We start from the raw sequence: 57,671 nt of genomic DNA, 5'->3' as shown, positions 1-57,671 counted from the left end.
AAAAGCCTGAACTATTTGCAAGGGGTGAGAGGCATCTTTGAGACGGACTCCGAAACGGCTACTGTATCGCTCTTTGCTAAACGATATGCTTACTTGATCACAGCTTCGGGTCTCTATGCCATGTCACGCTTCAACAAAGGCCTGAATTATGAGATTGCCAACGGCACGATTGAATCCAGTTATCACGGAGAAGCATGGCTTCCCAAGGCTCGGCTGACCGATTGGCAGACGACCTCACCAGAGGCGGATCAGCGTGACGTATGGAGAGATCAGGTGATTGAACAGATGTTCGCCGGCAATCTGGCCAAGGTATGGCAATCGCTGTCCAAGGCAACCCGGATTTCCCGTTCAGTCCTGTGGGAGAACACGGCCATTTACGTATACTGGCTCTATGAGAACAAGTTTGCCGAAGGAGCCACGCCTGAAGAAAAGCAGCGTGTCGAAGAGGACTTCCATTATCTAATTCGTGATGCACCTGCGCATCTCTTTGGTGAATCCCGTAACCCGCTCAAGCAGTTTAATACGCCCAAACGAGCAACAGCTGTCTCAGATACACCTATTCGTGTACGCAAGACTTGTTGTTACTATTATCTCGCCGCAGATGATCCAGAAGATTACTGCCCCACCTGCCCCAAATTAAAGCATTAATACCGATGATTATCATCCACCCCCAGCCTATACTTCATTGCATCTCATACAGCGAATAGCACAGGCAAGCTTATGACATAACGAAATTCAGAGCTTGCCTTATTTGTTGTGCCCATTGTTCCATGAACATTCCTTCATTTGGGGATTCTCTCCCTGCAAAAACATCTTTTTTTTCCTAAAAAGCTTATTATTGACAAGGTGAATGAAATTGCCATAAAATAGATTTTGTTTGAAAATGATAATCATTATCAATTTTGTTTCTATCAAATCAATCCGATGAAAGCACAAACAGGAGCGAACGCCTTCATTCGGTCGGGGAGGATTTTCATTGTTTCCGAAAGGAATTCATAATCTGCAAAACCGACTCATCATAAGCAAAGCAAGAGAAATGGGAATAACCTGCGAGCCACTTCTCGCAGAATGTGAAGATTTTCTAGAATTGTCCTATGGGGACAAGCGCAGAGTCATTAATAAAACCAGATCGCATCGTCTACCCTTGATCGCTGGACTGCTCGCTAAGAACAAGCAGGTATGTAATATGCTACTGCATGAGCGGGGAATGCCTGTGCCGCCGTTTATCGTTATCAAGGCAATGGGTGACAAGGCAGCGCAGTTTCTGAAACTGCATCGTTCCGTTGTAGTGAAGCCGCTGGACGCAAGCGGCAGTGCAGGTGTGACACTGGACGTTCGAACAAACGAGGAACTGGAAGCGGCTATTGCCCGGGCGGGTACCCATAGTAACAGCATCATACTACAGCAATTCATAACGGGTTTGGATTATAGGGTACTGATCATTAACGGGGAAGTGGCAGCAGTAAATGAGTATCGGCCTGTCTTTGTAGAAGGGGACGGCACCTCAACCATCCGGGCGTTGATTCGAATCTTGAATCAGCAGCGAATCCAGCAGACCCGTATAGGGAAGTTCGAGACCTTTCCCAAGATTGATGAAGACGCAGAGCCTTTGCGAAAGGTTCTGCTTGGACAGGGAAGCAGGCTGGAGGAGGTACCTGCGGCAGGAAGAGAGATCGAGCTATATGATCATCGCAATTCGGCCGCCGGAAACATCAGTGAGTTTTATGTGGACTGTACGGAAGCGATTTTTCCTGATAATGCACAAATGGCAATTAAAGCCGCAGAAGCTCTCCAGATTGATGTGGCTGGCATTGATATCCGTTGTGAGGATATCCGCCAGCCGCTGACAGCAGATCAGGGAGGCATTCTGGAAGTCAACGCATTGCCGGACCTGACGCACCATGTCTTTCCCTTTGGGGGAACCACACGTGATGTCGTCCGATTGTACCTGGAATATCTTTTTCAAATGGAACATCATTTCGAAAAGTCGATTGCAGAATAAGGGCAATTCATTGCCTGTTATGGCTCAATGTCCCGCTTACTTTGTTCTCGCTCCTATGGTGTGGTCGGTACATTCGAATGTGTGTGCCCACCCGCCGCAAGCGGTGGCATCCATCCAGCATTCTGCTGCTGGTCAGCAGTGCAGGTCTCTGGATGATAGGTCTGCTAAAGACTTGCCGGGGTCGGAACACCAGCGAATATGGCCCGATGGGCGGCACTGAAAGAGGTTAGTAGGCTCTCGGCTGTGCCATCCTGTTGGCCTTGTCCCTCGTTTTATTTATAACCCGAAAGAAGGTTGGCAACATTGTTCGAGATGGAAAACAGGCTCAGGTCTGAAGCAGAGCAGCAGGCGAATGTACACTCTTGTAAGCTGCTGCTCAATTGTTATCTCCGGGAGCTTGCGGTGGAGAAGGAAGGCGACATTCGGATTAATCCAGATGCGATGACGTACGCAGTTGCTTTTCAGGCCAGCGGGGTGACGATAACCGGACAATTAGCGTATTACTCGGCTATGGGTGAGCATGAGTACCGAAACATTCAACAGCTTCACGGGCAAGCGGTGCATTATCAGGACCTGGTTCGCTGGATCACCCGGGAGCTGAGTGAAGACACGGCGTATGGAAACAGTCGGCATGAGCAAGGTGGGTTGACCCGTGCGGCTGCTGTGCGTGATTTTGTGGAAAAGGTAGATAACAGCGTGAATAATCTTGTGCTGTATATCGAGCAGGCTGCTGGACTTGGCATGTATGATTACTGTACTTCCGAACAGTCTCTGGTGTATGGTCATCCCTTTCACCCGTTTCCAAAAAACTCCAAAGGTTTCACTGAACACGACGTACGGATGTACAGCCCGGAACTGCGTACCTCGTTCCAACTCTGTTACGTTGCTGTTAGGAAGGATGTATACAGGCAGGAATGGATAGATGATCCCACCAGAATCAATCTGCATGCCAGCCTGCACGGGCATGTGGAACAAGCTTGGGAAGCGGAGTGCGGTGAGCATGGGGATGAGTATGAACTGCTGCCTGTCCATCCCTGGCAGTATACGTACGTGTTGAGCTTGTCCGAGGTCCAGCAGTATATTCTGGACAAGAAACTCATTCCGATAGGCAGCTGTGGACCGAAGGCCTACCCAACCTCCTCGGTACGCACCGTCTATATTCCAGAGCTAAATTGCAATATCAAGCTGTCGCTGAACATACAGATTACCAACATGATTCGCACCAATAGTGCGGAGCAGATGCGAAGGACGCTGGACGCCTCCAGGTACGTCAGGCAGCAAAATTGCTTCGGTGCAGATCAGCATACGCAGATTGCCTATGAGACAGGTGTAGCCACTTGTGATTTTCAGGAGGAAGAATTAACGAGTTTGTTTACTGTCGCATACAGACCGATTGAGTTTGACCCGGAATGTACATATGTCCTGTCGAGTCTGGTAGAAGCTCCCTTGCCGGGAATGCAATCACGACTCATGACGATGCTGGGTGGCGTACGTGCTGAAGCCGAGCGCTGGTTTGCACGTTATCTGACCTTGTCTTTGCTACCCATTGTACGAGCGGCCGGAGAGCGAGGCATTCACTTTGAAGCTCATTTGCAAAATACTCTCGTGACGCTAAGAGACGGAATGCCTGAGGCATTTATCGTGCGTGACTTGGAAGGAGTCAGTGTCGATGAGGAGCTGATGCATGAGGTGGATACCGATCCCTCTAGATTGTTGTTTTATCCACGGGACAAGGCTTGGGCGAGGACATCCTATTACTTTATCATCAATCATCTGGGTTCCCTCATTCATGCGATGGCAAGGGATGTGAACATACCGGAGGAGCATTTCTGGACAAAGGTCCGCGAAGTGCTGGTGAAGGAACTAGACCGAACTGGAAACGTATATGTGCAGCATTTGCTGACCGCGGACAGTTTTCTGGCGAAACAAAATCTGGTGAGCTGTCTCAGGGGGATCAGTCAGACCCCGGCGTATGTGCCGGTGAGCAATATAATGAACCGAATAGGGAGTGAAGTGGCGTGGGGTTCATAGGGTACAGGGCTGAGAAAGGTCACAAGACGGCAGTATACACGGATGTACAGGAACGGATCATGCGGCAGACGCTGGAAGCCATGTGGTTCGAGGGTATCCTTGACTGTAAGGTGGATGGGAACGAATGGCGCACTGTGGGGCGGAATACGTCAGGGCAGGCTGTGACATACAGCTGTGAGGCGGAGCAGAAATTTTCATTTGGCCGAGTGAAGGTGGCGAAGGGCTCGATTCGAAGAGAGGGCGTGCACTGCACCGATCTGGATCTGTTTCTGGAGGAAATGGTACTGAACCTTCTGGAGGGTGCGAATGTGACGGCCTTCATTCAGGAATTGCTGGAGACGATGGCGAAGGACAGTCAGTGCCGGGCTTTGCTGCCTGAGAAGATTCCGGATAAAGACCGACACTATGATGCCCTCGAAAGCCATATGAGCGACGGTCATCTCTACCATCCAAGCTACAAGTCGAGGCTTGGCTTCACCCTAAAAGACAATCTTGCTTACGGTCCAGAGTTTAACTCGGATGTGACCGTATTCTGGATTGCCGTGAAAGAAGGACTTGTGCAAACGGCTCTCTCCACAGGCTACACGTCAGAACAGTTGGTGAGACAACATCTCACAGAGGCGGATATCAGCCGATTTGATCGGGTGCTCCAGTCGGAAGATACTGAGGGGTATCGCTATATATTCATTCCTGTTCATCCATGGCAATGGGAACACCAGCTGGAATCGGTGTTTGCCCGGCAACGAATGGACAGAGATATCGTTTTTCTCGGCCCTTCGGCATCAGCTTATCGCGCCCAGCAGTCCATTCGTTCCCTGTCGAACCGAATGAATCCAGAAGCGCCTTATCTCAAGCTGGCACTGAGTATTACCAATACGTCCAGTACACGTATTCTCGCACAACACACAACCCAGAACGCACCGCTGATCAGCGACTGGCTGGAAGCACTCATTCGGGAGGATGAGTTGCTGCAACGGGAACAGTTTGCCATTCTGAAAGAAATCATGGGACTCTCGCTCCGGTACGAGAACTTGCCTGCAATTCAGTATGGACGTGCGTATGGCACAATCGGGGCGATCTGGCGTGAAAATGTATCTGTTCATCTGCAAGAAGGCGAGACAGCTTGGCCCTTAAATGCACTTATGCTAGTACAGTCGAACGGGGTACCGTTTATCCAGGGTGCAGTTGAGCGTCATGGCATTCAGAAGTGGAGTGAAGCCCTCGTTCGAACGGTATCGCTGCCCATTATTCATCTGCTCTATGCACACGGCATTGCGCTGGAATCGCATGCCCAGAATATCATTCTGGTGCTGGAAAATGAACTACCGAAACGGATCATCATCAAGGATCTTCACGATGGTGTCCGCTATGTACCCGAGAAGTTGCTGAACCCAGAAAGAGCCCCGAAGCTGCACCCCGAACCGGAGACCCATCGCAAGTTCAATCGGTATTCCTTTATCTACGCAAGTGATGTGTCGGAAGTCCGGGACTATACGTATGATGCGTTCTTTTTTATCTGCATGACGGATATTGTGCTGACGCTGGAGAAGTTCGGTCTGACGGAAGAAGCGTTCTGGCAACTGTGCGCGGCTACGATTATGGACTACCAGCGGGAGCATCCAGAGTATGAGGAGCGGTTCGAGTGGTTTGATCTTTTTGCCGAGGATGCGCTGATTGAAGAGATGACCAAGCGCCGCCTGTATGGGGACGGAGAGCTGTATTTCCGTAAGGTCAGCAATCCGTTGAAGTTGGCGAAGGACGTTTTCGGATGAGAACCAACACGCTGAAGGAGAAAATTGAACGTAAACAGCCAGTGTTCGGCCTTTTTGTCTCTATCCCGCATCCGGTCATCATCGAGATGATTGGACATGCGGAGTATGATTTTGTAATTATCGACCTGGAACATGCCGCAACGAATATGGAATCGGTGGAAGAGCTGGTTCGTGCTGCGGAACTGGCAGGGATGACCCCGCTGGTACGCATCTCGAAGGTAGAGCGAGTAGAGATTCTAAAGGTATTGGATTGCGGCGCACAAGGCATCGTCATACCTCATGTAGAACAGCGGGAGCAGGTGGAGGAAGCGGTTCGTCATGCGTATTATCATCCGCTTGGCATGCGGAGTCTGAACAGTGGGCGACCGGGGGTATTCGGCAAGTATCCACTCACTGGGTATATTCAGGAAGCGAATGAACAGGTGATGGTTGTACCGATGATCGAAAGTGTGGAGGGCGTCCGGCAAAGTGCGAGCATTCTATCTCATCCCCAGGTGAGCTGGGTACTAGAGGGGGCGGCAGACCTGTCGCAATCACTTGGCGTACCGTGGCAGACGGAACATCCAGACGTGCAACGTTCGCTAGGTGCATTACATGAAGCCGCGAAGCAGTGCCAGGTACCGTATGCAACGGTGGCCAGAAGCAAGGAAGGCATGGCGCTGTGGGCGGAACGAGGGGTATACATATACGTGTTGGGCGATGACCGGAATACGGCTTTTCGGGCATACGAACAGAAACGGAATGACTATGGAAATGCGGGTGGACTGATATGAAATCAAGCGTATGGAATATGATCCATGAACTGCAAAGAGATAGTGAAGACCCGGTGTGTGCTTATGTCTACGATCTGGCTGGTATTCAGGAGCAGGTCCGTCACATGCTGCACACGCTGCCTGGAGGCATACGGTTGTTCTATGCCATAAAGGCCAATCCCGATTCTCGAATTATTGAGGCTTTGCTGCCCTGGGTTCACGGGTTCGAGGTAGCTTCCATTGGCGAGTTGCTCAAGGTGAGGAGCGTAAGTAGCGAGGTTCCAATCCTGTTTGGCGGTCCGGGGAAAAAAGAGAATGAGTTGAAGCAGGCTATCGAGCATCAGGTGCGTTTTATTCATGTGGAGAGCCTGCTGGAACTGCGGCGTGTCATCGCCATTGCTACAAGGAGAGGAGAGGAAGTTCGCATTCTGCTGCGGCTCAATCTGAGAAGTAGCACATTGCCACGGACCCGGATTGTAATGGGCGGTGGTCCGAGTCCATTCGGCATGGATGAGGAGAGCGTGGAGGAAGCAGTCCGGGTCATTCGTGAGGAAGGTGCAGGTTCGGTGCGTTTATGCGGATTTCATTTTCACTCGTTATCGAACAATGTGGACGCAAGACTGCATGCCGAGATGATCGAGCTGTATTTGCAAAAGGCGGAGATGTGGCAGCAGATATATGACCTGCATCTTGAAGTAATTAACGCTGGAGGCGGGTTTGGTGTCACATATGATGGTAGCCCCGGGTTCGACTGGTCCCTGTTCACATCCCTGATTGAGCGAAGTGAAGCTAGAGGGCGCCTTGCTTCACGCGGCATACAGTTGTATTTCGAGCCGGGTCGCATGCTTGTCGCTGACCACGGTTATTATGCGGCAGAGGTTACGGATATCAAAACATCGCATGGTCAGCATTTTGCCGTGTTAAGAGGAGGTACACATCATAATCGTCTGCCCGCATCATGGGGACACAACCATCCATTTCACATTATGTCTACGGACCGTTGGGGGCATTCGTTTGCAAGACCAGAGGTACGGGACAGCAAAGTTCACGTGGTCGGAGAACTATGCACACCCAAGGATCGTATGCATTCAGATGCGGAAGTAGAGCGGCTACGTGTAGGCGATATTATTGTGTTCGAGAAGTCGGGAGCCTATTGCTGGACCATCTCGCATCATGATTTTCTGGGTCATCCGCACCCGGCATTCCATTATTTGACGGAGGACGACAACCATGTCAACAGTGATGAAGCGTGCCAGTCTGCAAGACGCTGAGCGCCGGATTATGGAGGATCTGATCAATGCATTTCTGGCCGAGCAATTGCTTCCGCTGGAAGGGCATCCGTTCATTGAACTCTCTACTTCACCAGAACCGTTCCGCCGAATGTTTCTGGGGGATGGTAATGGAGGTCCTCCGCAGAGCGGACGAGGAATAGCTGACGGACTCGACGGCAATGTCGCAGGCAAGGATAAGCAGGATGAGAATGGAACAGGTAGGCATAGTGGACAGCTTATGCTGCATCTGAAAGGGATTTTGTTTCTGGTGGAAGCAGGAAAAAGGCAGGGATATCAATGGGTACAAGGTTCACCTGTCTATGGAGAGACACCGGATGGAGGCTGGAAGCTTCTTGAATCTCCAGCAGTCGTAGGACAGGCTGTGCTTCGGATGACGCTTTCCGATGAAGCATACGCGCATCCCGGGGTTGCGGAATTCTTGGCAGGCGTGGAAATAGCCACCGAGCAATTGGCACTGGGACTCCAGCAAGTGCAAGGGCTGGGAGAACAAGTTCCGTTCAATGCCTACGATTGGTTTATCAAGGGAGAGCAGGTTGCAGCGCTACGAGATCGTCCATTTCACCCCACCTCTAAGGCCAAGGTGGGATTCACAGAAGCGGATGTGGCCCGGTATGCAGCGGAATTCAGGAAGGAGATCCCGCTGCGATGGGTGGCGGTGCGTTGGGATGCCGTACAACAGGGATGTGAGGAAGGGCTGTCCACACTGGATGTACTGGATGAAGAACAGCGGAGCAGGCTGGAAGCAGAATTGGCCCGGAAAGGCCTGAATCTGCAAGAATACATGCCCATGCCAGTACATCCATGGCAGATGGAGCATATCATCTTGCCGCGTTTTACTGGAGAGATCGCGGACGGCACCCTCATTGTACTGGATATCGAATTGGGAGAGGTGCAGGCGACATCGTCCCTGCGCTCGATGGCTCCGATGGAGGAATCCACACAGATGCTCAAGCTTCCGGTCAGTGTGTTGTCTCTCGGGGCCGCCCGCTATCTCCCGGTGGTGAAGCTGCTGAATGGTCTGGCTGGGGAGAAGATGTTACGACAGGCGGTGGCCTGTGATGAATCGCTCACAGGTAAAGTGTGGCTCTGCGAAGAACGGAACTGGTGGGGATACATGCCTGAATCCATGGGATTGTTCGATGATCATCCTCGCCATCTGGCCGCCCAGATTCGCATCTATCCGCCAAAGTTGCTGGAAGAAGGTGTGCAGGTCATTCCCATGGCTGCGCTTGGGGTGACGCTGGAAGGTCGCCATATGTTATCCGACCTGCTGGGCAGAGAATTAACCAGTGAAGAGGTCATGGGATTCTACACCGATCTGACGGCGTTATTCTATGATGTGGTGATGCGGCTGTTCAAGGTAGGCGTTGTACCCGAAATTCACGGTCAGAACTGCTGCGTGGTCCTGCGGGACGGACAGGTGAACGGCCTGTTATTCCGTGACCACGATTCCGTACGTTTGCATCAGCCGTATCTGGACAAACACGGCATTGCGGACCCGGGTTATCATATTCGGCCAGGATACTCGAACAGCTTGTATAATGAGACGATCCGCAAGCTGATCTTCTACGTGCAGTCGCTGGGCACGCAGGTGAACCTGGCTGCAATTATGGAAGCGCTAAGCGAGGTGTATCCTATCCCGGAAGCGAAGTTATGGGATATTACCGAGCAGGCGTGGAAGGAAGCCCTACGGGTGGTGGCGCTTCCCGAAGCTGACCGGGCCGAGCTGTTCCAAGCGGTATTCGAGAGCAGGGAGTGGCCGGTGAAGCTCATTGTCCGTCCGCTGCTTGAAGCGGACGGTGTGCCTGGGGCGATGCCATCGGGCAAAGGCACAGGTCATAATCCTTTTTACAAAGGATAGAGTTGTGGCTAGAATGTTAGTTTAGATAGGGTGAGCGATGACGGAGGTGACCCGGTGTAATCGGGTTGCCTTTTTTAGGTAAGAGTTCATTGATAGCAGTGAGTGCAGTCACATAGACACATACAAAAACATGACTATAATGAACACATAGTTAAAATTTAGTCTTTATGGAGCTGACGGCTCCAAACATCTCATTTACAAAGGAGAGAATTCATCTCATGAGCATACATTTAGAATTGGATTCCTTGTCCGTTGAAAGGCTAGAAATGGCCCTTTCAGGACGACCGGGAATGTTCAAGTTGTTTTATGACACCGAGGATTGCGGATGCAATGGCGTACTTGTCATCTTGGTTGTCACTACGCCGAATGCAACTGATAAAGTAGTTCAGTCTGAGCCTTATTCTTTTTGGGTAGATCGCCAGCAGGAGCAGCAGTTCGATAGCAGAATGCGGCTTGAGGCAGACCCTAGTTACCCGTCATTCAAGCTAAGCAGTGATGCCGGTATATTTAGTAGCAACATTAGAATTAAAGATGTCCGCATAAAATCGTCTGAGGAGTGATATGGAATGGAAAAGGATAATAGCGATGGGTAAACCATCCATTCAGAACTAGCACCAAACTCCAAAAGACGAACCTGATCCAGCCCAATTGGAAGAGGTTCGTCTTTTGCGTTATATTCAATTCGTTCCTCCAAAAAACGACGTGTTTAGTGGGCTGCTCTGAAGTGGTACAATAACCTTTATGATAATCGGAGAAGGACGTTGAGAAGATGAAAAACTTGCTCGTTTCGGGCTATCGTGCCCATGAGCTGAATATTTTCAGTCAGAAGCACGAAGGCATTCCATATATTAAAAAGGCGATTGCAGGCAGGCTTATTCCCCTGATTGAAGAAGGGCTGGAATGGGTGATTACCCCCGGTCAATACGGGGTGGATTTGTGGGCCTGTGAGGTCGTTACTGCACTAAAACAGCAATATCCCCACCTGAAATGCTCTATTATGATGGCTTATCAAAATATGGAAGAGAAATGGAAAGAGGACAAAAAGGAATATTTTCAGCAGATTTGTGCCGAAGTTGACTATGTGGGAGTAGTCAGTCGTCAGCCCTATCAGGGAATATGGCAACTCAAGGCACGGGATGAACTCCTTTTCCGTAAAACAGACGGTTTATTGCTTGTTTACGATGAGGATGCCGGAGAGGGCAGTCCACGTTTTATGAAGGAACTTGCATTGAAAAAACAACAGGCAGAGGGCTATCAGTATATCAGCATCAGCTCGGAGGATATCCAGAGCATCGCGGATGAAGAAAGATTATTCATGGACCTCTGATTTTTAAAGCATTAGCCCGGATTTTTGAACAAAAAGGACGTACTCGTCCCTTTACATTCATGTAAGCGCTATCATAGAATTTATACAACAATAACTTATCAGTCACATAAAATAAATTTATTGAAAATACAAACCATGAAAGGAGCTAATGATTCAGATGAACAAAAGGTTTCGGTATACTGCGTTGCTCTGTCTCGGTGTCATGTTGAGTGGAGTGGTCATCCCGATGGATAGCCAGGTCTCTGCTGCCTCTACGAGGCAAATGGAAAAGCTAAACCGTGGAGCCGTCGCTGTTAAGGTGCCTGAGGGTGTACTGGTGAGCTGGCGCTTGCTGGGCACGGAAGCGGATTCGGTCGGCTTTAATTTGTACAGAGGGACAAGCAAGGTAAACGATGCGCCGATTACATCGAGAACCAACTTTTTGGACAAGGCAGGTACGACCTCATCTTCGTATACCGTTCGTGCCGTGGTCAATGGAGCAGAGCAGGCCGCTTTCCCTGCGGTGAAGGTATGGAACAACAACTATCTGGATGTTCCGATCCAGCAGCCCGCGGGAGGCACAACCCCGGATAATGTGAACTACACGTACCACGCCAATGATGCCAGCGTAGGGGATCTCGATGGAGATGGCGAGTATGAGATTGTGTTAAAATGGGACCCTTCCAATGCCAAGGATAATTCGCAATCCGGTTATACGGGAAATGTATTTTTGGATGGCTACGAGCTGGATGGAACACGCAAATGGCGGATCGACCTGGGACGTAACATACGGGCTGGAGCCCACTACACACAATTTCTCGTCTACGATTTTGATGGAGATGGTAAAGCAGAGATCGTATGTAAAACAGCAGACGGCACGGTAGACGGGGCAGGTGTGAAGATTGGGGACGCTTCGGCTGATCATCGAAACACGAGTGGATATATTTTGAAAGGTCCCGAGTTTCTAACTGTGTTCTCAGGTGATACAGGCAAGGCTCTTAGTACGATCGACTATGTGCCACCGCGCGGAACGGTATCGAGCTGGGGAGATAATTATGGTAACCGTGTAGATCGTTTTCTCGCCGGGGTTGCTTATCTGGATGGCGTGAGACCCAGCATTGTGATGGCACGTGGTTATTACACCCGCACTGTTCTGGTCGCATATGATTGGCGGAACGGCAACCTGAGCCGACGCTGGACCTTTGACAGCAACAGCTCCACCAATGCTGGAACGGCTGGACAGGGGAACCACAGTTTGAGCGTGGCGGATGTGGATGGAGATGATAAGGATGAGATCGTGTATGGCTCACTGGTTGTAGACGATAACGGAGCGAAGCTGGCTAACACGGGGATGGGACATGGAGATGCACTTCATGTTGGCGATCTGGACCCCGACCGTTCAGGTTATGAAGTGTTCAAGGTGAACGAGGACAAAAATGCCACCTACGGAGCTGCCATGTACGACCCGCGTAATGGAAATATTTTATGGGGCGTAAATACAGGCAAGGATACTGGAAGAGGCATGTCGGCAGACATTGACCCGCGGACCAAAGGGAACGAGCAGTGGGCACCGGGTATTGGTTTGCGTTCAGCCAAGGGGCAGCTCATTACCAACACGCTACCGTCTTCCATTAATTTTGGTATCTGGTGGGATGGGGATCTCCTCCGTGAACTGCTGGATCATACCTCATCAAGCGCTAGAAAAATAGACAAGTGGAACTATATGAACTCGACTACTTCCAACTTGCTTACGGCAACAGGAACGAGTTCCAATAACGGAACCAAAGGAACGCCGTCCTTGCAGGCCGATTTGTTCGGTGACTGGCGTGAGGAAGTCATTTGGCGCAAAAGTGATAATTCGGCGCTGCGTATCTACACAACACCATACGAGTCAGAACATCGATTCTATACGCTTATGCATGATCCAGTGTATCGCCTGAGTGTTGCCTGGCAGAACGTAGCTTATAATCAGCCGCCGCACACCGGGTTTTATCTGGGAGAAGGGATGTCCAAGCCTCAGCAGCCGAATATATATACTCCTTGATATGTCGTTCGGTAGTGGTCTGAAAGCAGGTAGAATGAACAAAAACAGAGAGGGCTCCAAGCTAATTGGAGCTCTTTTTGTCATGACAGCCCACAAGATAGTATGATTTCTATAAAAATGGGAACATTAGTTCCTATTGGTGGAACATATGTATGAAAAAGGAGGCGGAATCTGTGAGTTCTTTAACGACTGAAGGCATGATCGAGCTCGTAACTAATGTCGGATTCCCTGCTGCATTAAGTCTGATTCTGTTAAAATACATCCTCGTCACTTTGAGTCGCAGATTGGAGGAGCTGGACCGATCTGTTAAGCAACTGTCGCTATCCTTGGAAGAGATGGAGGCAAAGCAGTTGAAACAGTCAGAACAACCGTCCCCGGCAAATACGGACAAACTTCGTGCAGAATGAACAAAAAAAGGCAAAAAGAAACAATTTAGCAACCCAATCGAGAAGTGAAATTCTTATAATAGAGACGTGTGCAGTTTATGCAGACATATGATTATGGAGGTGTATATGAGTATGAAAATAAATACGAAGCTATCCGCACTATGCATTGCGGCCACACTTATGAGCGTGGCACAGGCCGCCGCAGCCGCGCCCGCTGTGACAGCTCCAGCGGAAGCGACGCAACCGAGCGTGGCCAGTCCGTCCGCATCCGCCCCGGCTCAGGTGCCAGCACCAGCAGCGTCTGCGTCGGCTACGACGCCAGCCCCGGCGCAAGCGCCGTCGGTTTCAGCCGCCTCGACCCCGGCCGCAGCCGCAGGTTCTGCCAAAGCCGCTACACCCGCAGCTCCATCTGCACCAGTACAGCGTCCATCTACACCCGCAGCTCCGTCTGCACCAGCACAGCGTCCATCTACATCGGTAGCGCCAGCGGCTGCTCCGTCCGTACCGTCGACTGTGAAGCCGTCTAAGCCGCAACAGCCGTCCACTTCTGCGCCAGCAGCCGCGGCTTCCAGCGTGAAACCGACGCAGCTGGACAAGCTGAATCACGAGAGTGCGGTTCCGCTTGTGCTGGAGGCGCAGTCTCGTTATCAGTATGCGATCAATGGTGGCAGCCCGGTGGGTGAGTCGTTCCAGTTGAACGGTAAAAGCTATCGCTATTTGTCAGAGGACATCGGTACAAAGACCAAATTGATCAACTATTTGACGCAGGCCTATACCAAACAGGCCAGTGAGCAATTTGTCGGCAAATTTTTCGTTGAAGTTAACGGCAGACTAGCTCAGTTGAACGCAGATGGTGGCAATTTGCTAGAGTTCAACCGGGCTACGGCGAAAATGGTGACCATGACTCCGGTGAAGCGCAGCTATCTGCTGACCGTGCCTTATCCGGCAGAAACCAAGCAGGCGAATGCGAAAATCACCGTGAATTTTGAAAAGGTCGGCAGCTACTGGAAAATCAGCTCCGCGCCGCATGTCATTTTCTAAATTAAGATTTTGCAACAGGCTTCATATGGGGTAAAGTGATGTTAAGGCTTGTTTCGTAAGCACTAATTCAATACAGGGGAGTGCTGTGCAATGATGACACCCATCAAGGTAAAAGACGTTAAGGATATTGAAAAAATCAATCAAATCGTTTCGAATTATACCTATGATATCTGGATTCATGGCAAAAGCGGCATGGCAGATGCCAAATCCATTTTAGGCATGTATGTGCTGAAGCTGGATGAACCGCTAACTCTGGTTGTACCTGACAATGTTAATCCCAAGAAGCTGTTCAAGGAGTTGGAGGAATTTATCCATTTTCCTGCTCAAGAAGGATAAAAGGCAAGAAAGCACCTGCTCTATTACTAAAATAACGCAAAGAAGCCGTGGAACCTAAGTCCCACGGCTTCTTTTTTTAGTGTTCTTCCTCGTCTAAAAACGGGAGATTCACCGAATAGTACATAACCCCCATAAGCAGCACGCCGCCAACCAGATTTCCGAGCGTGACCGGAACGAGATTATGGATCACACCAGCGACAGAAACCGTACCCGGATGATCCAGCACGAGCGCAATGGCGAAAGTACACATATTAGCCACACTATGCTCATATCCCGAAATGAAAAAGCAGAACACAAACAGCATCATGGCGAACATCTTTGCGCCATTTTCCTTCATAAACATTGGAACAAAAAAGGCAAGACAGACCAGCCAATTACACAAAATAGCTCGGAAGAATAGCTGCATTGCAGGCGCTTCCATTTTATGCTCAACCACGCTCAGTAGAAAGCTGTTCACGCTGGAGGAGTCAAACAGCCCGGTCAAGTAAATAAGGAGTGCAAATACCCCCGCACCCAGCAAATTACCGCCATAGCTGGCAGCCCATAATCGAAGCACCTGCCCCCAGCGCAGCTTTTTACGGAGCGCAGCATAAGTGTAATAGAAGGTGTTACCTGTAAACAAATCCCCGCCGCCGTAAGCGATCAGAATGATGGCCGCTCCGAACGTGAGTGCCGCCATGGGATAAGTGAATGGAGAATGCTCCATGTAAAAAAAGTTGCCCGTCTTGAAGGCTACAATAACGCCGAACCCGATGAACATACTCGCCAGCATGGAACGTGCCAAATACCGGAGTAGGCTCTGCTTGTAAATTTTGTACTTCTTCATGGCTAGCTGTTCGACATTGCGTAAGCCTTCCGTCTCCATATTTAAGGACAACCTCCTATTTTCTCATATGTAAGTCTTTAAACAGACTTTATTTTTTCCGAAACATGTCCAGTCTATCAGCAATCCTGTTAGCTTAACAAACCAAGCTTTTGCAGTCCGTACAAAATACCGTCTTCATCTGCGCGTTTTGTGACCATTTTAGCTGCGGCTTTGGCTTCATCACAGCCGTTGCCCATCGCGACGCTGTTATGTATAGCTGTCAGCATCTCCACATCATTTAAGCCATCGCCAAAGGCGTATTGATTTTCATCGGCAATACCCAGTCTGGACGTAATTTCGCGGATGCCCTTCGCTTTGGAGCCAGAATGAGGAACAACGTCCACAGAACTCGGATGCCAGCGCACAAAGTCAAACGCCTTGAATACCGCTTCATAGAAAGGCTCTTCTTCTGCTGTACACATCAACAGCGTCTGATAAATATCTCTTCCCTGGAAATAGAGTGGATCGTATCCAACTGAAATCTTGGCCTTAAGCGTTTGGACCGATCTCTCCACAAGCTCATCGTTAGGGATATTGGCCTTCATATCCATATGATCCATATATACGAGAGCATGATTATGTGTGAGAGCCAGATCGGTCATCGCTTGCAACGCTTCTCTGTTCAGCGGATTGGTAGCGACCACTTCCCCGCGAAGCACGACATATTGCCCATTAAAGCTAACGTAGGAATCAATTTCTAACTGCTCGCGGATATCTTTGAACATAAAAGGCGCACGGCCTGTTGCGATGGCCACCTCATGTCCCAGATCTTTCAAAGCAAAGACGGCCTTTTCTGCCGTTAACGGCATTTTCTTGTCATCGTCCAGTAACGTACCGTCGATATCAAAAAAGATAATTTTTTTGTCTGACATGTCCATACACCTGACTTTCAATAATGTATTGTCGAAATGAACTCATATGGATTCATTATATCAAAGGAACTGCTTCTGAATACACAAATACGTATAAATCCTCATGAATGTCCGACCTCTATAGCTTACAATATGAAATAAGGATTACTGTAAAATATAATTTCTATCTCCTATTTTCTTAGATGGGATGTGATCACCATGACAAAAATCCAAGTCACACCGGAGCAGCTGGACAACGTGGCCTCCCAATTTGCCAATGCCCACGGCACACTGTATAACCAGTTAAACGGCCTGGATAGCACAATGAACCGCCTTCACAGCCAGTGGGATGGTATGGAGAGGAATCGTTTTTATAATGACTATCGTACGGCTAAATATACACTTTCTTCTGTATTACATAAGGTTCAATCCATTGAAATTGAGCTGAAAAGCATCGCTTCGAAGTTTAGAAATGCGGATGGTGAAAGCACACGTGGCTTCTGGACAGCCCTAGCAGCGGCAATGAACGCTAGCGCAGCGCTGGCAGGCAGTGGAGAGGCTGGAGATCATAGTGGAGAAATTGCCAAGCAGCCAAAAAACATAGACGAATGGGATCAGGCAGACGCGGATAAATATCATCAATATGAGGAGCTACTGAAAAATGCCGAGGCCATCGGCGACAAGCAGGTTATGCAGAAAATTCACGATCAGATGAATGTCCTGCAGCTGCAATATGAAGACTCGGTTACCCGTACAGATTACAATACAGGAGAGACCTCTAAGATCACATCCGATTCCCTTGTCGCCGTCACCGAACTGACAGGTAAAGACGGAAGCAAGACGGATATATCTATAGATAAAAAAGGGAATGTTGTGAGTTACGAGCAAAATACAGATAAATACGATTACTGGGTCCAAAAGCATACCCAATCCGCCGGAGAGCACGCTCTAGGTAAAACGGCCCAGACCGTCACCGGATATGGAATAGGTCTTATTTTGTCGCGCGGGGCTGGTGTTAGTGGAGCAGGTTCGGGCATCGGTTCTGGCGCAGCCTCCGGCTGGGGGGAACACGTCGTCGGCATTGGTGGCGGCATGCTCAGTGACAAAGTACTCTTCTCTGTACCCGATGAGGGCGAAACCCGTACCATGATCTACCGAACGAATAAAGAAACGGGACATATTGAAAATATGGTCGTTGTCACCAAAGGTGAGAATGAAATGGAGTATCGCTATTGGGAGGATTATAACTAGGTCTTGAGCTGTTAACGATAATAACGTGAATAGGAGTATCTATAAAATCTACAGTCTTTTTTCTGGAACAGGTGAGCGGCAGTTGGAAACTGTCAACTCGCTAGCTGGAGAAGTCTGTAGATTTTTTGTGCATACATTTTTAAAATTCATTTGAGTTATTTAAATGATAAATAGTGTTTATGATCTAAGCAGTAACTTCATGGAGTAAAGAACATATGACTAATATATTTCTTTAATTGTTTTAGTTCCAAATTAGAGTGAACTTAGCTCAAGAGCAAGGTTCAAAAAAAGAGTTTAATATTATAATTTGGATAAATACAAAATATAATATTAATGTATATATATCATCTATTTAAAAATATTTAACAGATGCATATTTTAATTTTATTTATTTTTATGTAATGAAAATAATGAAAAAAACTATTCTTTCAAGAAAACGACGTTATGTAATAACAATCAACAAATTTCTACATTTTATGACCTGTTATTTACAAAAATGTAACATTTGAAGGTTGACTTATTCATTGACTTTATTGAAATAAATAGTTATTTTAATTCGTAAAAGGTGTAAAACATTGGTTGGAATAGCGAATTATAAATTATTAATACGAACTGCCTAAGTGTTAAAAGAGCGTGATTCTTACATATTATCTATTTTATTTTAAAATAATTATTTGTTTATTTTTATGTATATGATTAATTTCTGCTTTAATACTATAAAGGGTATAACTTGCAACAGAAGTTAAATTTGAAAAGTGCACATATTCAGGATATCTTACAAGCTTACTGGAGAAGAGGTTTTCAGATGAATAAAGTATCTTTCATTTTTCCTGGACAAGGTTCGCAATTTGTAGGAATGAGTAAAGAACTATGGAATAATTTTACTATGGTAAAGCGTTTATTCGAAGAAGCGGATGATACTTTAGGAATTAAACTCTCAAAACTTTGTTTTGAGGGAGAGCCTGATGATCTTCTTCAGACCATGAATGCCCAACCAGCCTTGCTTACTGCCAGCCTTGCTGCATATTATGCTAGCAGAGAGATACTGGAACTAGAACCTCAACTGTTGGCCGGACATAGTTTAGGAGAATACTCAGCATTGGTGTGTAGCGGGTTTTTCTCTTTTCAAGATGGACTTCAAATTGTAAGAAAACGAGGAATGTTCATGCAGCAGACTCTAGTTAACGGTGTAGGGACTATGGTTGCTGTTGGGAATGTTTCTGTTTCCATCCTGGAGAGCTTATGTCAAGAGATATCTACAGATAGTGGTATTGTATCTATTGCTTGTCACAATTCGGACAATCAGTACGTGCTATCGGGACATAAAGAACCTATGAGTCGAATAGTGGAGCAAATAAATCGCTTAGAACATAGTAAAGTTAACTATTTAACAGTAAGCGGGCCTTTTCACAGTATTTTAATGAAGCCTGCAGCAGATAAGCTTGCCGTAGAACTAAGAAAATTCCCGCTGCGCAAGGGGCGGTGGCCGGTTGTTTCCAATGTAACAGCCTTACCACACGATGAATTCACAATTTATGACTTGCTGTACAAGCAAATGATAAGTCCCGTACGCTGGACAGATACGATGGATTATTTATACCAGAACGGCATCGCCATAGCGTTAGAATTAGGCCCAAGGAAAGTACTTGGACAGCTGATGAAAGAAAGGTATCCTAGTATCTCCACTTTTTCTGTTAATACAAGTTCTTCTTTCAAAGAAGTGGAACAGTGGTTAAGTAAGCGACAAACTACACACAAAGTTACACTTGAGTGTCTGGAAGAAGGATTTGCAGCGGCGCTTATTGCACGAAATAGAAATGGGGATTACAAACAACATATGGAGGGGGTTGTTTACCCTAGTCAGCAGATTAGAAATTGGATCAATCAACTTCAAGATAATAAGAATGATACCGTTTATGATGCAGTTAATACAGAGGTGTTAGAGTTAATCCGTACTATTCTCACTACCAAGCAAGTTCCCGAACAAGAACAACAGACGATTCTTAATATGATCTAAACAAGATTCATCAATGATGTTGGAAATTGTAAATTTATTGCTGGAAGCTAATAAATCTTACGATATACGGGGGGAATAGCATGTATACAAATAGGTTTAAAACACTGGTTGATGTTATTACAGAACGGGGAAAGTGTGACAATAAATTTATTACCTTTATTGAGTCGGATCAAAACGAAACTACGCTTACTTATAAAGATTTATATTGGGAAGCTCTAGCATTTTTAAAGAATCTTCAGGATGCAGGGGTTAAACAGGGACAAGAAATTGTATTTCAAATAGAAAGTAATCGGCATTTTGTAAAAGCATTTTGGGCTTGTGTTCTTGGTGGCATGATCCCGGTACCTGTCAGCATAGGTAATAATGATGAGCATAGAATGAAACTTTTTAAAATTTGGGATGTTCTTAACGATCCTTTTTTACTCATCGAGCCCAAAATATTAAAAGACCTTGAGAAATATACTTTGAAAAGCAACCAAGATGACCTATTCGAAAACATCCGCCATCGTCATCAATTACTTCTTCAAGACCATGAACAACCCGAGCAATCCTTTGCAAAGATACACACCCCTCAATTGGAGGATATAGCATTTATTCAGTTTTCCTCCGGTTCCACAGGTGATCCTAAGGGAGTCATCCTTACACATCATAATCTCATTCATAACACAAGTGGAATTATAAATAGGACAGTCGTCACAGAGAAAGATTCGTTCTTGCAGTGGATGCCTCTAACCCATGATATGGGTTTAATTTACAATCATATTACCCCATTAGTTGCCGGAGTGAATCAGTACATTATGCCGACTTCGCTGTTCATTCGTCAGCCGGCACTCTGGATAAAAAAAGCTAGTGAACATGAAGTAAGCATTATTTCATCGCCAAACTTCGGATATAAGTATTTCATGCAATTTTTTAAACCTGAAAAAGTAAATAACTGGAATCTGTCCAAGATCCGTGCCATCATAAATGGTGCTGAACCTATCTCTCCTGAATTGTGTGACACCTTTCTTGACAAATTAGCTCCTTTTGGATTAAAAAAAACGACTATGCGAACATCATATGGTTTAGCAGAAGCATCGGTTGCAGTTGCTATCCCGCCAATCGATACTGAATATATAACCGTTTATGTTGATCGTAAGCACTTAAACATTGGAGAGTCCGTTTTGGAGGTAGACAAGACTTTTCATAATGCTCTGCCATTTGTCGTGGTCGGTGAGTCGTTAGATTATTGTGAAATCAGAATATGCAATGACGAGGATGAGGAAGTGGCGGATCGCGTTATTGGGCACATACAAATCAAAGGTGAAAATGTTACAAAGGGATACTATAACAACGAGGATTCGACATTTAAACTTTTGACGTTAGACGGATGGGTGAGAACTGGCGATCTGGGATTCTTCCGTGAAGGTCAATTAGTCGTCACAGGGAGAGCAAAGGATATTATCTTTGTAAATGGACAGAATGTTTACCCTCATGACATCGAGCGTATCGCTGAGGAAGTAGAAGGAGTCGAACTTAATCGTGTGGCGGCGTGTGGAGTTCGTGTAAATGGGATGGAATCAGAGGAAATTGTGGTATTTGTCGTATCCAAAAAGACGATAGAAAAATTTTCTCCAATTGCAACTCAATTAAAAAAACATTTGTATCGTCATGGAGGATGGACGGTTCACGATATTATACCTATTAAGCAAATGCCCAAAACGACCAGTGGGAAGTTACAGAGGTATAAGCTTGCGGCTCAGTATGAAGCGGGACATTATCAGGAGACTTCAATAATTTTAAAAGGGATCATGGAGCAAGAAAACAAAAATCAAAAATTGCCTACACTTTCGTTTGAGATCGAAAAAGTACTTCACGATATTTGCTGCGAGGTATTACTTAGGGAAGAGGTTGATACGAGAGATAGCTATTTTGATTTAGGAGCCAATTCCCTACAACTGGTTCAGATTACAGACAAAATTGAAAATCAGCTGGGGATTAAGCTTGCAGTTACCGATTTGTTTGATCATCCCTCAATAGCTCACTTGGCAGAATTTTTGGCGAACCCTGCCGATTCTGAACAACAGCATATTCCTACAGATGATACGGATGACAATCATAGCAAGGACGTGGCTATTATTGGGCTTTCTTTGGACTTACCTGGTTCTTCATCTGTTTCACAGTATTGGGATCATATTGTTCAAGGCGATGACTGTATCGGGAACTTAAGCTCTCAACGTAAGCAAGACGCCATTGATTATTTATCAGTTGTGGATCAAAGGAAGAGAGAAGAAGAGTTTATAGAAGGCGGCTTCCTAGAAGAAATTGATAAATTTGACTATGCGTTCTTCAAGCTGAGTCCTGTGGAAGCAAGCTATATGGACCCAAATCAGAGATTATTCCTTCAGACTGCATGGCATGCACTTGAGGATGGGGGCTATGCAGGGGATCGAATTCATGGACAAAAGGTAGGAGTTTACGTCGGCTTCTCAAAAGTGGGCTACGATTATGAGCGGATGCTCTCTAAAGGAGAACCGGACAAATTTCACCAGTATATTGTTGGAAATTTACCGTCAGTGCTGGCAAGTCGGATTTCTTACTTTCTTAATTTAAAAGGTCCAGCAGTAACAGTGGATACGGCGTGCTCCTCTTCACTTGTCGCGATTCATATGGCTTGTAAGGCGTTAGCGACGGGGGATTGCAAGATGGCGATTGCCGGAGGAATCCGAACGATGCTATTACCAGTGAAGCTGGGACTAGATATGGAATCGCCAAATTACAGAGCTCGTACCTTTGATGCAGAAGCGGATGGAACAGGTGTAGGAGAAGGGGTTGCAGCGGTTCTGTTGAAGCCTCTCGATCAAGCTTTGCAAGACGGAGACCGTATTTATGCAGTAATAAAAGGAAGTGCGGTGAATCAGGATGGTACAACGGTAGGAATTACTGCGCCTAGTCCTTCCGCACAGGCAGAAGTGGTGGAGGCGGCTTGGAATGATGCGGCTATTCACCCGGAAACTCTGTCATTTATCGAAGCTCATGGAACGGGAACTAAACTGGGGGACCCTATTGAGATTGCGGGATTGACACAAGCCTTTGAAAAATATACGGACAAAAAACAATTTTGTGCAATCGGTTCTGTCAAACCCAATATTGGTCACTTATTTGAAGCAGCAGGAATATCCAGTCTTATTAAAGCAGTTCTGATGCTGCAAACGAGGAAGAATCCTCCGTTGGTTCATTTTAAGAAACCTAGTTCCCGTATTAATTTTGAATTGTCGCCGTTTTATTTGACGACAGAAGTAGCCGATTTAAGTTCAAATGATGCCCCACTTCGCTGCGGAGTAAGTTCTTTTGGATTCAGTGGGACCAATGCTCATGTTGTTATGGAGGAGTTTATAGAAACGCGAACAGATAATGATTCTGTAAACACGCCAGATGGTGTTCATCTTTTCACGGTTTCCGCAAAAAATGAGACAAGCCTGCATCATTTGGTTGAGGAATATGTGGACTATTTACGCCTAAATCCAGCGGTTTCCTTGGAGCAGGTGTGCTATACCACACATATCGGCAGAGCTCATATGGAGCATAAATTAGCAGTTATTACTTCCAGCCTAGAGGATTTATTACACAAGTTGGAGCGATGGACTTCAGGGAACCAACAAGAGAATGTTCCTGATATGTATATAGGTTCTCATAAACAGAGCGTTGATCATAAACGGGAAAAAGATGATACGGTAGGTCGATTGATTACAGCTATCAGAGCAAGTGCACATACAGATATTCACGCTCTACGTCAATTGGGTGAACTGTACGTCAAAGGTATGGCTATTCCATGGCAAGCGCTTTATGCGGATGATATTAAAATAATCCAGTCGCTGCCTTTGTACCCTTTTGAACAAAATCGTTGCTGGTTTACTCCAAAAGTAGTGCAGATAAGTAACGTAGGCAGGGAGGAGAGACGTATGGAGTCCGCGTATCCAAAAGAGCTGCAAGCTATAGATCAGATCGACTACACAGCGAAGATTTCCAAAGTATTAAAAGATGTAATCAGTAAAGTTTCTGGTTTTACGGTGGAACAACTGGATGAGCAGATGCATTTTCTAGAGATGGGCTTGGATTCCATTATGCTAGTTCAAGTTCAAAAAGAAATTAGAGAACAATTTAATGTGGATGTTCCCATGAACCATTTCTTTGAAAGTGTCACAAACCTGGATCGTCTAACAACGTTTATTTCAGATTTGACATATACCACCCAATCAGTTGCGGCTGCCGATGCTCTAAGTACGGTCGATGATCGGATAGAAGCCAATCCGGAAAATACGGTTGCTGCAAAGTCTTCGTCCGAGTTGGGTGGCCTGGAAAAGTTACTCTCTCAACAAATTGAATTACTGAACAACCAACAGCTGGGACTTACTCAAGTGTTGACCAAACAACTGGAGATGCTTAGTGGCGGCCAAGGAGGAACTATTCAGGCAGCATCGTTAACCACAAACAAAGACACAGTCAGTGCTCAGCCTACATCTCTGCATGTTGTGGCAACTGACGTGCCTATCACTTCTACAATTAAAGTGAATCCAACTACTGAATCCAAACCTTTTGTACCCTATCAACCTCTACTGATCGGTGAGGAAAGTGGATACAGTGCGCGGCAAAATGATTTCTTACAGCGTTTTATTAAACGATATACTCAACGAACCCTCGGGTCCAAGAAATACACACAGGAAAGTCGACTGGTTCATGCTAATAATCGTCATGTGTCTGGGTTCCGATCCTATTGGAAAGAAATCGTATATCCAATCATTTCAGAGAGCGCTTCGGGTTCAAGGATATGGGACGTGGATGGGAATGAGTACATTGATTTAACTATGGGCTTCGGGGTTCATTTACTGGGTCATAACCCAGCTTGGCTAACCGATACTTTACGGAGCAATGTGCACGACCGTACGCCTTCGATCGGCCCTATGTCGAATACAGCAGGCGAGGTTGCTGCCTTGATTAGCGAGCTGACAGGTGTGGAGCGGGTTGCCTTTTACAATTCGGGGTCAGAAGCTGTTATGGTCGCTTTACGTTTGGCTAGAGCGGCTACAGGACGCTCCAAAATAGTGCTGTTTGCTGGTTCTTATCATGGAACATTCGATGGTGTACTGGCCGTGTCCGATCCGAACTCAAGCGGGGGAGAGGCTTTGCCCATGGCACCGGGAATTCCTTCGAGCATGATGGAGGATGTAATTGTACTCCCTTATAATCATCCGGATTCTATAAAAACTATCAGGCATTATGCACATGAACTTGCTGCCGTATTGGTGGAGCCTGTACAGAGTCGCAGACCGGATTTGCAACCAAAGGAGTTCTTGAAGCAAATTCGCGAGATAACAGCAAATTCGGGAACGGCACTTATTTTTGATGAAGTAATTACAGGATTTAGAATTCATCCAGGAGGTGCTCAGGCCTGGTTTGGAATTAAAGCTGATCTAGTTACTTACGGAAAAGTGGCGGGTGGAGGTATGCCTGTTGGCATTGTCGCCGGAAGCTCAGAGTTTATGGACACTGTAGATGGAGGTGTATGGTCGTTCGGAGACGACTCCTATCCGGAAAATACGAATATTAAAACGTTCGTAGGCGGTACTTTCTGCACGCATCCGCTGACCATGCACACGGCTCTAGCGACTTTGAAATATTTGAAGTCTGAAGGGTCGAATCTTCAGGAACAACTGAACCGAAAAACCAACGAATGGGTAGCAGCACTGAATACTTATTTTAAACAAAATAGTGTACCTATCCACATGGTGAACTATGGCTCACTATTCCGGTTTGTTTCGTTTGGCGACATTGAGCTCTTTTTCCATCTGCTGATTGACAAGGGAATTTACATTTGGGAAGGTCGCAATTGCTTTTTATCGACTGCTCATACAGATGGGGACCTTCAACAAATTACACAGGCTGTAAAGGAAAGCGTGGAGGAATTGAGAAAAGGGGGATTCTTACCTGACAATACGCCATCACCGGATGGAAATGGAAACCGAAAAAATAATGTGGTTCCCATCGAATCCTCATCGTTCCCTTTAACAAAGGAGCAGCAGCAAATTTGGTTTGCTACGCAATCCAGAAGTGATTCATCCACTGCGTTCAATGATATAGCAGCTTTGCGGATGCAGGGTCAACTGCAGCTTGATACTGTAAAACGTTCAGTTCAAGCAATTGTGAACCGGCATGAGTCGCTACGGACAGTTATTGACCTCGATGGCGAAGAACAGCATGTTCTTGACAACGTGAATGTGGTCATATCACTAAGTGATCTCTCAGGATCTCCTCCATCAGAGCATGAAGAAAAGGTCAAGCAATGGTTTGAGGAAGAGGGGAAAAGGGCGTTTGATTTGACGTCCAAAGAACCACTGTTCCGTACTCACATTTTACGTTTACAACCGGAAGAACATATTGTGGTGTTCACATTTCATCATATTGTTGCTGATGGTTGGTCGATGGTAGTGTTTATCCGTGAATGGGAGCAAGCCTACACTTCTTTCTGCAAAGGTGAAAATATAGTCACGTTGCCTGTACCGCCAAAATTCAGAGAATTTCAAGCTTGGCAACAGTTGGAACTAGAACATGCAGGAGTGAGTGAGGCAGTTTCTTACTGGACACGGACATTGGATTCCGTCCCTGTCGCCATGGACATTCCGTCTGAGGACGGTGGTATGAAGAAACCATCGTATAGAGGAAGAAGAATAAATATTCGGGCAGACAGTACGCTGGCGAGAAAGTTGAAAAAGCTTAGCATTAAAGCGGGTAACAGCTTGTTTGTTACACTGCTGACTGCATATAAGGTGTTTCTGCATCGCTTAACTGCAAACACAACGATAGTAGTGGGTATCCCTACCTCTGGACAGTCTAGAATGGAACAAATTAATTTGATCGGAAACTGTGTTAACATGTTGCCGATTGTGAGCCATATTACCAGCAAAGAATCATTATTTAAGTATATGGCACAAGTTAAGCGAGTCATGCAGGAGGTCGAACCGCTTCAAAGCTACTCTTTTGCTGATCTGATTGAGCGTATTGAGAACATACGGATACCTGAGATGAATGTCATCTTCAATATGGATCGACCGATACAGAATTTTCATTTTCATGGACTGGACGTGGAATTGATACCGACGACGATCCTGTACTCCAAATATGACATGTTTCTCAATGTGATGGAGGTCGAGGGAGAGCTTTGGTTTGATTTTGATATTAAAGCCAGCTTGGCCGCACCGGAAACAATGCAGATTTGGGCAGAGTATTTTTTACACATCCTGAATACGATTGCTGATGGGCAGGAACGGGATTTTGTAGATATCTCACTCTTAAATCAGGATGAACTGAAATATGGGGTTAAAAACTACAGTGACTATGTGGAACTCGAATCCAGCGGCATCACGGACAATGATTCACTAAGAGCCATCTATTTACTGGATTCTTATCTGCAACCTGCGCCTGTGGGGACGATCGGGGAATTGCATGTAGTACAGGAAAACGAATCTCCTTACGAAAATTCAGGGTATTTACCGACAGGAATCCTGGCTTTGCGAACCGCAAACGGTGAATTGCGATTGTTGGGACCTGTTCAGAAGCGAGCCTATATAAAAGGACATGCCATATATACTGAACAGCTTGAACGATTTATTACCTCTATTCCACAAATTAGCGAGTGCCAAGTTATAGCACAGAGTACAGAGAGCACGGCAGACACACATTTGATTGCTTACATTACGAGTCTTAATGATGGAATAGAGGATATCCTTCGCAAACAATTGCGAAATCATTTGCAAGAACAATGGGTACCTCAACAGATCATTAAGCTTGAACAAATGCCCTTGAATTCGAAGGGATATGTAGACTTGTCGCAACTTTCTACTATGAAACAAGTTGTTAGCAAAGAAGCTGTTGAGGCAGTTAGTACCACGGAGAGAAGAGTAGGGGAAATTTGGGAAACGGTGCTGGGATTAAATCGTGTTAGGTCCGATGACAATTTCTTTGATCTAGGAGGAGATTCGTTAAAGGCGACTCTCTTGCTTGCTAGAGTTCATCAAGACTTTGGCAAACGAATCCCCTTGAATGTACTTTTTCATTCACAGACAGTTTCGGCTTTGGCCAAAGTGATCGAAGGGGCAAAACAAGGAACAGTCGTCTCTATTAAAAAGCTTGAAGAATGTACGCATTATGCAATATCTGATGCTCAAAGACGTATGTTTGTCTTGCAGGATATGGGGATAGGTACAGCTTACAATATTACGGGCCAGGTGCGTATTGATGGGGATCTAGACATCCCCCGTCTTCAGAAGGCTTGCCTGGATTTGATTCGGCGTCATGAATCATTTCGTACTTCTTTTAATATCGTGGATGGCGAAATTGTACAAGTGATTCATGAAGAGTCGGCTTTTGAAATCAAAGTCACAGAAATACTGGAGAAAGATGCAAACGAGATGAGCCGCTTGTTTGTCCGTCCGTTTGATTTGCGCCAATGGCCACTCTTCCGAGCAGAATTGTTTCGCTTTGCAGCTAATAAACATATGTTGGTTATGGATATGCATCACAGTATTGCAGATGGGCTTTCGTTATCCATTTTCCTCAATGAACTCGTGCAACTGTATCGGAGTGAAATATTAGCTCCAATACAAATCCAATATAAAGATTTTGTCGTCTGGCAAAAGGAACAATATACTAGCAACCGTTTGTTTGAACAGGAACACTATTGGAAAAATGTTTTGAACGGAGAATTACCTATACTGGCAATGCCTACGGACTTCCCTAGACCATTACATCAAAGCTACGAAGGGGCTGTGTTGTCGTATAGCATCACTCCGACAATGACAGAAGAATTAAAAAAACTTGCCAAAAATACGGGGACTACGGCTTTTATGATCCTGCTTGCGGCTTATAATATACTGCTCGCGAAGTATACGGGTCAGGAAGATATTATTGTAGGAACGGCGGTGGCAGGGCGTCAGCATCCGGACACGGAAACAATGATCGGAATGTTTGTCAACACGTTAGCTTTGCGGAATCGTCCGTCTCCTCAGCGGAGTTTTCATTCGTTTTTGCAAGAGGTCAAGGAAACGACTCTGCGAGCTATGGATTATCAGGACTATCCTTTTGAGGCATTGATTGAGAGACTGGATATCCGTCGTGACCAAGGACGAAACCCTTTGTTTGATACGATGTTTGTCATGCAGAATTTTGAGATGAGTTCTCTTGAAGCGAATGGAGTAAAATTTCATCCGAGTGAATTCAATCCAGGGATTTCCCAATTCGATTTGGTGTTAAGCGCTGACGAATGGCAGGAGGGCCTAGCCTTACGTTTCAACTATTGTACCCAATTGTTCCGATCAGAAACGATTGACCGCCTTGCTAGCCTTTATATACAAATATTACGTTCTATTTTAGAACAACCTTGGAGCGAGATTGCGAAGTTGGAGTGGTTACCTGAGGAAGAGAAGTTGAAGCTAATACATGGCTTTAATACCTTCGATCTGCCCACTTCATCTGTGATGGAGAAAACAGGGACGCTGCACTTGCAATTCGAAGAGCAAGCCCTCAAAAATCCTGATCATATGGCTGTTATTCATCAGGGACATGGAATTACTTATAAAGAGCTGAACGAGAAGTCAAATCAGCTGGCGAGGGCATTAATGAAGCGGGGAGTAGGGGCAGAAACTGTAGTCGGCTTAATGGCGGGCCGTTCATTAGATTTGGCCGTTGGTATGTTGGCTATTTTAAAAGCCGGTGGCGCCTATCTTCCAATCGACAGTTCTTATCCAGAAGAACGAATTCACTTTATGCTTGAGGATAGCGGGGCTGCTCTCCTGTTGTTGAATGACTCATCTAATTACAATGCTACTACTTATGAAGGTTTAGTCCTAAATATGGACGATGATGAGTGGTATAAAACAGAATGCAAGTTGTCTTCAAAGTGGGAATCGGATTCAAGTCATTTGGCATATGTGATCTATACATCGGGCTCAACCGGTACTCCTAAAGGAGTTTGTATTGAGCATCGAGCGATATTAAATACGTTATCTTGGAGAATAAATGAATATGCACTAGAAGCAGCAGACCGTATCCTGCCAATGCTGTCTAGCTCATTTGATGCTTTTGTGGGTGCCTTTTTTACTCCGCTGCTGTCTGGAAGTACGGTAGTGCTGCCTACGAATGAGGAACTGAGTGAATTATCGGCTCTGAAGACCTTAATTTTATCAAATCATATTACACATCTCGTGTGTACTCCTTCCATGTACATGTCTATTATAGAGGGTCTGACTCCAGATGAAGTCAAGTCTCTCAAGGTTGTAACGTTAGGCGGTGAGAAAGCAACGAAACGGTTGATAGAAGCCAGCCAAGCCAAACATCCTGGCATTCAATTGTTCAATGAGTATGGTCCAACAGAAAATAGTGTAGTTACAACGATGTTACGAGATATTGGGCCTGAAGAAGTGGGGTGTATTGGAAAGCCGATTCCTAATACGGGCGTTCTCATTCTGGATCAATACTTGCAGTTGCGGCCCATAGGACTTCCAGGAGAATTATGCGTTTGGGGTAAAGGAATTGCGCGAGAATATCGTAATCGTCCTGAGCTTACGGCGCAGAAATTTATCCCACACCCTTATTTGGACAATATGAAGCTCTACAGAACAGGAGATTTAGCGAGATGGTTACCTGACGGAACGCTAGAGTATCTTGGCCGCGCAGATCAACAAGTTAAAATCAGGGGCTACCGGATTGAGCCAGGTGAAATTGAAAGCACATTGTTGGCTCATAGAGCGGTAAAAGAGGCAGCAGTAGTGATTAAAGGAACAGATGACAATCCGTATTTATGCGCTTATGCCGTTTTGCGGGAATCGGTTACAGTAGATGTTTTGAAAGACTATCTGTCGTCAAGCCTGCCTCATTATATGGTACCAGCCCATGTATTCTTGTTGGATGCGATGCCGCTGACAGCAAACGGCAAAGTTAGTAAAAGTGCATTACCTGAACCAGGGGAGCATTCTAGCGAAGAATTACAGCACGTTGGGCCCAATAATGAAACGGAGCAGCTATTGATCGAAATGTGGCAGGATCTGCTGGAGATTTCTCCGATTGGTATACACGATCATTTTTTTGAAATAGGTGGGCACTCGATGAAAGCGACCCTGTTGACTGCGAAAATCAACGAGGTCTTTCATATCGAAATTTCAACTCAAGATATATTTGGGGCACCAACAATCGAAGCGCTCTCCAAGAAGATTCTTGCTGCCAAACCCACAGATTACCAACGAATTGAGGCAGTGACTGAGGGAGCTTATTATGAGGTTTCTCCAGCACAATCCAGATTGTTGGCCGTGCTACCGCTAGATGAGACGGGTGTGGCTTACAACATGTCGGCAGCATTGATGATCGAAGGTCATGTAGATCGAAGAAGAGTGGAGCGTACCTTTGAACAATTATTAGCCCGGCATGAAGCATTTCGGACCTCGTTCGGATACGTGGATGATAGAGCGGTGCAATTTGTACAACCAGAGGTAAGCTTTGAACTTGGCTTTGCCCGGGCTGCTGGTGATATTACGACAAAGGGCATAGATACATTGATCCATAATTTCATCCGTCCTTTTGATGTTGGTAAAGCCCCACTATTTCGGGCGGAGCTTCTTCAAATGGATCGTGATAAGTTTATGCTTCTTATTGATATGCACCATTTGATAGCTGATGGTACTTCTATCGACACTATTATTAACGAATGGAACAAGCTGTACAAGGGAGAAGAACTTCCCGCTTTACCGCTTCAATACAAAGATTACTCTGCTTGGCTCAGATCGAATACAGAAATTCATGCAAAGCAAGAACAGTATTGGCTTGATCAATATAAAGGAGAACTTCCCGTTCTAGATCTGCCTACAGACTATCAGCGGCCACAATTGCAGAGTTTTGTTGGAGATATGGTGAAAGTCGAGCTGTCCGAAAAGCTTATAGAACAGTTGAATCTCACGTGTATTCAAACAGATAGCACACTCTTTATGCTTCTATTTGCTGCCTATAATGTGCTGCTGGGGAAATATGCGGGACAGGAAGATATCGTAATCGGCATTCCAACATCTGGACGGACGCATGCAGATACCAATGGGATCGTAGGGTTATTCGTCAATACCCTGGCTATTCGAAACCATCCGGTTAGTCATAAGAGCTTCAAAACCTTTTTGAACGAAGTAAAAGAAAACACGCTGCAAGCTCTGCAAAATCAATCGTATTCATTTGCCGAACTGGTCGATAAGCTGTCCATCAAGAGAGACCTGAGTCGAAATCCGTTGTTTGACACGATGTTCTCCTTTATGAATACGGATGCACAGCAGTGGCAAGCCGATAACCTTAATTTTGAGCTATATCCGTTTAAAACGGGGATTTCCAAATTCGATCTTGTACTGAATGCCGAACAAAAGGCTGGGAGAGTTCATCTGGAATTTGAGTACAGTACAAAACTGTATAAAAAAGAAACAATTGAGCTTCTCGTCGAGCATTACCTGAATGTATTGGAGGAAGTAGTCCAAAACGCTGATATGGCATTGACTGATATTAATCTTCTAAGCGCAACAGAAGCGGCTGCTATGGAGGAACGGTATAACAGCACTCATACAGCTTATCCACAGCCAAGACCCATACATCATTATATTGAGGAGCAGGCTGATAGAAGACCGGATGCTAAAGCTGTTATCTATCAAGATCAGGTGCTGACCTACAAGGAGTTAAATGATCAGGCGAACGCGATAGCAAGCAATTTGTTGGCTAAAGGAATTGGACTAGGAAGTTATGTGCCTATACTCATGGAACGGAGCCTGGAACTGGTAGTATCCATACTGGCTGTTATGAAAACAGGTGCTGCTTTTTCGCCTCTTGATACAGAGTGGCCTATTGACCGCTTACAGAGCGCCCTGCAGGATTTGGGAAGTTCTACCTTATTGGTCAATTCAAGTACACCTATCAGTTCAGAAATAAATGCTGAAGAGTATCTAGTTATAGACTGCTCTGTAGTCGAAAAGAGGAGTAACGCTATCAGTAACCCGGCAGTAGATGTAGATATGGAATCACCAATCTATGTAATCTTCACTTCGGGTTCAACCGGCAAACCCAAAGGAGTTATTGCTGCCCATAAAGGAATCACCAATCGTTTTCTATGGATGAACGACTATTTTGGAACATCGGCTGCACAAAGTGTTCTCCAGACGACTCATCATGTATACGACAGCGCGGTATGGCAATTGTTTTGGCCATTAATGAACGGCGGAACGACCGTGTTGCCGGAAACAGGCATGACGGTGGATGCTACGTACATGACGAATATCATTGAACAGGAGCGTATTTCTTTTACAGACTTCGTTCCATCCGTATTTAATGCTATTGTCAACCAGTTGGACCCAAATTCACCTCGAACCAAGCAATTGGATTCTCTTCAACAAGTTATTCTTGGTGGTGAAGAAATTACGCCATCGACGGTTCATACGTTTTTAACCATTTTTCCTCATGTTCAAATCACGAACCTGTATGGTCCAACGGAGGCAAGTATAGGCTGTGTTGCTTATCAAGTGACAGGAGATGAAGACAGAATTCCTATCGGAAAGCCAATTGCCAATACCAAGATTTATATATTGGACCCTGGACTAAAAAGGGTTCCCGTAGGAATCACAGGAGAAATGTATATTGCAGGTACACCGCTTGGGATTGGATATTTGAATGATCCGACTAAAACGAAGGCCAGCTTTATAGATAATCCTTATTCAATGCCTGGCTATGAAAAGCTCTATAAAACGGGGGATTTAGCTAAATACTTGCCTGACGGTAACATTGCTTTCCTGGGTAGATCCGATTTTCAGGTCAAAATTCGCGGCTACAGGATTGAGCTTAGTGAAATTGAATATCATCTTTTAGGCATAGCTGATATTCAGGAAACTGTCGTAATGGTCAAAGAGAATAAGGGAAGTTCTTATTTATGCGCGTATGTGGTATCAGCTAATCCATTAGATACGGATCATATCAAAATGCAGTTGGCTAAGGAGCTTCCTGATTACATGATACCTTCGGTGTATGTTCCGCTTGACGTGATCCCCATTACACCTGGCGGAAAGATTAACCGTAAAGCATTACCTGAACCTGACTGGAGTGGTGCCTTAGAAGTGGAGTATGTGGAACCAACAGGTGAGACTGAAGTATTGCTGGCCCAAATATGGGAGGAAGTGCTTGCCGTAACAGGCGTGAGTGCAACTCACAACTTCTTTGATTTGGGAGGAGACTCTATTAAGGGTCTGCAAATCGTCTCGCGTTTGAACACACATGGCTACAAGCTAAGCATTAAAGAATTATTTTTGTACCCTCAGATTAGACAATTGAGCCCATTCGTTAAGGTGATCCGTCGGAAAATTAGTCAGGAAGCTATTGAGGGAGAGCTGCCTTTAACGCCAATACAGCAGCGATTCTTCCACCTACAGAAGATAAGTCCTCAGCATTTTAATCAGTCCGTCATGCTATTTTCCGAAGACGGTTTTGATGAGCAAGGGATTGTGGCTGCATTTGACTGCATCATTAAACAGCATGATGCCTTAAGAATGACATTCTGTCAGAGAGAAGATCGCGTCGTTCAATACAATGAAGGGCTAAATAATCAACCACTATCCTTGACGATAAAATCACTGCCTGAAGGTCTACCAGCAGAAGCATGGATTGAGCAAGAAGCAACGGCTATTCAAAGTAGCTTCGATCTCACAATCGGCCCTTTAATGAAGCTGGGATTATTCCGGACTGCTGAGGGAGATCACCTGCTCATTGCAGTTCATCACCTGGTAGTTGACGGGGTTTCGTGGAGAATTATTTTACAAGATTTTACGTCCCTTTATCAGCAATATCAGCAGGGGGCAGCACTACTCTTGCCAGACAAAACAGATTCGTACCGCTCTTGGGCACAAGAAATAAGCCAATATGCAACAAGCGAGGAGCTGGCACAAGAACTGGAATACTGGACACAGCTGGAGCAAACCGAGTCTGGAACGTTACCTAAAGATAGCTCCTATGAAACCAATATGTTGCGTGATAGCGAAAATGTAAGTGTCTCACTTGATAATGAGAACACTAGTAAATTATTAAGACAGGTGCACCAGGCCTACAATACTGAAATTAATGACATTTTGCTCACTGCTCTTGGATTAAGTATCAAAGAATGGACTCAGCAGTCTCGTGTGTTGATCTATCTTGAAGGGCATGGGCGAGAAGAAGTGTTTCAGGAAATGAACATTTCCAGAACCGTTGGTTGGTTCACAACAATGTATCCATTTTTACTGGATGTGGACAATGCGCATGATCTTTCATATCAGATTAAGAACATCAAAGATAGCCTTAGAAGGATACCGAACAAGGGCTTTGGGTATGGGGTATTAAACTATGCTCAAGTGAATGAGTCTGGTGTGACTGCCTTTCAAGTCGCTCCTGAAATTGCCTTTAATTATATGGGGCGTTTTGATACGGAACTAGATACAGATGTATTTACACTTTCTAAATTTTCTTCAGGAGAAGAGGCTAGTCCCTTTACGGAAAGATCCGTAGCGTTAGATATCAACTGCATTATTAATGAGAGTGAACAGTTAATTATTACATGCAACTATAACAAGCAAGAATACCAGCAACAAACCATTGAACAACTATTATATTTATTCCAAAAACATTTGACGAATCTAATCGACCATTGCTGCAGCAAACAAGTAACGGAACAAAGTCCAACTGATTTTCTCTATGACAAGTTGTCAATCGATGAGTTTCAGAACCTGTCCCAACTTTTAAGTAACAAACTAAACTTGTAGCAAAGTGGTGAGCCGTATGAGAAACGCACTCATTCAAAACATTTATCCATTGACACCCATGCAGGAGGGGCTTCTATATCACTCCATTTTAGACGAGCACTCAGAAGCATATTTTGATCAGACGGTCATTACCTTAAAGGAACGGTTGAATGCAGAGACGCTGAAGGAAAGCTTCCAAACCCTAATTGACCGTTATGATGTATTACGGACTGTGTTTGTTTATAAAGAAACAGACCAACCGTTACAAGTCGTGCTGGCTAATAAAGAGGCAACGATTGATTATAGAGACATTACAGAATTAAATGAAGCAGAACAACGTTTATATGTTGATAATTTTACGATTAATGATCGAAAAATGCGTTTTGATCTGGAAAAGGATCTCCTTATTCGGATAAGTGTTCTTGCATTAAGTGATACAAGCTGCAAAATGGTTCTAAGCTTTCATCACATCATTATGGATGGCTGGTGTATTGGTACAATTGCGAAGGATCTGTTCCAAATTTACAGAGCTTATTCTCTCGGGAAGAAGCCAAAATTGGACGCAGTATTTCCATATAGCCGGTATATCAGTTGGTTAGGGCAGCAAAATAAGAAGACAGCTCTTGCTTATTGGGAACAACAATTATCAGGTGTGGAAGAGCAAAGTGGCTTACCTCTTAGCAGCAAGTCAACTGAGGATGGAAGCTACAAGCTGAACAACCATATTTTCACCTTGGACGAGCAGTTAACCCGTGGTTTGGAAATGATAGCACAACAAAATCAGGTAACCTTAAGTTCTGTATTTCATGGGATATGGGGTCTGTTGCTGCAAAGATACAATAACACCAAAGATGTGGTATTTGGTTCCGTTGTTTCCGGCCGTCCAGCTGAGCTGGAAGGGTCGGAGAAAATGGTTGGATTATTTATTAATACGATTCCTGTACGTATTTGTCATAAAGAAGCACAAACATTTTCCCAGATAATCAAGCAATTTCAGCAGAATATGATGGAATCGGGGAAGTACCATTTTCTATCCTTGGCTGATATTCAGATGCTAACCCCACTGGGTAAGAGCTTGATCCACCATATCATAGCGTTCGAGAACTATCCAATTACTGAAGAGCTTGCTGGTGGTGAAGGAGAACAGCTTGTTTCAATTGTGGAAACCGAGGGCTTTGAGCAAACGAATTATGATTTTAATATTGGAGTCATTCCTGGTAAAGAATTGAAGGTTAAGTTTGGCTATAACAGTATTGCTTATCAAGCTTCAGATATTGAAAGAATTGAACTGCACCTAAAACAAATAGCTGAACAGGTAGTTTCTAATCCGCACATGAATGTGGATGATATTGATTTGCTTTCTGGCGAGGAAAAATACAGAATCCTGCGAGATTTTAATGATACAGATGCCTTATATCCTCAAAGTCAAACGATTCAACAGCTATTCGAAGAGCAGGTGGCGCTGACGCCGAATCGTTTGGCAGCAGCATTCGCTGATGAGCGGTTAACTTATCTGGAATTGAACGAACGGGCTAACCGCTTGGCTCGCGTCTTGAGGATGAAAGGGGTGCATACCGGCCAGATTGTTGGGATTGCAGCCTATCGCTCACCGGAGATGCTAGTCGGGATCATGGCTATTCTTAAGGCAGGAGGGGCTTACTTGCCAATCAATCCAGAGGATCCTCTGGAACGAATTCAATATATAGCGGGTAACAGCGGAGCTTCCATCCTGCTGGTGCAGCAGGAAATCCAATCTACATTGAAGGATCTTTCACAGAATATCAGCGTGCTTGCGATCGGAGCAGACTGGGCAACTGAAAAAACTAATCTTGAACCTTACAGTGGGCCGGAGGATGTAGCTTACGTAATTTATACTTCCGGTTCTACAGGTAAGCCTAAAGGAGTTATGATTCGTCACACCTCTATAGTGAATCGACTTCATTGGATGCAAAAAAAGTATCCGATTGGTGTGGACGATATCATTTTACAGAAAACACCTTACACCTTTGATGTTTCTGTATGGGAACTATTTTGGTGGGCTATAGCCGGAGCTTCAGTCTACTTTCTTCCACCTGATGGGGAGAAGGATCCCAAGCTACTGGTGGACACGGTGGCAGAACAGAAAATTACAACCCTTCATTTTGTGCCTTCCATGTTGTCTGTTTTTTTGGAGTATGTTGAGCAGCACCAAGCAGAGGGGAAACTCAGCAGTATTAAACGAGTTTTCGCTAGCGGGGAGGCACTAACAGTAAAGCAAGCCAGACGGTTTAATACTCTGCTTCGAAAGCCGAATGGCACAACTCTGCATAATTTATACGGACCAACGGAGGCAACAGTGGATGCAACATGGTTTGATTGCCCGGATGGAGATGATTTGCAGAGTATTCCAATTGGTAAGCCTATTGACAATACCCGGTTGTACATTTTGGATCAGGAGAGGAGACTGCTTCCTGTTGGTATTCCGGGGGAACTTCATATTGCTGGCACAGGAGTAGCCCTAGGCTACATTAATCAACCCGATCTAACGGACGAAAGATTCACGGATAGTCCATTCGTTTTCGGAGAGCGCATGTATAAGACAGGGGACTTGGCAAAGTGGCTCCCCGACGGCAATGTGGAGTATCTCGGAAGAACAGACCACCAGGTGAAAATCCGTGGATATCGTATTGAGACTGGAGAAATCGAAAAGGTCCTGCTCTCTCATCATGACATCAGAGAAGCCGTTGTTCTATCTAGAAAAGACCAAGAAGACGAAACGTATTTATGCGCTTATATTGTTTCGGACCGTGAACTCTTAACACAGGAAATACGATCCTATTTGAAAGCGTCTCTGCCCTTGTATATGGTACCTGCTCATCTGATACAGATTGCTACGATACCTCTTACGCCTAATGGAAAGGTGAACCGAGGAGCGCTTCCTGAGCCCCATCATGTGATTCGGGAGCAGGGGGTTGTAGCTCCTCGAACAGATACAGAAACTCGTCTAGTACGTTTGTGGGAGGATATTCTGCATGTGAGCCCCATAGGTGTACACAGCCATTTTTTTGAACTGGGTGGACATTCGCTGAAGGCTACAATACTGATCGGGAAAATTATTCGAGAATTCCAGGTCGAGTTGCCTATGCGTGAAATATTTGAGTACCCAACTGTGGAAAGCATGAGCAAACTCATTGAATGTACAATCGGGAGAGGGGCAGGTACATTTACCGAAATTGCTCTACTTTCTGATCAAACTTATTATCCAGTTTCCTCCTCGCAAAGACGTCAGATGATATTGCATCAACTTGAAGGAGCGGAACTGGTTTACAATATGCCTTCTGTCATGCTCGTTCAAGGCCATCTGGATCAGGAACGGTTGAAAATGGCTTTCAACACTCTGATTCACAGGCATGAAGCATTGCGCACTTCTTTTTCATGGATCAACGGAGAGCCGGTTCAAAGCGTACATGACGAAGTAGAATTTGAGTTGAAAATTCATAGTCTGACCAACAAAGAGGATTCAGAGGAACAGCAAATAGAAACGGTGCTAAGTGAATTCGTTCAACCGTTTGACCTGAGCCGTGCCCCTTTATTAAGAGGCGAGCTGATCCCGTTGGCAGAGAACAAAAATATGCTGCTGGTTGATTTACACCATATTATTTCGGACGGCGTTTCTATGTCTATTATTATGGATGAATTTGTAAAATCATATGATGGACGGGCGCTTCCGCCTCTATCCGTTCAGTACAAAGATTATGCTAACTGGCATAATGAGCAAATAAATCATGGATTTATTAAAGAGCAGGAATCCTACTGGCTGGATCTCTTTAAACATGAGCCGCCTGTACTGGAGCTACCAACGGATTTCCCAAGACCGTCTATTCAAAGCTATGAAGGTAACACGGTATCCCGAATCCTGGGCGATGATATAACAGAGCCACTTCACAAACTTGCAGCTGAAACTCAAAGTACATTGTTCATGATTTTACTGGCTGTATATAACGTTGTTTTGTCCAAGCATGCACGACAAGACGACATTGTCATCGGTACACCGGTTGCTGGGAGAAGACATCCAGATACAGAAAAGATCGTCGGCATGTTTGTTAATACGTTGGCACTACGTACTAGCCCTTCAGCGGAGAAGAGTCTTTCAGCTTTTCTGGACGAAGTTAAGGAAACGGTTTTATCTGCTTTTGAGCATCAGGAATATCCCTTTGAGCAATTGGTCGAAAAGCTTGCGCTGCGGAGAGATGTGAGCCGAAGCCCGATCTTCGACACCATGTTTGTCATGCAAAATACAAAAGGACAGCCACTACAATCTAGTGGATTGGAATTCAAACCATTTCCGTTCAATCCAGGTGTTTCCCGATTTGATTTAACCTTGAGTGCGGAAGAAACAGGTAGCTACCTTCATTTGAATTTGGAGTATAACAGTGCTTTGTTCCAAAAGGACACTGTCGAACGCTTCTTGGATCATATGGTGGTGGTGCTAAGGTCGTTTGTAGCTAATAGCACACAAACCATAGGTGATACCGATTTGTTAACAGTGGTAGAAAAAGAATTGATTTTGAAGAAATTCAACGGGACGGCTGCGCCTTATCCAAGGGAGAAGACGATTCATCAATTGTTTGAGGAGCAGGTGGAGCGAACACCGGAACATCCGGCAGCCCTATACAAAGATCGGCAATTGACGTACCGGGAGCTGAATGCCCAAGCGAATCGGGTGGCTCACGTCCTACGGAAGAAAGGGATCGGGCCCGACCAGATGGTGGGCATCGCAGTTCATCGATCGCTGGAGATGATCGTCGGCCTGCTGGGGATTTTGAAGGCAGGCGGGGCGTATCTGCCGCTACATCCAGAGGACCCGGAAGAACGGCTGGGATTCATGCTGGAGGATAGCGGGGCATCTATCCTGCTGACCCAGCGGGATCAGTTGGACCGCCTTCATCCGCACGGAGCCAATCGCGAGCTGATCGCTATCGAAGATCTGCTGATGGAGGGGATGGAGCTTACAGGAGAAGAGTGCGAGAAGAACCCGGAACCCGTTAACCGCTCAACCGATTTGGTGTACGTGATTTATACGTCAGGCTCCACCGGCAAGCCGAAGGGGGTCATGATTGAGCACGCATCGCTGATCAACCGTCTGCACTGGATGGAAAAACGAATTCCGTTTGGAGCGGAGGATGTGATCCTGCAAAAAACGCCTTACACCTTTGACGTATCGTTGTGGGAGCTGTTTTCGTGGGCGATTCAGGGAGCGACGGTATGCTTTCTGGAGCCGGGAGGCGAGAAAGACCCGGCAACGATAGCCGAAACGGTTAAGGCCAACGGGGTAACAGCGATTCATTTTGTGCCATCCATGCTGGGAGCATTTCTGGAGTATATCGAGCATAGCGGAGCCGCTAGGAAAATGCGCAGTGTCCGGCGAGTATTTGCCAGCGGGGAAGCGCTGATGACTGAACATGTCCGCCGATTTAACCGTTTGCTGGGAGCCGAAGGAGCCACGTTGCATAACCTGTATGGACCGACAGAGGCAACGGTAGAGGTGGCGTATTACGACTGTCCTGCCGAGCAGGAACCGGAGAGCATTCCGATCGGGAAGCCGATTGATAACGTGAAATTGTACATTTTGGACAGTAAAGATCGATTGCAGCCGATAGGTGTACCGGGCGAACTGCATATTGGAGGGGACTGCGTAGCCCGGGGATATGTGAATCGAAAAGAACTGACGGAGGAGAAGTTCGTAGAGGACCCATATGCGGCGGGTGGACGGATGTACCGGACAGGAGACTTGGCGAGATGGCTGCCGGATGGAAACATTGAATATATGGGACGGATCGACCATCAGGTGAAAATTCGGGGCTACCGGATCGAACTGGGTGAGATTGAAGCGGCAATACTGGCCTACGAAGGGGTCCAGACGTCCGTAGTGCTTGCTCGTGATGACCGTTCTGGGGGAAGTTATTTATGCGCCTATGTTGAACATGCCCAGGAATTCAATGTACAAGCATTAAAGGCTCGTATTAAAGAAGTCCTTCCCGAGTATATGGTGCCTGCTTATATCGTATCTATGGAAGCTATGCCTTATCTATCGAGCGGCAAGATCGACAGAAAAGCATTGCCTGAGCCTGATCACAGTCTGTCGATTGAGGTAGATTATATTCCTCCTTCCAATAAGGTTGAAACGTTGATGGTGGAAATCTGGCAAGAGGTTCTTGGCTATGCTCCTATCGGAACGAATCATAACTTTTTTGAATTGGGCGGGGATTCGATTAAAGCTATTCAAATTTCCACACGTCTAAGCAAGCACGGATATCGCATGGAAATTAAGGACCTTTTCCGTCATCAAACGATAGGTAGCCTGACTCCAGATCTAAGAGCAGTCAGTGTTCAAGCCGAGCAAGGGATTATTGAAGGAGAGGCTGAGCTATCCCCTATCCAACGATGGTTTTTTGAGCAAAAGTTCACGGAATCCAACTATTGGAACCAGGCCGTTATGTTGTATAGCCAAAATGGGTGGAAGGAAGAACTGGTCGATCAGGTGTTGTGTAAGCTGACTGAGCATCATGATGCCTTACGAATGACATATACAGCGAATCAGGACAAAATTATTCCCATCATTCATGGTACGAATCGAAAGGCATATGCTCTTACTGCTCTGGATGTAAGCCATGAGTCATCCATTGAAGAAGCAATCCAGACCCTCAGCGAAGCGATTCAGCGGCGCATGAATTTAGAAAACGGTCCGCTTGTGCAAGCGGGGTTGTTTCACACCGCTCAAGGTGATCACTTACTACTCGCGATTCATCATTTGGTGGTAGATGGAGTTTCTTGGAGAATTCTATTGGAAGATTTGGAGCAGGGGTATATGCAGGCACTTAATAATGAAGAAATCCTCTTTCAGGCGAAGACCCATTCGTGGAAGGATTGGACCCATCGCCTTGGTGATGATGCAAAGGGTGGGCGTCCAGCTCGTTACAAACGTTATTGGGAGAATGTAATCCGTCATGCCAGTAAACCGCTTCATAAAGACTATCCGGCCGCTGACAGAAGAGGGAAAGACCTGGAAATCTGCAACGTAAGGCTTTCCAAGCAACAAACAGATCGTCTACAGAAGGATGTACACAAGGCTTATAGTACGAATGTAAACGATCTACTGTTGACAGCCTTTGGACTGGCATTGAGAGACTGGACTGATGATGACGAATTTACCATTTTGTTGGAAGGGCACGGACGGGAACAGATTTTTGATGATATAGATATAACCAGAACGGTCGGCTGGTTTACTACGATGTATCCTATTCATCTGGATATGAAGCATAATACTGATTTAGCTTACCAAATTAAGCTGACCAAGGAAGCGTTGCGACGTGTTCCTAATAAGGGCATTGACTTCGGAATTCTGGAATATATGACCCTACACGATTTGAAAAGTACTAATCAGGGAAATTTTGCACCTGAAATTCGCTTTAATTATCACGGCCAGATTGATTCAGGCTCCGTTGCGCCTTTATTTGTCGAATCAAAGTATTCTGCGGGTCGAACAGTAAGTGAGGAGACCGAGACACCATTTGTGCTTGATATTAATGGAAGTATCGAACAGGGGATATTAACCCTCGGGATTGAGTATAGCAGTCGTGAATATGCTGAATCGAGTATTCAAAAATTGGGAAATTTCTTGCAAAGTCGTTTGCTAGAAATTATTGAGCATTGCTCTGAAAAGAAGGAGAAGGAATGGACTCCCGCAGATGTGAGCGATGAGAATCTTTCAATTAACGATTTGGATGAGATTATGGCCTACTATAAAAATAATACATCTTCCTAGGCGGTGGCTTATGAGTAAAGATCTGCAAATTCAAAGTATATTCCGATTAACTCCGATGCAACAAGGAATCTTGTTCCATAGCCTGCTAGATCAAACTTCGTACGCCTATTTTGAACAAGTGAGTCTTACCCTGAACGGCTTACTCGAGGTAGAGCTTCTGGACCAAAGTCTTTCTGTTCTATTTGAGCGCCATGAGATATTGCGCAGCAATGTTTTTCACGTCAATATTGAAGAGCCTAAATTGATCGTATTCCGGCAGAAGCATCCATCCATTCACTTTGAAGACATTTCTTCACTAACGCAATCTGACCAGGTGGCCTATATAGAACAGTTTGTTCAACGTGATAAGGCCAACGGATTTGATATCACCCGGGATGAGTTATTCCGGGTCTCCATATTGCAGTGTGCGTCTGATGTATACAAGCTGATCGTTAGCTTTCATCACATCATTATGGATGGATGGTGCTTAGAAATCGTTCTGAAAGAATGGTTCCAGATCTACACATCATTGAAAAAAAATGAGCCAGTTCAGCTAGGTGAAGCTCCTTCTTATGAAAAATACCTCAAATGGCTGGACAAGCAGGATACAGATACAGCGCTTATGTTTTGGGAGCGATATTTGGATGGTTTTGAACAGCAAAGCATCTTGCCTACGAGTGGTAAAGGGAGCCACGTTGATTACGATCCACAGCAGCAAATCTTTAGCTTTGATTCGCAATTAACAGGTCAGTTGGAATCACTGGCCAAAGAACTCAAGGTTACTTTGAGTACATTGTTTCACTCCATCTGGGGTCTGCTATTGATGAAATACAACAACACCCGCGACGTGGTATTTGGCTCTGTCGTTTCCGGTCGTCCGTCAGATATTCCGGGAGCAGAAAATATGGTGGGCCTATTTATCAATACTATTCCAGTGCGTATATCAAGTGAAGAGGATCATCTTGCTTTTTCGGAATTCGTCCAGCATGTACAACATTCGGTTATGGAGGCGGGGGAGCACCATTATGTGCCTCTTGCTGATATTCAGGCGGGGAGTTTGTTGAAGAGTAATCTGATACACCATATTTTGGCTTTTGAAAACTTTCCGGGTATGGAGGAGGCCCCCGATCACGCGGACGAAAACAGTTTAGCGGTTTCGGAGATGGCTGGCTTTGAACAAACTAATTATTCCTTCAACCTTAACGTTGTCCCCGGTGAGAAACTGCGGATGAAATTCAGCTATAACGGTCTATTATACGAACCAGCATATATAGATCGATTAGGTCGACATGTTGAAGAAATCGCCCGCACTGTGGTTTCATCTGCTGATGTAGTTTTGAACGAAATAGATATTATTCTACCAGAAGAAAAAGAATTGATTTTGAAGAAATTCAACGGGACGGCTGCGCCTTATCCAAGGGAGAAGACGATTCATCAATTGTTTGAGGAGCAGGTGGAGCGAACACCGGAACATCCGGCAGCCCTATACAAAGATCGGCAATTGACGTACCGGGAGCTGAATGCCCAAGCGAATCGGGTGGCTCACGTCCTGCGGAAGAAAGGGATCGGGCCCGACCAGATGGTGGGCATCGCAGTTCATCGATCGCTGGAGATGATCGTTGGTCTGCTGGGGATTTTGAAGGCAGGCGGGGCGTATCTGCCGCTACATCCAGAGGACCCGGAAGAACGGCTGGGATTCATGCTGGAGGATAGCGGGGCATCTATCCTGCTGACCCAGCGGGATCAGTTGGACCGCCTTCGTCCGCACGGAGCCGATCGCGAGCTGATCGCTATCGAAGATCTGCTGATGGAGGGGATGGAACTTACAGGAGAAGAATGCGAGAAGAACCCGGAACCTATTAACCGCTCGACCGATTTGGTGTACGTGATTTATACCTCAGGCTCCACAGGCAAGCCGAAGGGGGTCATGATTGAGCACGCTTCGTTGATCAACCGTCTGCACTGGATGGAACAACGAATTCCGTTTGGAGCGAAGGATGTCATTCTGCAAAAAACACCGTATACCTTTGACGTATCGTTGTGGGAGCTGTTCTCGTGGGCGATTCAGGGAGCAACGGTATGCTTTTTGGAGCCGGGAGGAGAAAAAGATCCGGCAACGATAGCCGAAACGGTGAAGGCCAACGGGGTAACAGCGATTCATTTTGTGCCATCCATGCTGGGAGCATTTCTGGAGTATATCGAGCATAGCGGAGCCGCTAGGAAAATGCGCAGTGTCCGGCGAGTATTTGCCAGCGGGGAAGCGCTGATGACTGAACATGTCCGCCGATTTAACCGTTTGCTGGGAGCCGAAGGAGCCACGTTGCATAACCTGTATGGACCGACAGAGGCAACGGTAGAGGTGGCGTATTACGACTGTCCTGCCGAGCAGGAACCGGAGAGCATTCCGATCGGGAAGCCGATTGATAACGTGAAATTGTACATTTTGGACAGTAAAGATCGATTGCAGCCGATAGGTGTACCGGGCGAACTGCATATTGGAGGGGACTGCGTAGCCCGGGGATATGTGAATCGAAAAGAACTGACGGAGGAGAAGTTCGTAGAGGACCCATATGCGGCGGGTGGACGGATGTACCGGACAGGAGACTTGGCGAGATGGCTGCCGGATGGAAACATTGAATATATGGGACGGATCGACCATCAAGTGAAAATTCGGGGCTACCGGATCGAACTGGGTGAGATTGAAGCGGCCTTGCTCGCGTACGAAGGTGTCAGGGCAGCGACGGTACTGGCCCTTGATGACCGGAATGGCGGCAAATATTTATGTGCATATTTCGAAAGCGGAGAGGGTTTGAACACATCTATTTTAAGGACTCACTTGAAGGCATTAATACCGGATTACATGGTGCCGAGTCATTTCGTTCGACTAGATGTTATGCCGCACCTGTCCAGTGGTAAGGTTAATCGTAAAGCGCTACCCGAACCGGATCATAGGATGCGAACCACTAGATATGTTGCACCAAGGAACGAAATGGAAAGAAAACTGGCGGAGATTTGGGAGAAGATGTTAGACATATCCTCCATCGGTATACATGACAACTTTTTTGAACTGGGTGGACATTCACTAACGGCGACTCGACTCATGTCTCGAATCAATAAGCTGTTACAAGTTGAAATTCCGCTCCGTGATATTTTTGTACATCCGACAATCGAAGAAATGAGTGTTTTGATCTGCAGACCAGAGGTTGCAGCCGGGAAGATGGTGGATATTGCTCCTACTGAGCTACGTGATTCGTATCCGGTGACATCCGTTCAAAAGAGACAAATGATTTTACAACAGTTTGAAGGAGCAGAAACAGCGTACAATATGTCCTTTGCCTTACTGATGGAAGGAAATCTGGACATTAAGCGGCTGGAGCGAGTGTTCAGGGATCTAGTACGTAGACATGAGGCATTGCGGACATCATTTGAGTGGAGCACACAGGAGCCAGTACAAAAAATCCATAGTGAGGTTCCATTTCAACTGAGTTTCCAACAGGCTGATGAAGACGGGAAAGAAGCACAGGACAAACAGATTCAAGCGATATTCAAGACGTTTGTAAGACCGTTTAACTTAGGTCTGGCTCCTTTGTTGCGGGCGAAGCTGGTGCGTATTTCGGACAATAGACACATCTTAATGGTAGATATGCACCATATTGTTGCAGATGGCGTTTCCATGAGCATTTTGGCTAACGATTTCACAAAATTGTATCACGGGAGCTCGCTGTCACCATTGCGTATTCAATATAAAGACTACGCCGTTTGGAACAGTGAGTGGATCAAAGAGGGACACTTGATAAAGCAGGAACAGTACTGGCTAGACTTGTTTTCGGATGAACTTCCTGTACTAAATCTACCAACTGACTTCACGAGACCTCAAGTTCAAAGCTTTGAAGGTGATCGGTATTCTTTTCAAGCTGACAAGACACTCAGTGAAAATCTACAACAATTTGTTGCAGAGAATCGGACCACTTTATTTATGGTACTGCTATCGGCTTACAACGTATTGCTGCATAAATATTCAGGCCAGGAAGATGTCGTGATAGGGTCTCCAATAGCAGGTCGTAATCATACGGATTTAGAAAATATTATGGGGATGTTCGTTAATACACTTGTGTTGCGTAACCACCCAGCTGCTGACAAAACGCTTAAGCAATTTCTACTGGAGGTGCAAAGAAACAGCCTGGAAGCATTCGAACATCAGGATTACCCAATAGAAGATCTTGTAGATAAGCTCGAACTGCACAGGGATCTAAGCCGAAATCCTCTGTTTGATACGATGTTCTCTCTAGAAAATACCGATTCGGTAAACCTGCAAGCTGACGGGATATCCATATCGCCGTATTCTGTTGAAATTGGCATAGCCAAAGTAGATTTAACATTAACAGCAGAAGCGAATCAAGAGGGAATCTCTTTTCGAATTGATTATTGTAATAAGCTGTTTCACAAAGAAAGCATTGAGAGAATGTCAAGGCATTATTTGCAGATTTTGCAGACAATTGTGGATTCTGCGGATCTCCAGATTAGTGATGTTAACATGGTTACTACATCTGAAGAAGAAATCCTGTTAAGGAAATTTAATACGGTACCTGCTTATAACGAGAAAGAGGATCGAAAATTGCTGCATCAGCTCTTTGAAGAGCAGGTAGCGAAGACGCCCGATCGAATTGCGGTATCGTTTGAGGAACAACAATGGACTTACAGCGAGTTAAACGAAAAAGCGAATCAGCTTGCTAGAGTGCTTAGAGAAAAAGGAGTACAGGCCAATACGCTTGTAGGCATTATGGTAGAGCGATCTTTCGAAATGATAGCCGGAATCCTAGGGATTTTAAAGGCTGGGGGTGCATATGTCCCTCTGGCACCAGATTATCCGGCGGAGCGAATTAGTCTGATGCTATACGATTGCAAGGTAGCCCTATTACTGGCTTCCAATCGTGTTCTGACTGAATCAACTTTTATGAAAGATGCAGAAGCAGATTGGTTTACAGGGGAAACCCTTGATTTGGACCAGCTCGATACTATCGTTAAGGATTCAGATTCTAGTAATTTACCTTATGTGAATGAACCGGATGATTTGGCATATGTGCTATACACTTCGGGCTCAACAGGTAAACCAAAAGGAAATCTGACCATGCATTATAACGTGGGAAGATTGATTAAAAATTCCAATTATATCGATCTTACTGATCAGGATATTCTCTTGCAGCTATCTAACTATGCCTTTGACGGATCGGTCTTTGATATATTCGGTGCTCTGGTCAATGGTTCGAAGCTGGTTCTCTTACGTAAAGAAAATATGCTGAATCCAGAAAAACTGTCTTCCTTAATTCGATATGAAAATGTCTCGGTATTTTTTGTTACTACCGCCTTGTTTAACACGTTGATAGAAACAAATATTGAATGTTTTACTACAATTCGCAAAGTACTTTTTGGAGGAGAGCGGGTTTCGCTTTCGCATGTGAGTAAGTTGTTTGAACATATCGGGCCCAATAAAATGCTGCACATGTACGGTCCTACCGAAAGCACGGTCTTTGCTACCTGTTATGGTGTAGATCGGATTCATGAACGGCAAGGTACAATTCCAATTGGAGTCCCGATTACAGGTACTACTGTGTATATTCTGGATAAAAATCTCAAATTGCAGCCTATTGGTATACCGGGAGAACTTTGTATAGCAGGGGATGCACTATCCCGGGGCTATTTGAACCTACCTGATTTTACAAAAGAAAAGTTTATAGACAATCCATTTAATCCAGGCGAGAAAATGTACAAAACAGGTGACATTGCAAAATGGCTTCCAGATGGAAATATTGAATTTGTAGGCCGCCAAGATCATCTGGTGAAAATTAGGGGTTTTCGTATAGAGCTTGGAGAAATTGAAAATCAACTACTATCCCATGAACGCATTAAAGAGGCAATAGTTGTAGCTAAACTGGATCAATCCGGTCAAAATCGTATTTCTGCATATATGGTGACAGATGGGGATTTAAATACTTCAGCTATTCGCCGTTACTTGGCGAAGTATTTACCAGATTACATGCTGCCATCTAGCTTAATACTGCTGGATAGTTTGCCGCTCAACGCTAATGGCAAGGTGGATCAGAAGAAATTGCCAGAGCCTCATATCAACTTAGACTTAAGCACGCTGTATGAACCACCGACAAGCCCTACGGAAGAGAAGTTGATCAAAATTTGGGAAGGCGTGCTGGGACAAGAGGGAATTGGAATTAGTCACAGTTTTTTTGATCTTGGAGGAGACTCTATTAAGGCCATTCAAGTTATCGCAAGGTTGAGTCAAGAGGGATTAAAGCTGGATATGAAGGACATATTTCAGCACCCTACTGTTCAGCAAGTAGCACCATATGTCCAACGTCGTTCCAGAATCATTGACCAGAAGGCGGTAACAGGTGAGGTACAGCTAACTCCAATCCAAAGATGGTTCTTCGAAAATGTACAGGATGATCGGAACCATTTTAATCAAGCGGTTATGTTGTTTACTAGTGTTGTATTTGATGAAAAAGCCCTAAAAACTGCTTTGGAGAATATTATTATTCACCATGATGCCCTACGAATGGCGTATGAGATCGGTCAGAGTTCTGTTTGCCAATATCATACGGAAATGCAGTTAAAGCCTCTTCATGTAAATATTTATAATTTACAAGGAAGTAACGATGCTGAAAGCAAGATTGAGGAAGAGGCTAGTCGGCTACAGGCTACCATGGACTTAAGAGCAGGCGAGATTATCCAGGTTGGCTTGTTCCAAACAGATCAAGGTCAGCATTTGCTGATTGTTATTCACCATTTAGTTATTGATGGGGTCTCCTGGCGAATCTTATTAGAGGATTTGGAGAGCGCATATACCCAGGCATTACAAGGTGAGACTATCACTTTGCCGGATAAAACGGACTCTTTTCAGTATTGGTCTGACCGACTTGCAGAGTATTCGAATAGTCGGGCTTTGCTAAAGGAGAAGGCATATTGGCAGCAAATTGAAGGTGTTCAATGTGAGTCTCCATTTCCTCAGAAGAGAGCAGTTACTAAAGAGGGTGGAGTGAAAAAAGAAAGAACGAGTATAGCTGTCCGGTTGGACAAGCAAGATACACAGCTACTGCTTGGAACTGCTCATCAGGCCTATAATACCGAAATTAATGACTTATTGTTATCAGCGCTTGGATTGGCTATTAAGCAATGGGCGGGTAGTAAAATCTTCGCTATTAATCTTGAAGGACATGGCAGGGAAGAGATTATGGAGGAGATTGATGTTACTCGAACCATAGGTTGGTTTACTTCGATGTTTCCTGTTGTTCTGGATATGAGGGATGGTGAAGATATTTCATCTGTTATTCGGCGAACTAAGGAAATGATTCGGCATATCCCTAATCGAGGGATTGGATACGGAATTCTGAAGTATTTGACCGATGTGGAGCATATTCAAGATTTAGATTTTAACATACAGCCACAAATCAGTTTTAATTATCTGGGACAATTTATGGATGGTACGCAAGAGGGAAGCTTTGAATCGTCACCGTTATCGCCGGGACGTTCTGTTGGTGAAGGGGGAGAAAGCCATTTTACACTGGACATCAACAGTATTGTTTCCCAAGACCAACTGTTACTTGAATTTGGATATATTCATGGCGAGCATGAAGATCATGCTATTGAACAATTATCCCTTATGTATATTGAACATTTAAAAATGTTAATTAATCACTGTACAAGCATTTCGCAGAAGGTTCTCACACCATCTGATTACCAAGACCATACTCTCTCTATTCCTGAGTTAGATCAGATCCTCACACAGTTTGGTGGGACTGAACAGGTAGAGCATATTTACCCGTTAACACCTATGCAGCAGGGAATGCTGTTCCATTACATGATGGAGCCGGAAACTACAGCTTATGTGGAGCAAGTCGCGATTGAAATGGAAGGTGAACTACAGCAGGAACTTCTGGAACAGAGTTTTCAAGAATTGTTGGCAAAATATGAAGTATTGCGTACGAATTTTGTGTTTACCGGTATACGTGAACCTCGGCAAGTAGTGCGTAAACATCAGCATGCAGAGTTTCGGTATTATGACCTTACCGGGATGAATGAGCAAGAAATTACCGCTTATCTAGAGGATTACAAAAAGCAAGATCTTCTGCGTGGATTTGATTTATCCAATGAAGCACTAATACGTATAAATGTATTAAAAACAACTCCTGATAAGTTCCTTATGATGTGGACCTTCCATCATATGATTATGGATGGATGGTGCGTAGGAATTGTCTACCGCGATTTTATGAGTATGTATCTAGAATTGAAAAATGTTAGACCGCTTAAGTCTGAAACAGCCCCTGCTTATTCAACTTATATTCGTTGGCTGGAAAAGCAGGACAAAGAGGAGGCCATGCAATATTGGAAACAGGCTTTGGATGGATATACGCAATGTGCAGTTATACCAAAGACGTCCAAATTGCAGGCTAAAGAAGGTGGTTACCAGACGAGTCAGCTGGAATTTTCGTTAGACCAAACATTGACACGACGATTAACAGAGATTGCATCTCATAATCGGATTACGGTCAACACGTTGTTCCAATCCATATGGGGGGCATTGCTTCAAAGATATAACAATACCAACGATGTAGTATTTGGAGCAGTCGTTTCAGGGCGACCGCCAGTAATCCCAGACATTGAGAGCATGGTAGGTATTTTCATTAATACTATTCCCGTGCGAATTTATGGCGAGGAGAATGAAAGCTTCATTGAAATGGCCAAGAGAGCTCAACAAAGCTCCATTGATTCTGTTAAGTATGAGTACACATCGTTAGCGGACATTCAATCCATATCTACGCTGAAGCAAAGCCTGTTAGATCATATTATTGTGTTTGAAAATTACCCTGAGTATGGCGAAGAAGAGGCGCTTCAGAAGCACAATCTGAAAATTCACGTGCGAGATATGGCCTTTTATGAACAGACAAACTATGACTTTAATCTTATTGTTTCCCTGAAAGAAGAACTGAACATTAAATTTCTGTACAATGCTGATACCTTAAGTAGAGAATTTGTGGAACGTATAAAAAATCATTTAAATGGCGTAGTCCGACAAATCGTGGATAATCCAGAGATGAGTATATCCTCGATTGAAGTAACTTCTTTACCAGAGAAAGAAGTGATTTTGAATGAATTTAACAATACGAAAGCAATCTATCCGCGAGAGAAGACAATCCATCAATTGTTTGAGGAGCAGGTGGAGCGAACACCGGAACATCCGGCAGCCCTTTATAAAGGACGGCAACTAACGTATCAGGAGCTGAATGCCCAAGCGAATCGGTTGGCTCATGTGCTGCGGGAAAAAGGAGTAGGACCTGATCGTGTGGTGGGGATCGCGGTTCACCGGTCGTTGGAGATGATTATCGGATTACTAGGAATCTTGAAAGCAGGTGGAGCCTATCTGCCGCTGAATCCAGAGGACCCTGAAGAACGACTAGCGTTCATGCTGGAGGACAGTGGAGCATCCATTTTATTGACCCAGCAGGAGTTAGCGGAGCAGCTTCGCTGTCATGGAACAACCCGGGAACTGATCGCTATCGAAGATATGCTGGTACAGGAAAAGGAGCAAACAGGAAGAGAAAAGAATCCGGAATCAATCAATCGCTCGACGGATTTGGTGTATGTGATTTACACCTCGGGATCTACGGGTAAGCCCAAAGGAGTCATGATTGAGCACGCCTCGCTGATCAATCGTCTGCACTGGATGCAAAAGCGGATTCCGTTTGGAGCGGAGGATGTGATCCTGCAAAAGACACCGTATACCTTTGATGTATCGTTGTGGGAATTATTCTCGTGGGCTATCCAAGGGGCAACGGTATGCTTTTTGGAGCCGGGAGGAGAGAAGGACCCGGCAACAATAGCTGATACGGTTGAGGCTAACCGGGTAACGGCATTGCATTTTGTGCCGTCGATGCTGGGAGCGTTTCTGGAATATATGGAACACAGCGGAGCTGCGGGGAAAATGCACAGTGTACGACGTGTATTTGCCAGCGGAGAAGCGCTGATGACAGAGCAGGTTCGTCGGTTTAACCGCCTGATAGGCGGCGGAGGTGCCACGCTGCACAATCTGTATGGCCCAACGGAAGCGACTGTGGAGGTGGCGTATTATGATTGTCCTGCCGAGCATGAACCGGAGAGCATTCCGATCGGGAAGCCGATTGATAACGTAAAATTGTACGTTTTGGACAAGAAGGACCGTTTGCAACCGATAGGGATACCTGGTGAACTGCATATTGGAGGCGACTGTGTAGCACGAGGATATGTGAACCGGGAGGAATTGACGGAAGAGAAGTTCGTAGAAGATCCATACGAGCCGGGAGGACGGATGTACCGAACAGGAGATCTGGCCAGATGGTTGCCGGATGGAAATATCGAATATATGGGCAGAATCGATCATCAGGTGAAAATCCGCGGGTATCGGATCGAACTGGGTGAGATTGAGGCGGCTTTGCTTGCACATGATGGAGTTCGGGCAGCGGCAGTGCTTGCCCGTGCTGATGACCGAACGGGGACGCCTAGTTTGGGTGGGTATCTTGTTGCCGAACCTCATGTGACAACGGCAATGTTGCGACAAAATCTATCTGTCTCAGTTCCAGAGTATATGATTCCAGCTTATTTTGTATTCTTGGATCAGATGCCGCTCACGTCGAGTGGTAAGATTAATCGTCGTATGCTATTAGAAATTGAGCTGGAGTTTGGCACCGGAACGGAATATGTAGAGCCTAGCAGTGAACTGGAAAAGGAATTAGTTGAGATCTGGATGAGTGTACTCGGTGTTGAACATGTGGGTATCGACGATAACTTCTTTGAATTGGGAGGACATTCTTTAACGGCTATTCAGCTTGCATCCAGGTTACAGGGGATTTTGAGTAGTGAATTACGGTTGAGCAGTATCTATCAATACCCTACGGTCAGAGAGTTGGCATTACATGTGGAAAGAATGGAAGAGAACCATTCTGCACTTGCCCAACAATTTGATCAGATTATAGCGTTGCTGCATCAAAAGCTGAACGTTAAGGGATGGATACAACAAGAGCAATTCAATGGAAAATCTTATATTGTTCTGCATTTAGAAGATGGAGCCATTTCTTTCGAAAAAGAGATTATAGAACTGTTGGACATGAATTGCGATGAATCGATCCAGCCTCATTACATCACTTGGCATGGAGAAGAAACCCTGAGACTAGAAAAGGTCAATCTTGAAGACATTAAGAGCATATGGACAGAAAGAATTGACAATGATTTGGACGTTTTCTCCAAAGCTATTCTAAACCCAGGAGTGATAGAGAGACTGCCTGTTTCTCCAACACAACGCTACCATCTCCAACACAGTGATATTTCTGGCACGATTATTCCACTAGAAAAACATATGAACATGGAATATGTGGAAGAAACGATTCTGCAGATTATTCGAGAGCAAGATTTGATGAGAAGTACGCTGTGTGAAGAAAACGGAGATTTGCAATGGCAGGTAAGGGAAGCACCGGATCATCTTCCTGTACCACTGGTGGATATCTCTATGTATGACGAAGATACACAGCAAGTGATTCTGAATAATATCATCTGGCCTTATTTTTACAAGAAGCATGAATTGAGCAATTCACTCTTATATCGGATATTGATTGTGAAAAAGAATCTGAAAGACTACATCCTCATATTACCTTTTTCGCACTCGATCTTTGACTTTATGAGCAGTGAGATTATTAAGCACCAGTTCAACACTTATTATGAATGTGTTCGAGCTGGAAAGGAAACGCCTGAAGGGAGCAAAAATCGTTACTCTGATTTTACAGCTCATATTATGGGAGGACCTCAGGGTGTTGACGATCTGGAACTAGCAACTACCTATAGTCTAGATAAGTTTGATCGTGCAATTGGTCGTATAACTGATTTTGTCGATCAAAAAGCAGTACTTGAAGGGCATACAACCGTTATTTGGGATTTGAAATCTTCCGAGAGAGCAGTTCACTTGGACAACACTAGTCATTGGGAGATCGCATTCTTTACGTTTACTGCTTTTTGTAAAATGTATTTCGAGCTTAGTCAGGTACCAATTTGGGTAACGCAGTATGGCCGAAGCTTTGGAGAAAAGCGTTACTATGATGTTATTGGTGAATTTGTGGATCATATCCCGATACTAACTAACTTAGACCAAAACCTGGTATCTCTAGAACAACAGGTTCGCCAAAGTGTTCAATGGGCAGCTGAACATAATATCAGCTTTGCTAACTTAATGTATAATCCGGATGTACAGAACGATTATCCTTTATCTGGAGGATACTTGCAGCAGGCTTTGGATAGAATGCCAATTGTATTTAATTTCCTTGGTGAGCTGAGAAGTGAGCATCAACTCCTACAAACGGTGGATCTGGGTAATGTCAATGTTGAAGGAAGAACACGAATCTTATGCGAAGTTTGGCATGATAGCGAGTCTAATCTGTTTGTGGCACTAACTCTACCTTTTTCAGAAGACGAAAGTATAGTACGGAATCATTTACAAAGTGCCTTGGAGCAATTGGAAAGACGCTGGGCAACCGTTCTGTAACTCTTGCCCTAACCGAATAGGGGGATCTCATGAATCAGCCAAAGGAATTCTTGTTTTATGCTCGCCGGAATCTATTTATTTTTTCTGTGACCAGACTTATATCCGAGCTAGGAAGTTCGATTTTTAAGTTTGCTTTAAGTCTATATATTTTGGATATCACCGGATCGGCCACTGTATTTTCAATGGTGTTAGGCTTATCCATTCTGCCCGGAGTATTTGTCAATATTTTTGCAGGTGTAGTTATAGACCGGAGTAATAAGAAAAAAGTGCTTGTCATAACCGAAATATTAAGCGGCATAGCGTTACTAATCTTTTTACCCATTTTCTTGTTGGACTCAACCAATGTTATGTTACTCGCCGTGTTTTCCGTTATATTAAGCTTAATTCAATCATTTACGTTCCTAACGCTGAACGCTTCAATTCCTAACTTAGTGGAAAGAGAAAACGTTCATAGCGTAAACTCTTCCTATCAAAGCATAGGAGCAATCATAAATGTACTTGGCCCGATCCTGGGTGCAATTACTTATCGAGCTTGGGGCTTGGAAACGATTGTGATGATTAACGGAATAACATTTATTTCGGCTGGATTAATGCAACTATGGTTACAATTCAGGAAATCTGATGAACAAACGGTATCCTCAAGTTATTTAGACAGCGTAAAAGACGTGTTTGCGTATATAAACAAGCAAAAAGCCATCATGTATTTACTTGTCATCTTTGTTGGCATCAATTTTATGCTCGCTCCATTAATCCAGGTTGTACTACCGTATGTGACTTATCAGGAACTTCAACTTTCAGCTCAACAACTGTCTGTTATTCAAGGAGCCTGGTTCATAGGAGTCATTGCAGGAGCCATTGTGGTTTCACGTCGAAAAGTACATCAATTTGTTATTACCAAAATATTCATCCTGTTTCAGCTTCAAGCCATCTTATTCCTAACATGGTGTTTTCCATTATTGTTTCCCTCAACAGCAGGAAGCCTGATACAGATGACGTTCATCTTCATTATGATTTTGGCAGTAACCGGATTTTTTAATTCGATGAGCAATGTCCCCATGATATCTTATGTGCAGCTGTATACTCCAGACCATATCAGAGCCGGGGTGTTTGGTGTAATCAGCTCGATCACTATGCTAGCAACTCCGCTTGGAATCGGGTTGTACGGAATACTGTTGGATAGAATCCATTGGGTATACCTTCCTCTGGCTTCGGGAATAGTTGCTCTGGTGATGGGTATCATGGCTCATAAGAACAAAGAATTACGTAACTTTTTCAGTCAAAATGCCGAACCAGTCCTTAATAGCGTAGGTGAAAAAGAACGGGTATCAGCATTATAAACTGAATTTCTGCTTATAATGTGATTGAAGGACCTGATGTTAATGGAAAGGCCAACTTAAGTTGGCCTCAGGCTGTCGAGAAAGTCTCGACAGCTTTTTTTATGTTCATTTTATTTAAGACGACACCGCGTTAATGTTGTATAATATAGGTAACTATTGTAGAACGGACGGTGTTGATATGCTGCGACCTCATCGAGACCAACAACAATCTTTTGAATTGGTTTCTCTGGAAGAACTGGTACCGCAAGATCATCTGCTTCGTAAAGTGGATACATATATAGACATCTCCTTTATTCATGAGAAGGTAAGCCCGCTGTATTGTGCGGACAACGGGCGTCCTGCCATTGATCCTACCGTGTTG

Annotated in this window: 22 protein-coding genes (1 of these 22 running past the window's edge); 20 read left to right on the top strand and 2 right to left on the bottom strand. The window is 45.1% G+C overall.

The window, feature by feature from the left end; translation table 11 throughout:
• The 13 genes from NLX78_RS17590 to NLX78_RS17530 all read left to right on the top strand — a co-directional run.
• Window positions 1-648 carry the 3' portion of an IucA/IucC family C-terminal-domain containing protein gene (locus NLX78_RS17590; RefSeq protein ID WP_254351125.1) on the top strand. It extends 135 nt beyond the left edge of the window, so 648 of the gene's 783 nt are visible here — the last part of the coding sequence; the start codon falls outside the window, past its left edge; its stop codon occupies window positions 646-648.
• A gap of 328 nt (window positions 649-976) precedes the next feature.
• On the top strand, window positions 977-2,002 hold the full coding sequence (locus tag NLX78_RS17585) for an ATP-grasp domain-containing protein (RefSeq protein ID WP_254351124.1): 1,026 nt from the start codon (window positions 977-979) through the stop codon (window positions 2,000-2,002).
• A gap of 312 nt (window positions 2,003-2,314) precedes the next feature.
• The gene (locus NLX78_RS17580; RefSeq protein WP_254351194.1) at window positions 2,315-4,033 is read left to right on the top strand and encodes an IucA/IucC family protein; all 1,719 of its coding nucleotides are present in this window, start codon (window positions 2,315-2,317) and stop codon (window positions 4,031-4,033) included.
• Window positions 4,021-5,805 carry an IucA/IucC family protein gene (locus NLX78_RS17575; protein ID WP_254351123.1) on the top strand — a complete coding sequence of 595 codons (1,785 nt, stop codon included), beginning with the start codon at window positions 4,021-4,023 and terminating at the stop codon, window positions 5,803-5,805. Before NLX78_RS17580 ends, NLX78_RS17575 begins: the two co-directional genes overlap by 13 nt.
• Window positions 5,802-6,578 (top strand): HpcH/HpaI aldolase family protein, encoded by a 777-nt coding sequence (locus tag NLX78_RS17570; RefSeq protein ID WP_165179411.1) that lies wholly within the window; start codon window positions 5,802-5,804, stop codon window positions 6,576-6,578. The genes NLX78_RS17575 and NLX78_RS17570 overlap by 4 nt, the downstream gene beginning before the upstream one ends.
• A complete protein-coding gene (locus NLX78_RS17565; RefSeq protein WP_254351122.1) occupies window positions 6,575-7,828 on the top strand; it encodes a type III PLP-dependent enzyme in 1,254 nt (417 codons plus the stop codon). The genes NLX78_RS17570 and NLX78_RS17565 overlap by 4 nt, the downstream gene beginning before the upstream one ends.
• Window positions 7,788-9,710, top strand: a complete 1,923-nt coding sequence (locus NLX78_RS17560) for an IucA/IucC family protein (RefSeq protein WP_254351121.1) — start codon at window positions 7,788-7,790, stop codon at window positions 9,708-9,710. The genes NLX78_RS17565 and NLX78_RS17560 overlap by 41 nt, the downstream gene beginning before the upstream one ends.
• 218 nt (window positions 9,711-9,928) lie before the next feature.
• Window positions 9,929-10,270 carry an iron-sulfur cluster biosynthesis family protein gene (locus NLX78_RS17555; RefSeq protein ID WP_069291208.1) on the top strand — a complete coding sequence of 114 codons (342 nt, stop codon included), beginning with the start codon at window positions 9,929-9,931 and terminating at the stop codon, window positions 10,268-10,270.
• A 209-nt stretch (window positions 10,271-10,479) separates the two neighbouring features.
• The gene (locus NLX78_RS17550) at window positions 10,480-11,037 is read left to right on the top strand and encodes an SLOG family protein (protein WP_039272489.1); all 558 of its coding nucleotides are present in this window, start codon (window positions 10,480-10,482) and stop codon (window positions 11,035-11,037) included.
• 157 nt (window positions 11,038-11,194) lie between these two features.
• Window positions 11,195-13,060 (top strand): rhamnogalacturonan lyase, encoded by a 1,866-nt coding sequence (locus NLX78_RS17545; protein WP_483311685.1) that lies wholly within the window; start codon window positions 11,195-11,197, stop codon window positions 13,058-13,060.
• Window positions 13,061-13,233: 173 nt separating this feature from the next.
• Complete coding sequence (locus NLX78_RS17540; protein WP_023987187.1) at window positions 13,234-13,467, top strand: hypothetical protein; 234 nt, start codon at window positions 13,234-13,236, stop codon at window positions 13,465-13,467.
• Window positions 13,468-13,578: 111 nt separating this feature from the next.
• On the top strand, window positions 13,579-14,487 hold the full coding sequence (locus NLX78_RS17535) for a DL-endopeptidase inhibitor IseA family protein (RefSeq protein WP_367988412.1): 909 nt from the start codon (window positions 13,579-13,581) through the stop codon (window positions 14,485-14,487).
• 90 nt (window positions 14,488-14,577) lie between these two features.
• Window positions 14,578-14,823: an HPr family phosphocarrier protein gene (locus NLX78_RS17530; RefSeq protein ID WP_023987189.1), complete on the top strand. Its 246-nt coding sequence runs from the start codon at window positions 14,578-14,580 to the stop codon at window positions 14,821-14,823.
• Window positions 14,824-14,899: 76 nt separating this feature from the next.
• On the opposite strand, the gene NLX78_RS17525 is transcribed toward NLX78_RS17530, so the two are convergent.
• Both NLX78_RS17525 and NLX78_RS17520 read right to left on the bottom strand, forming a co-directional pair.
• Complete coding sequence (locus tag NLX78_RS17525) at window positions 14,900-15,688, bottom strand: formate/nitrite transporter family protein (RefSeq protein WP_039272492.1); 789 nt, start codon at window positions 15,686-15,688, stop codon at window positions 14,900-14,902.
• A gap of 89 nt (window positions 15,689-15,777) precedes the next feature.
• Entirely contained in the window at window positions 15,778-16,560 is a 783-nt protein-coding gene (locus tag NLX78_RS17520) for a Cof-type HAD-IIB family hydrolase (protein WP_165179406.1), read from the bottom strand.
• A 198-nt stretch (window positions 16,561-16,758) separates the two neighbouring features.
• On the opposite strand from NLX78_RS17520, the gene NLX78_RS17515 reads away from it, so the two are divergent.
• The 7 genes from NLX78_RS17515 to NLX78_RS17485 all read left to right on the top strand — a co-directional run.
• Complete coding sequence (locus NLX78_RS17515; RefSeq protein WP_254351119.1) at window positions 16,759-17,790, top strand: WXG100 family type VII secretion target; 1,032 nt, start codon at window positions 16,759-16,761, stop codon at window positions 17,788-17,790.
• An 805-nt stretch (window positions 17,791-18,595) separates the two neighbouring features.
• Window positions 18,596-19,807 (top strand): ACP S-malonyltransferase, encoded by a 1,212-nt coding sequence (gene fabD, locus NLX78_RS17510; protein WP_254351118.1) that lies wholly within the window; start codon window positions 18,596-18,598, stop codon window positions 19,805-19,807.
• A gap of 80 nt (window positions 19,808-19,887) precedes the next feature.
• Entirely contained in the window at window positions 19,888-35,637 is a 15,750-nt protein-coding gene (locus NLX78_RS17505; protein WP_254351117.1) for a non-ribosomal peptide synthetase, read from the top strand.
• A gap of 16 nt (window positions 35,638-35,653) precedes the next feature.
• Complete coding sequence (locus tag NLX78_RS17500) at window positions 35,654-43,420, top strand: non-ribosomal peptide synthetase (RefSeq protein ID WP_254351116.1); 7,767 nt, start codon at window positions 35,654-35,656, stop codon at window positions 43,418-43,420.
• Between the two features lie 10 nt (window positions 43,421-43,430).
• On the top strand, window positions 43,431-55,973 hold the full coding sequence (locus NLX78_RS17495) for a non-ribosomal peptide synthetase (protein WP_254351115.1): 12,543 nt from the start codon (window positions 43,431-43,433) through the stop codon (window positions 55,971-55,973).
• 29 nt (window positions 55,974-56,002) lie between these two features.
• On the top strand, window positions 56,003-57,310 hold the full coding sequence (locus NLX78_RS17490) for an MFS transporter (RefSeq protein ID WP_254351114.1): 1,308 nt from the start codon (window positions 56,003-56,005) through the stop codon (window positions 57,308-57,310).
• Between the two features lie 178 nt (window positions 57,311-57,488).
• On the top strand, window positions 57,489-57,671 hold a 183-nt coding region (locus NLX78_RS17485; RefSeq protein WP_483311684.1), incomplete at its 3' end, for a transposase.

This window comes from Paenibacillus sp. Lou8.1 (assembly GCF_024213565.1).
Lineage (GTDB): Bacteria > Bacillota > Bacilli > Paenibacillales > Paenibacillaceae > Paenibacillus > Paenibacillus polymyxa_B.
This window is presented reverse-complemented; position numbering and strand designations above follow the sequence as displayed.

Coding starts and splice junctions, on each gene's coding strand:
- NLX78_RS17565 (WP_254351122.1), top strand. CDS start 6,575: ATGAAATCAAGCGTATGGAATATGATCCATGAACTGCAAAGAGATAGT.
- NLX78_RS17550 (WP_039272489.1), top strand. CDS start 10,480: ATGAAAAACTTGCTCGTTTCGGGCTATCGTGCCCATGAGCTGAATATT.
- NLX78_RS17490 (WP_254351114.1), top strand. CDS start 56,003: ATGAATCAGCCAAAGGAATTCTTGTTTTATGCTCGCCGGAATCTATTT.
- NLX78_RS17530 (WP_023987189.1), top strand. CDS start 14,578: ATGATGACACCCATCAAGGTAAAAGACGTTAAGGATATTGAAAAAATC.
- NLX78_RS17525 (WP_039272492.1), bottom strand. CDS start 15,688: ATGGAGACGGAAGGCTTACGCAATGTCGAACAGCTAGCCATGAAGAAG.
- fabD (WP_254351118.1), top strand. CDS start 18,596: ATGAATAAAGTATCTTTCATTTTTCCTGGACAAGGTTCGCAATTTGTA.
- NLX78_RS17505 (WP_254351117.1), top strand. CDS start 19,888: ATGTATACAAATAGGTTTAAAACACTGGTTGATGTTATTACAGAACGG.
- NLX78_RS17495 (WP_254351115.1), top strand. CDS start 43,431: ATGAGTAAAGATCTGCAAATTCAAAGTATATTCCGATTAACTCCGATG.
- NLX78_RS17515 (WP_254351119.1), top strand. CDS start 16,759: ATGACAAAAATCCAAGTCACACCGGAGCAGCTGGACAACGTGGCCTCC.
- NLX78_RS17580 (WP_254351194.1), top strand. CDS start 2,315: ATGGAAAACAGGCTCAGGTCTGAAGCAGAGCAGCAGGCGAATGTACAC.
- NLX78_RS17545 (WP_483311685.1), top strand. CDS start 11,195: ATGAACAAAAGGTTTCGGTATACTGCGTTGCTCTGTCTCGGTGTCATG.
- NLX78_RS17535 (WP_367988412.1), top strand. CDS start 13,579: ATGAAAATAAATACGAAGCTATCCGCACTATGCATTGCGGCCACACTT.
- NLX78_RS17555 (WP_069291208.1), top strand. CDS start 9,929: ATGAGCATACATTTAGAATTGGATTCCTTGTCCGTTGAAAGGCTAGAA.
- NLX78_RS17570 (WP_165179411.1), top strand. CDS start 5,802: ATGAGAACCAACACGCTGAAGGAGAAAATTGAACGTAAACAGCCAGTG.
- NLX78_RS17520 (WP_165179406.1), bottom strand. CDS start 16,560: ATGTCAGACAAAAAAATTATCTTTTTTGATATCGACGGTACGTTACTG.
- NLX78_RS17500 (WP_254351116.1), top strand. CDS start 35,654: ATGAGAAACGCACTCATTCAAAACATTTATCCATTGACACCCATGCAG.
- NLX78_RS17560 (WP_254351121.1), top strand. CDS start 7,788: ATGTCAACAGTGATGAAGCGTGCCAGTCTGCAAGACGCTGAGCGCCGG.